Raw genomic sequence first — 56,291 nt, forward strand, 5'->3', positions numbered from 1 at the left:
CACGTCGATAGGCCGCAGGTCGAAGTCGGGTAACCGACGCAGCCGAGCGGTCCTAATCGCCCGATAGAGCTCCTCCCACCACACCAACGCCGCTGTCCCCCCCAAAGGGCCAGCACCGCACGCAGCACCAAGCCGCGCCCATACCCACAAACCTCTACACCCAACCAACCATGCCATCACTCAGGATCCGGTTCGGTGGCCCGGTGGTCATCGCGGGGATGATACACCCGATCCCATCCCGAACTCGGACGTGAAACACCCCAGCGCCCATGATACTGCAGCTCAAGCTGCGGGAAAGTCGGTCGCCGCCGGGCCACCCAACCAGATCCTGAACAACCGTCACCATATAGCAAAGCAAAAGATGCGAAGGTTGCCTCGCGTTTTTGCGTTTGGCTTTTCTTAAACTGAGCAGAATCTCTTCGTTAATTATGGCGCCTCAGTGTCGCTGTGGCAGAGCCGCAGTGAGTTGGGTCACCAGCCTGGACGTATCAAAGCCACCATTGAACCAAAGCTGTCACGACGCCGTTCCCATCGCATTGGGAATGTGTTGAAGCCTATGCTTCACAGATAGTATATTCTTTGAGGCGAGTTATTCAGCCTTGGGCAAGCCGAAGAGCCGGCCCCAATAGATCAAGGCGGCCGTCTCTGCTCCTGCCGCCCGCAGCCCGCCCCAAAGCGCTACCGCGATGCTGTCGAGCACGGGAATGCCTGTCTCGCTCTCTAAGGCCGGTACCGCCCCAGCCCCGCGGAAATTGGTGCAGTGGATGGCAATCGCCTCCGGCCCAGCCGCCGCCACCTCCCGCACCAGCTGGGCGACCAGCGATTCAGGATGCTCAGCGAAGCTGAAATTCCCAGGATCTTCGAGATGCCGTTCGGCAACGCAATCGAGCCCAGCGGCTGCCCATCGTGCCAGGATCGCCTGCTGCACCGCCCCGAGATAGGGCGTGACGAGGCCGATCCGTCGTACCCCCAACAGGTCCAACGCCTCCATCAGCGCCATGGTCGCAGTCACTGCCGGAATGCCGGTTGCCTCCGTAATGGCGGCGCACATCGCCCGATCCTGCTCGAGCCCCAGCCAAGCGCCCGAGGTGCCGTTCCAGCAAATGGCATGCACCTTGGCATCGGCCAGGAGCCCGGCTGCCTCCAGCATCGGGCCGAGGTCGAACTGCGCGCGGGAGTCCGCGCCGAGATCGATGGCGAGCACGCGGATGCGGGCAAAATGCGCCGTCACCCCAGGCATGTCCGCCAGCATCGCCGCTGTCATCGGCTCCAGCACGGTGTTGGAGGAGGGGGTGAGCATGCCAAGGCGAATGGAACGGTCCATCTCGGAATGGTCGGGCCTGCGGCAGCCATGGTCAACCGCCACCTCGCATTGCTCTCCGCGCCCGGCCCGCCCATGCTCCCGCTGAACGCCGTTCACGAGGAGACGCCACCATGCCCGGTGTGCCCGATATCCGCCCCCGCGCGACCTGGGAAGCCTTGGCCCAGGACCCCTCCGCCACGCTGATCGATGTCCGCACCGATGCGGAATGGAATTTCGTTGGCCTGCCGGACATCGCCGAGACAGGGAAGCAGCTGTTGCTGATCCCCTGGCAGGTCTATCCCTCGATGCAGGTGAACGGCGCCTTCGCCGAGCATCTGCGCAAAGCCGGGCTGACGGCCGAGAGCCGGCTCTACTTCATCTGCCGCTCCGGCGTGCGGAGCCTCGCAGCCGGGCAGGCGGCGCAGGCAGCCGGCTTCCCGCATGCCTTCAACGTCGCGGACGGGTTCGAGGGTCCGCCAGATGCGGAAGGGCATCGCGGCCAAGTGGCCGGCTGGAAGGCCGAAGGCCTGCCCTGGCGCCAACGATAAGGAGGACCGACATGACACCCTTGCCCCTTGCGACCGAATTTCTTTTCCGCGCCGTGTTGACGGTTGGTGCGCCACAGGCCGTCGGCGCCACGCGCAGCGGCGACCTGCGGGTCATCCCCGTTACCGGCGGCAGCATCAGCGGCCCGGCGCTGAACGGGGAGGTGCTGCCCGGTACGGCGGCCGACTGGCTGCGCGTCGACCCGGACGGCACCGCGCATATGGATGTGCGCCTGACCATCAAGACGACCGAGGGTCATATCGTCTTCATGCATTACAGCGGCATCCGCACCGCAAAGCCCGAGGTGCTGGCGCGTCTGAACGCTGGCGAGGCGGTCGACACCGCGGATTACTATTTCCGTACTGCCATCCGCTTCGAGACCGGTGCCGCACCTTTGGCTTGGCTGACGCGCATCCTGGCTGTCGGCGTCGGCCAACGTCCCCCGGCCGGACCGACCTACGACGTCTATGCCGTGAAGTAGGCTACCTTCGGCCGGCAATTTGCCGGTTTTCCAACCGGCTCAGCAGTCGCACCACCGGCCAGAGCAGAAGGAAATAGACCACTGCGGCGGCCATGATGGGCGTCGCGTTGTAGGTCACGCTCTGCGCCTGCCGGGCCTGGAAGAGCAGTTCCGGGAGCGCCACCACCGAGGCGATGGAGGTGAGCTTCACCACCTCCAGCGTGTTGCTGATGAGGTCGGGCAGCACGTTCCGCATCGCCTGGGGCAGCACGACATGGGTCATGGCCTGCCCACCCGTCAGCCCGGTCGAGCGCGCCGCCTCAACCTGACCATGCGGCACGCTCTCGATGCCGGCGCGCAGGATCTCGCCGTAATAGGCGCCGGTGTTGAGAAAGAAGCCGATGGCGACCGCCGTCAGTGCCGAGACCTCGAGCCCGGCGAAGGGCAGCCCCGCATAGACGAAGACCAGCAGCACCAGCGGCGGCAGCGACCGAAACAGGTCCACCCAGGCGATCAGCGGCCAGCGCACCCAGCGACTGCGCGCCGTGCCAAGCAAGGCCAGGATCACGCCGCCGAGGAAGCCGAGCGGCACCACGACAACCGAGAGCAGCAGCGTATTCAGGAGCCCGGCCCAGAGAATGGGCCAGGCCTGCTGCAGGATCTCGATCGAGAAAAAAGCCTGCAGGAAGTCATCGATGCTCATGGTTCAGCGGCCATGCGATTCACGTTCCGGTCTTCCGCAATCGCATGGCTCACCGCTTCCAGGCAAAGCGTGTTTCGACCCAGCGGCCGAGGATCACGACGGGCAGGAACAGCACGAGATAGGCGATGGCGCCCAGGGTCAGGGGCGTCGGGTTGAAACTGAAGGAGACGCCGGCCTGGGCCGCGCCAAGGATCTCCGGCACCGCGACGACGCTCGCCAGCGCCGTGCCCTTGGTGATGGCGATGGTGCGGTTGGTCAGCGGCGGCACCACCATGCGCAGCGCCTGGGGCAGTACCACCAGCGAGAAGGTGGGGAAGAAGCCGAGGCCGGTGCTGCGCGCGGCTTCCCATTGTCCCTTGGGCACGGCGGTGATGCCGGCCCAGAAGATCTCCTCGGTGAAGGCCATCAGCACCAGGGACAGAGAGAGCCAGGCCGCGGCGAAGCCGGAGAGGGAAAGCCCCGCCGCTGGCAAGCCGAAATAGAGCAATGCGATGACGACGAGCGGCGGCAGCGCCCGGAACAGGTCGACGACGAAGATGATCAACCAGTTCAGCGGCCGGATGCCGAGGCTCCTCAGTACCGCCAGCGCCAGCCCGGCCGCGACGCCGGCGAGGATGATGCAGCCGGCCAGCAGGATAGTGAGCCAGAAGCCCTCAACGATCTTCGGCAGGTATTCCGCCGCGACGCGCGCATTGAAGAAGCTGTCGAGGAAGCGATCCCAATTGGTCATGCTCAATGCCGGCTGATCTGGCCGATGAAGGCGCGCGTCCGCTCCTGCTGGGGATTGCCGAAGATGGCCTCGGGCTGGCCTTCCTCGACGATACGCCCCCCATCCATGAACACCACGCGGTCGGCGGCGGCGCGGGCGAAGCCCATCTCGTGGCTGACCACCACCATGGTCATGCCGCTCTCGCGCAGCTCCCGCATCGCCGCCAGCACGCCGCCGACCAGCTCCGGGTCGAGCGCCGAGGTCGGCTCGTCGAAGAGCATGACGCGCGGCTCGAGCGCGATGGCGCGGGCTATGGCGACGCGTTGCTGCTGACCGCCGGAGAGTTGGCCCGGGTAATGCCCGGCGCGGTCCGCCAGGTGAACGCGCTCCAGCGCCCGCCGGGCCTTGTCCTCAGCCATCGCCCGCGGCAGGCCCTGCACCTTGCGGAGCGCGAGCGCGACATTCCCGAGCGCCGTCATATGCGGGTAGAGGTTGAAAGCCTGGAAGACCATCCCGATCCGCTGCCGCGCCTTGTTGATATCCGTGCGGCGGTCGAGGATGTCGATGCCGTCCACGGTGATGGCGCCACCGCTCGGTTCCTCCAGCCGGTTGAGGCAGCGCAGCAGCGTCGACTTGCCCGAGCCGCTTGGCCCGATGACGAAGACCAGCTCGCGCTCATGGACCGCGAGATCGACGCCCTTCAACACATGCAGGGCGCCGAAATGCTTGTGGATGCCGCGCGCCTCGACGATCGGCCCCGTTGCTTTGGGCATCGTCACCCGCAGGCCGCCCGGCTCGGCGTGGCGTCGTAGCCAGGGAGGCCGGGCGGTCCGTAGCCGGGGAAGGCAACGCGCTCGGCATCCTCCTCCTTTGGTGCGGCCCCGAACCACTTCTCCGAAAGGCGGGCGACGGTGCCATCCTTCTTCAGGCACTCGATCGCCTCCTCGAGTTGCGCGCGCATCGCGGTGTTGTCCTGTCGCACCGGAGTCGCCCAGTGGAAGCGCGTGCCGGGGAGGACGAAATCGGCGATGAATTGCGGCGTGCGCGAAGCCGAATACTTGATGACCGTATTGCCCGAGAGGTTGGCATAGGCGCGGCCCTGCAGCACCGCCTGCACCGCATCCGGCTGGGTGTCGAAGGCGAGCAGCGTCAGGCCCAGCCGCTCCGCATTGTTGCGGACCCATTGTTCATAGGGCGTGCCTTTGTTCACGCTGATCGTCTTGCCGCGCAGTTCCTCTTCTGATCGAATCGGCGTGGCGCCGCGCTTGATGCCGAATTGCAACTCGGTCCAGAGGTAACCCTCGGTGAAGAGCAGGCTCTGGGCGCGCTCCTGCGTCACCGTCACCGGGGCGCAGAGGAAGTCGTAGCGGCCGGCATTCATCGCCGGGATCAGGCCGGAGAAGCTGGCGCTGTCGACCACCAGCTGCCGGTTAAGCCGCTTCGCCACCTCGGCGAAGAGATCGACCTGGAAGCCCTGCACGCCGCCTTGCAGGCTCGGGAAGGCATGTGGGGCGAAGGTGCCGTCCACGGCGCAGCGCAGCGGTGGCTGGCTGGTATTCGCCGGACCTACCGTAGTCTGAGCAAGGACGGGCGTGGCAAACAGGCCGGCGCCCAGCAGGGCGGCGAGGACGGGACGGATCATGGCAGGGTGCTCCCGGGCGGCTGGCGTCGGCCGGGACGATCCTGCATTCATCGCCTCAGCGCAACCTGCCACCCTGCCATGAAATCGCCCCATCGCCGGCCAGAAGCTGCCAAGGCCAGGGTGTTCCTATAGTCGCACGGGCCGCATGGCCCAGGATGAATGGAGCCCCTAAGCATGCAACGGATCGCCTGCAGCCTGATCGGAGCCTCGATGGCCTTGATCTCTGCCCTGGTCGCCCTGCTGCTGTCTGATGCCTTGTCCCCGGGCCGTCTGCCGCCGATGCTGGCCTTCTGGGCGGCCTGTGGCGCTGGCGGCATGCTGATCGCGGGGCTGATGATGCTGGAGCGCACCAGCCGGGACCGCCACCCGGTCCCGGCCCTCTACGGCCGCTGAGGCCGTCGCGGCACGGCTCAGAACGCCATCTGGGACCGCAGCCCGATCGTGTGGAAGCGGTCGCCGATCTGCTGGGTACCGGCGGTGTTCAGCCGGTCCACGTTGACAATGTTCCAATCGAGCATGAAGCGCAGGAAGTTGGTCGGGTACCAGGACAGGCCCAGGCCCACCACCTCCTGCCGGCCGCCATAGACGCCGCCGGTCGTCGTCTGCGCCCGGCCGCGGGTGACCTTGTCGTTCAGGTCGGCGACGCTGTAGCGCGCCATCAGCTCCCAGGCACCCCAGCCGCCGCCGCGGAAGTCGAAGGGGTGCTTGGGGCTGGGCCGGCCAAAGGCGGCGGAGGAGGTGCTGTAGCGCCGCGGCTCGCCGGTCATGACCCAGCTCGCCTCGACATAGCCGCCATCAAAGGTCAGGTCGGGCCGCAACGCGCCGCTGGCCTGGGCCTGTTCCACGTTGATCTGCTGGTACTCGCCCTGCAACATGAAGTTGCGCCAGCGCACGCCGAACTCAGGCCCCCAGGTGCTGGCATGGTCGGCCGGCAGGTTCCCGGTGTCGATCAGCCGCGTGGAAGGATCGCCGGCGCGCCATTCCGGCCGGTCACGCAGGCGGAGCGTCTGGCCGTCTGCCTGCCGCCGCAGGTCGAAGGCGTAGGAGCCGGTGAGGCCGAGATGCAGGTCAGTATCGGCATCGGTATAGGGCCGGCCGGCCACGCGGCCGACGAAGCCGGTTTGCCCGCTGGTGGCCTGGTTGCTGCTGTTCGAGCCGGCGACGTCGCCGGTGAGGTAGCCGGCGGCAAACCAGCGGCTTGCCGCCCAGCGCCCGCCGACCGAGGCACGGCTGTCGCCGGCCACGATGTTGCGAGCGATCTCCATGATGCTCGGCCGCTCGAGGAGCAGGAAGTCGTTCGAGCTCATGGAGTCGGCCAGGCCATAATACGGCTTGTAGTAGCCGACCGTCAGCGCCAGCGGCCGGATCGGGGTCCAGGTGAGGTTGGCCTCGTAGAGCGACGGCGTGCCGTCGGGCGAGCCGCCGAAATCAGGCGTCACGCTCAGCAGCAGGTCGTCGTACTTGAAGCCGAAGAACAGCCGGCCGCGGCGGAGGTTCTCGCCGAAGGAGTTGAGCCGCGGCGCTCCCGCGGTGCGGTCGCCCTGGATGGCGCCGCCGATGTCGTACTGGAATTGCGCGCCCAGATAGGCGCTGAAGCGGCCGTCGGCGGAGGTGATGGTCGGCCGGTTGCTCGGGAAGCCGATGCGCACCTGGTCGGCCGGCGGCTGCCCGGTGAGGCGCGGCGCGGCCTCGATCTGGCGCTGCGTGGTCTCGACCTGACGCTGCGCGGCCTGCGCCTCGGAGCGGGCCTGCGCGGCGTCCTGCTTGGCCGCGCGGGTCTCGGTCTCGCGCACCTGCATGTCGCGCCGCATGCGGGTCAGCTCGCCCTGCAACGACCGGATCTGCCGCTCGATCGCTTCCATCCGGGCGGCATCCTGCGCCAGGGCGGGCGGTGCCGCCAATGCCAGGAGAACCCCACCGGCCACCATAATTCGGGCCTTCCGCATCATCCATAACCCCCAAGCCATGCGGTGGCGGACCATGCCGCTGCCGTATAGCTGGCGGATGACGCTCGGGTTTCAGGACGAATACAACCTTCATCGGAACGGATGAAGACGCCCGCCCGGATTCTACTGTTCGGCGACATCCGGATAAAGCGAGCGCAGTCCCGCCTCGCTTGCCTCACAGCGGCCACGCTCGGTGATCAGGCCGGTGACGAGCCGCGCCGGCGTCACATCGAAGGCCGGGTTGGCGGCCGGACTGCCCTCGGCCACTACCCGCACCGTCTCGATCCGGCCATCCGCAGTGCGGCCGGTGAGGTCCGTCACCTCCACCCCGTCTCGCTCCTCGATCGGGATCTCGGCGATGCCATCCCGGACCCGCCAGTCGAGCGTCGAATGCGGCAGCGCCACCCAGAAGGGGATGCCATTGTCCCGCGCCGCAAGCGCTTTCAGATAGGTGCCGATCTTGTTCGCCACATCGCCCTGGCGTGTGACACGGTCGGTGCCGACGATGCAGATATCGACCTCGCCATGCTGCATCAGATGCCCACCGGCATTGTCGGCAACGACCGTGTGCTTCACGCCATGCGCGCCGAGTTCGAAGGCCGTCAGCGCCGCGCCCTGGTTGCGGGGTCGGGTTTCATCCACCCAGACGTGCACATCGTGTCCGGCATCGTGGGCCATGTAGATCGGAGCGAGCGCCGTGCCCCAGTCGACGGTCGCCAGCCAGCCGGCATTGCAGTGGGTCAGGACATTCACCTTGCCCTTGCGCTCGGCGATCTCGGCCAGCAGCGGCAGGCCGTTCTCGCCGATGCGGCGACAGGTCTCGGCATCGTCATCGGCGATGGCGGCGGCTTCGGCATAGGCAGCGGCAGCGCGCGCCTCGACCGGCAGGTTGTGCAGCTTGGCCCGCTGGCGGTCGAGCGCCCAACGCAGGTTGATGGCGGTGGGCCGCGTGGCATTGAGGGTCGGCAGCACCTGGTCGAGGCTCGCCGGATCGGCCCGCATCGCCAGCGCCACGCCATAGGCTGCGACGGCGCCGATCAGGGGGGCGCCGCGTACCTGCATCGAGCGGATGGCATGCGCCGCCTCCTCCCAATTGGTCAGTCGGAGGATGTCGACCGACCATGGCAGCCGGGTCTGGTCGAAGAGGCGGACGGACCAGCCATCCTCCGGGTCCACCCAGACGCTGCGATAGGGGGTGCCGTTGATCTTCATCGAAAGAGGTTCCCGAATCGGGCGCTAGAGTAAACTCCGACCGGGTGGAAGCACCTGATCAGAGGTATTGGCTCGGTCAAACAACAAGCTGGAGCGGCTTCCGAAAGTCCATGCGACCGGAAAACCTTTAGATACGCTGGTGCAGGGCACAAACCAGGGTGAAGAGCCGCCGGGCCGTCTCGAAATCCAGCCCGATCCGGCCCTTGAGCCGCTCTTCCAGCAGCGTTGCGCCCTCGTTGTGCAGGCCACGCCGGCCCATATCGATCGCCTGGATGCGGGCCTCATGCCCGCCTTCGGTCACCGCCTGCTCGTGGCTCTGGACGATGAGGTGATAGTCCTTGATGAGCCGCCGGAAGGGACCGAGGGCGAGCGCCACGGCCCGTACCGGCTCCTCCGCTTCGTCGCGGATATCGAAGACCAGCCTTCCGTCCCGCACGCAGAGATGGAGCACGAAGGGTCCGCCCGGGACACCGAGCGGGTCGAAGCTGTTGGTGGCAAGAAGGTCCTGCACGGCCTGACGACGGTCTGCCTCGGCATAGGCCGAGGGCAGCGGCGAGGCGTCCGGCAGGTCCAGCCTGGCGATCCGTCGCGGCTCGGGACCGGGTTCAGGCATTCCGGTCGGGCAGCCCGGTCACCGGAGGCGCCGCCATGGGGGGCGCCTTGGCCGGCGCCTCCTCATCCTCATCATCTATCGAAACGATTCCGAGCGTGCTCATCCACCCCACCACAGCGCCCTTGATAGGGCGAAGCAACAAGATGCAGAGGATGGTGAAGAGAGGCAACCAGACGACCATATGAACCCACATCGGCGGCTCATAAGCCTTCTCCACCCAGAAAACCGGCGGGACGAGCACATGGCCGACGAGGAAGATGGTGAAATAGGGCGGTGCGTCATCCGCCCGCAACCGGGCCAGCGGCGCATGGCAGTTGCTGCATTCCGGCACCAGCGAGAGATAGCCGGCAAAAACCTTTCCGACACCGCAATAGGGGCAGCGGTTGCGGACGCCACGTCCGAGGGCGGTGCCGAGTGGCGCCGGCACGAAGTGGCGCGGCGGAGCGTTGCCGGAAGTCGTCGCGTCCCAACGCATCGGGATGTCCTTTTCCATGCCGGGGAAGCGCCGCAGCACCCTCCTGCGTTCCCAATCCTGGCATCCTGCCGCCGGAACGGTCCCGACCAGCCGGGAACCGCCCCCTGCCCGAAGCTGTTCCCTGCGCAGAGAACACGGGAGACCCATCATGGCAAGCAGTGCCCAGGACATCTACATCACCGGCCTCAAGAACGCGCACGCCCTCGAGGTTCAGGCCATGCAGCTGCTAGAGCGGCAGGTGGAGCGGGTCGAGAACTATCCCGAGATGGCTGCCCGCATGAAGTCGCATATCGAGGAGAGCCGCGTCCAGTCCCAGCGCCTGGAGCAGATTCTCGAGCGGCTTGGCACCAGCCACTCCGCGCTGAAGGATTTCGGCACGGGGCTGATGGGCAACCTCGCTGCCATGGCGCATGCGCCGATGCAGGATGAGATCCTGAAGAACACCTTCGCCAACTACGCCTTCGAGCATTTCGAGATCGCCTCCTACCGGGCGCTCATGGAGATGGCGCAGGCGGCGGGCGACCAGCAGGGCATTGGCTTGCTGCAGCAGAGCCTCCAGGAGGAGGTGAAAATGGCCGAGTTCATCGGTGAGAACCTGCCGCAGACCGTCCAGCGCTACATCCAGCTCGAGACCAGCGGGCAGAAGTCGGGAATCTGACGGCCCCGCTTTAGTTAGGCTCTGGTTCGGAACGGCCCCGCTTTAGTTAGGCTCTGGTTCGGATTGGCAGGGGGCGGTGGCCAGCAGCGCCATCGCCCCTGCTGCCGCACAGGGCTCGATCACCGGCAGCCCTGCTGCATCCTCTGCTGCGGCGACATGCCCGGCCATGCCGGTGCAGCCCAGAATGATTGCCTTGGCCCCGGTCGAAGCCAGGGCCTTTGCCGCCTCGCGAATGCGCGTGCGCGGTGCCTTCGGATCGGTCAGCACCTCCATCGGCAGGTCGAGCGGGCGCCAGCCAGCGAGCTGCTGCTCTACCCCCATCGCGCGCAGGGCAAGGCGCTGCCGTGCCTCACTCGCAGCAACGAAGCCGACCACCCCGAAGCGCTCCGCACGGGTCAGCGCCGCAGCAACGGCGCAACGGAACATCCCGAGCACCGGCCGGGGCGTTACGCTGCGCACCGCATCCAGACCAGGATCGGAGACGCAGGCGATCACATAGGTCGCCGCCGCCTCCCGCTCCACCAGCCGGCAGAGCGGCTCGGCAACTACATGCCAGTCACGCCAGCTGGCGATCGCTGGTGGCCCATCCTCCAGCCGCACCACCTCAAACCGCCCGAGTGCGCCGAAGGGTGCCAGCGCCGCTGCGATCCCCTGAGTGCAGGAGAGCGAGGAGTTCGGGTTGATGACCAGGATGCGGCCAGGCCTGCTCACAGCATCTGTCCGCCATCGACGATGACGGTCTGCCCCGTCACCCAGCCGGCCAGCGGGCTCGCCAGGAACAGGGCGACATTCGCCACCTCTTCCGGCGTTCCCATGCGGCCGAAGGGGATGCTGCCGAGGATGGAATTATAGAGCTTGGGGTCGGACGTCCGCCGCGCCTCCCAGGAACCGCCCGGAAATTCGATCGAGCCCGGCGCCACCGCATTCACCCTGATGCCCTTCGGCGCATACATCGCCGCCTGGGAGGATGTGTAATTGATGAGCAGCGCCTTCACCGCCGCATAGGCCGGCGTGCGCGTCGAGGGCCGGTAGCCCGAGATGGAGGAGACGTTGAGGATGCTGCCCCGCGACGTCTCGAGAAAGGGCAGGGCGGTGTGGGTGGCGCGGACCGTCGCCATCACATCCACCGAGAGGCCGAGCGCCCAGCCCTCCTCGGTATCCGGCCCGCCGAAGCCGCTGGCATTGTTCACCAGCACGTCGATGCCGCCGAGTGCCTCGGCCGCCGCGGCCACATAGGCCTTCACCGCTGGCCCATCGCCAAGATCGCAGGATGCCGCATGTGCCTTGACGCCGAGAGCGGCCAACTCCGCCCGCGTCGACTCCAGCGGTCCGGCGCCCCGGGCACAGATCGAGACGGCGGCGCCACCCTCCGCGAAGCCGAGCGCGATGGCGCGGCCGATGCCCCGGCTGCCGCCGCACACCACCACCCGCTTGCCCTTGAAATCGAACATGGTCCGTTCCTCCTGCTGGCGCGGCAGGCTGGCGAAGCCTGGGCGGCAGGGCAAGTCCCCGGTAGCAGGGCTGGCAGCGGGACTTGATACCGGCGCCGGTACGGGCATGTCTTGCCGTCATGCCCCTTCCTTTGCCCTTTCTCTCCCGCGCCCCCCGCATCGCCCTGGTGCGGCTACAGGGTACCATCACCCCACGCCCGGGCTTCGGAGGTGGGATGAGCCTTGCCTCCGTGGCACCGGCGCTCGACCGGGCCTTCGGACTGAAGCGGGCGGCTGCGGTCTTCCTCGTCATCAACTCGCCCGGCGGTTCGCCGGTGCAGTCGAGCCTGATCGCCGGGCATATCCGCCGGCTGGCCGAGGAGAAGAAGCTGCCTGTGGTCGCCTGCGTCGAGGATGCCGCCGCCTCCGGCGGCTACTGGATTGCCTGCGCGGCCGACGAGATCGTGGCGGACCCAGCCTCCATCCTCGGCTCCATCGGCGTCATCGCCGCCGGCTTCGGCTTCGAGGGGGCGATGCAGCGCCTCGGCATCGAGCGGCGCATGCATACGGCAGGCAGAGAGAAGAGCTTCCTCGACCCCTTCGGCCCGGAACGGCCCGAGGATATCGCCCGGCTGGAGACCTTGCTGCAGGAGCTGCACGAGGAATTCCGCGGCTGGGTCCGCACGCGCCGGGGCGAGCGGCTGAAGGCTCCGGCCGAGGAGCTTTTCACCGGCCGCTTCTGGCCCGGCAGGCGGGCGGTGGAGCTTGGCCTCGCCGACCGCCTTGGCGACGCGGCGGGGGAGGCGAAGCGGCGCTTCGGCTCCAAGGCACGGCTGGTGCCCATTGGTGGCCGTCGCCCCTCGCTGCTGCGGCGCCTGCTGCCCGGCCTGTCGGCTGAGGCACTGATCGCCGCGGCGGAAGAACGCGCCGCCTGGGCCCGGCTCGGCCTCTAGGACTCGACCTGCCGGATCCAGTCCGCGAGATTGTAATAAGTGGTCACGCGGGTGATGCGCCCTTCCGCCAGGGTGAAGAAGGCCCCGGCCGGCAGGCTGTAGCGCTGGCCACGGGCCTCCGGCAGGCCGGAATCGTTGGCCAGGTATTCGCCTTCCACCATGAACTCCGCTGCGGCGCGGGTGCCCGTGCCGTCCACCATCACGGTGAGGTCGCGGATCTCCTCGCGGTAGCAGGCATCCATATGGGCGAGGAAGGCACGGAAGGCCTCGCGCCCGGTCTGGCGTCGCCCCTGGTTCACGTCATGGGCCACGTCCTCGGCCAGCAGCGCCAGCATGGCCGGGCGATCGCCGGCGGCGAAGGCAGCGTAGTAGCCCCGGATCACGCTTTCGGTTTCGGTCATCGAATCATCCGCTCCCTCAGGTAGGGCCACTATGTTCGCGAGCGGTGCCGTGGCAAAAGGCGCCGCATGCAGAGCCTGGCCGCCCCACCCCTTCGCCCGAAGCCGCCGAGCTTCCAGGACATCATCCTTCGCCTGCATGCCTTCTGGTCGGCCCAGGGCTGCCTGATCCTGCAGCCCTACGACATGGAGGTGGGTGCCGGCACCTTCCACCCCGCGACGACGCTGCGGGCCCTGGGCCCCAAGCCCTGGAAGGCGGCCTATGTGCAGCCGAGCCGCCGCCCCTCCGATGGGCGCTATGGGGAGAACCCCAACCGGCTGCAGCACTACTACCAATACCAGGTGATCCTGAAGCCGAGCCCGCGCGACCCGCAATCCCTGCTGCTCGACAGCTATCGGGCGCTCGGGATGGACCCCAAGGTCCATGATTTCCGCTTCGTCGAGGATGACTGGGAGAGCCCGACGCTTGGCGCCTGGGGCCTCGGCTGGGAGGTCTGGTGCGACGGGATGGAGGTGACGCAGTTCACCTATTTCCAGCAGGTCGGCGGCATCCCCTGCGCCGTGCCCTGCTGCGAGCTGACCCTCGGCCTCGAGCGGCTGGCCATGTACCTCCAGGGCAAGGACAGCATCTACGACCTCGACTTCAACGATGACGGGGTCAAGTACGGTGAGGTCTTCCTCCGCGCAGAGCGCGAATACAGCGCGCATAATTTCGAATTCGCCGATGTGCCGATGCTGTTCCGGCATTTCGAGGATGCCGAGAAGGAATGCGCCGCGCTGCTGGCGCAGGGGCTGGCGCTGCCCGCCTATGACCAGTGCATCAAGGCGAGCCACCGCTTCAACCTGCTCGATGCCCGGGGCGCCATCAGCGTCACCGAGCGCGCGGCCTATATCGGCCGGGTCCGGGCCCTGGCGCGCGGGTGCTGCGAGGCGTGGCTGAAGGGGGAGGGGTAGGATGGCCCGCATGCGGACCGACGTGAAAGCGGCGCTGTAACCGATGCCTGAATTGCTGATCGAGTTGTTCTCCGAGGAGATCCCGGCCCGCATGCAGGCGCGGGCCGCGGAGGATTTCGCCCGACTGCTGCAGGCCGAAATGCGCGCCCTGATGCCCGAGGCGCCGCGCCCGCTCTCCGGCCCCCGCCGCATCGCGGTGGTGGGCGAGATGGCCGCCCGCGCCGAGACGCCTGGCAAGGAGGAGCGGGGCCCACGCCGCAGCGCCCCGCCGCAGGCGCTGGAGGGCTTCCTCCGCAAGCACGGCGCGACGCGGGACCAGCTGAAGGAGGAAGGCGACTTCTGGGTGCTCGCCAAACCGGGCGAGGTGACGCTGGCCGAGGATCTCCTCGCCCGCGCTGTGCCCGCCGTGCTGCGCGGCTTCCCCTGGCCGAAATCCATGCGCTGGGGCAGCAGCGACTTCGCCTGGGTGCGCCCCCTGCAGCGCGTGCTCTGCCTCCTCGATGGCAGGCCGGTGCGCTTTCCGCTGGCCCATGGCGAGGATGCGGTGCATGGAATCGTTGCCGGCGATCTCACCGAGGGCCATCGGATCCTGGCGGGAACGGAGCCCTTCGCCGTCGCCTCCTCCGCTGAATACGTCGCGGGGCTGCGCGCCCGCTTCGTCGTCGCCGATGCGGCGGAGCGGGAGCGGCTGATCGATGCCGGCATCGCCGACCTCGCGGCACGGGAGGGGCTGGAGGTGGTGCCCGACCGTGGGCTGCTGGCCGAGGTGGCGGGGCTGGTCGAATGGCCGGTGCCGCTGCTCGGCTCCATCGACGCCGCCTTCATGGACCTGCCCCCCGAGGTCATGCGCACCACCATGCGGGTGAATCAGCGCTACTTCGCGCTGCGCACCCCGGACGGGCGGGCGGCACCGCGTTTCGCGCTGGTCGCCAACATCATCCCGGCCGATGGTGGGGCGACCATTGTCGCCGGCAATGAGCGGGTGCTGCGCGCGCGCCTGGCTGATGCGCGCTTCTTCTGGGACCAGGACCGGAAGCAGCGGCTGGAGGACTTCCTCCCGAAGCTCGAAAATGTCGTCTTCCACGCGAAGCTTGGCACCCAGGGCGAGCGGGTACGGCGGCTGGAGAGGCTGGCGGGGTTGATCGCGCCGTATGTCGGCGCCGACCCGGCGCTGGCCGCCCGTGCCGGCAAGCTGGCCAAGGCGGACCTCGCCACGGGAATGGTTGGCGAATTCCCCGAGGTCCAGGGCATCATGGGCCGCTACTACGCCCTGGCCGATGGCGAGGACGTGCGCATCGCCGAGGCGATCGGCGGGCATTACCGGCCGCTCGGCCCTGGGGATGCCGTCCCGGTGGAGCCGGTGGCGGTGGCGGTGGCACTGGCGGACAAGCTCGACCAGCTCACCGGCTTCTTTGCGGTGGGCGAGCGGCCGACCGGCTCGGGCGACCCCTTCGCGCTGCGGCGGGCGGCGCTTGGCATCATCCGCATGATCCGCGAGGGTGGGCTGCGGCTCGGCCTCCTGGGGTTGATCGGGGAGGCCTTCTTCGGCTTCCCCCAGGCAACGGGCAGCACCGCCAACCCGGAATTCGGCATGGCCGTCGCGGCCGAGACGCTGAATGCCGGCTGGCAGCCGCCGCCGGGCGGGGATCACCCTCCGATGGTGACCGCCTTCGCCGCCGGGCTGCTCGACTTCCTCACCGACCGCCTTCGCGTGCAGCTCCGCGCCGAAGGCGCCCGCCACGATTTGGTCGCCGCCATCTTCGGCGCCACGCCGGATGACGACCTCGTCCGCCTGCTCGCCCGCGCCGCGGCGCTCGAGACCATGCTGGCGACGCCGGACGGTGCCAACCTGCTGGCCGCCTACAAGCGCGCCGCCAACATCCTCCGCATCGAGACGCGGAAGGATGGGCCGCATGACGGGCCGGTAGATCCCTCGCTGCTGGTGCTGCCCGCCGAGGCGGCGCTGGCCGAGGCGGTCGAGGCCCGCTCGGCCGAGGCGGCCTCAGCCAGCGCGGGGGAGGATTTCCTCGCCGCCATGGGGGCGCTCGCCGCCCTGCGCGAGCCGCTCGACGCCTTCTTCGAGACCGTAGTCGTGAACGACCCGGAGGCGAAACTGCGTGGCAACCGGCTGCGTTTGCTCAGCCGCCTCTGCGCCGCCATGGAGGCGGTCGCGGACTTCTCAAAAATCGAAGGTTGAATTGGCCCCGGAATGGCACACTCTGGCCCAAGGCCATAAGCCATCCGGCGCCCTGTCGCCGTCGTCAACACAAGGAACTCGCCCGTGAGCAAGTGGGTCTACAGCTTCGGTGCCGGCCATAACGAAGGCAAGGCCGAGATGCGCAACCTGCTCGGCGGCAAGGGTGCCAACCTGGCCGAGATGGCCAGCATCGGCCTGCCCGTGCCGCCCGGCTTCACCATCACCACCGAGGTTTGTACCTACTACTACGATCACGGCAAGCAGTACCCGCAGGAGCTGAAGGACCAGGTAACCGCCGCGCTCGGCCTGGTGGAACAGGCCGTCGGCATGCGCTTTGGCGACAACAAGACGCCGCTGCTCGTCTCCGTCCGCTCCGGCGCCCGTGTCTCCATGCCGGGTATGATGGACACGGTCCTGAACCTTGGGCTGAACGACGAGACCGTGGATGGCCTCGCCGCCGCCTCAGGCGACCCGCGCTTCGCCTGGGACAGCTACCGCCGCTTCATCCAGATGTTCGGCAGCGTCGTGCTCGGCGTCGACCACCACCGCTTCGAGGAGATCATCGAGGAGGTGAAGATCAGCCGCGACGTCCACGAGGACACGCAGCTCACTGCCGACGACTGGAAGACCGTGGTTACCGGCTACAAGGAGATGGTGGCCCAGGTCACCGGTAAGCCCTTCCCGCAGGACCCCGAGGCGCAGCTCTGGGCCGCGATCGGCGCCGTCTTCGGCTCCTGGATGAATGCGCGGGCCAACACCTATCGCCGCCTGCACGACATCCCGGCCAATTGGGGCACGGCGGTCAACGTCCAGGCCATGGTCTTCGGCAACATGGGCGAGGACTGTGCGACCGGCGTCTGCTTCACCCGCGACCCCTCGACGGGCGAGAACATCTTCTACGGCGAGTACCTCATCAACGCCCAGGGCGAGGACGTGGTGGCCGGCATCCGCACGCCGCAGCCCATGGCGCAGCTCAAGGCGAAGCCGGGCGAGCGCAGCATGGAGGTCGCCATGCCGAAGGCCTATCAGGAACTCGTCGCGGTTCGCGCCAGGCTCGAGCAGCACTATGCGGACATGCAGGACATCGAGTTCACGGTGCAGCAGAACAAGCTGTACATGCTGCAGACCCGCAACGGGAAGCGCACCGCCGCCGCCTCGCTCAAGATCGCCGTCGACATGGCTCGCGAGGGGCTGATCGACCAGACCGAGGCCATCAAGCGGGTGAACCCCTCGGCCCTCGACCAGCTGCTGCACCCGACGCTCGACCCGAAGGCGCCGCGCAAGCTGCTCGCCAAGGGCCTACCGGCAAGCCCGGGTGCTGCCAGCGGCGCCGTGGTCTTCTCGGCCGATGAGGCGGAAGTGCGGGCCGCCAAGGGCGAAGCCGTGATCCTCGTCCGCATCGAGACCAGCCCGGAGGACATCCACGGGATGCATGCGGCGCGTGGCATCCTGACGACGCGCGGCGGCATGACCAGCCATGCGGCGGTGGTCGCCCGCGGCATGGGCCGGCCCTGCGTCGCCGGTGCTGGCGGCGTGACCGTGGACTATTCCTCGCAGATGCTCATGGCTGGCGGCCAGACCATCCGCGGCGGCGAGATCATCACCCTCGACGGCGCCACGGGCGAGATCTTCATCGGCCCCGTCGCCATGGTGGAGCCGCAGCTTTCCGGCGACTTCGCCACGCTGATGGAATGGGCCGATGGCGTGCGCCGCCTGAAGGTGCGCACCAATGCCGAGACGCCGCTCGATGCCGACACGGCGCGGAAATTCGGCGCCGAGGGCATTGGCCTCTGCCGCACCGAGCACATGTTCTTCGACCCGCAACGCATCGGCGCGGTGCGGCAGATGATCATGTCGGAAACCGAGCAGGGGCGGCGCGAGGCGCTCTCCCGCCTGCTGCCCTTCCAGCGGGCCGACTTCATCGAGCTGTTCCGCATCATGGCCGGGCTGCCGGTGACGATCCGCCTGCTCGACCCGCCGCTGCACGAATTCCTGCCGCATAGCCAGGCGGAGATCGCCGAGGTGGCGGTCTCGCTCGGCACCGACCCGGTGACCATGCAGCGCCGTGCGGCCGACCTGTCGGAAGCGAACCCGATGCTTGGCCATCGCGGCTGCCGCCTCGGCATCTCCTACCCGGAGATCTACGAGATGCAGGCCCGCGCCATCTTCGAGGCGGCGGTCGCCACCGCAAAGGAAACGGGCGCCGCCCCGGTGCCGGAGATCATGATCCCCCTCGTCGCCACCCGGCGTGAGCTGGAGATCACCCGCGCGCAGGTCGACAAGGTGGCGAAGGAAGTCTTCACCGAGACCGGCCAGACCATCGAGTACTACGTCGGCACCATGATCGAGCTGCCGCGCGCCGCGCTGACAGCCGACAAGATCGCCGAGGTCGCCGACTTCTTCAGCTTCGGCACCAACGACCTGACGCAGACGACCTTCGGCCTCTCGCGCGACGACGCCGGCAAATTCCTGCCGCTCTATGTCGAGAAGGGCATCCTGCCGAAGGACCCCTTCGTCTCGATCGACCCGGAGGGTGTCGGCGCGCTGGTGAAGATCGCCAAGGAGAAGGGGAGGGCGGTGAAGAGCGACCTCAAGCTCGGCATCTGTGGCGAGCATGGCGGCGACCCGGCCTCGATCCAGTTCTGCGAGGAGGCTGGCCTCGACTACGTCTCCTGCTCGCCCTACCGCGTCCCCGTGGCCCGGCTGGCAGCGGCCCAGGCGGCGCTATCGGGCGGCAGCGACCGCACGGCCTGAACCTTGGCCGCTCCAGGCCGGGTCTCGGCCTGGAGCGGCAAGCCAGAGAGGAGCAGAACTCCTCTCGGTCAGGTATCCTGTGGCCCGCCTTGCCTGCTTGCCAGTGCATAAGGCAGCGGGGCGAAGCTTCTGAGCCTGGCTTCCACCGCCGCGAAGGCGCTGCGCCCCGCTGCCGTGAGCGGGGCGTCAGGCGTCGTGGTGCGATGGGCCAGGTAGCGGGCGACGCTGCCGGCGCCCCGACGATGGGCCGCGGCGACCAGCCCCGCCTCGGTCAGCGGCACCGGCTGCCCGTCAAGGCCGGTGACTGTGCTGCCGGCTTGGGCAAGGCTGCCATTGTGATCGAGTAGCTGCTCCGTCCGGCGGAGATAGGCGGCCATGGCAGCCTCCTGTGCCGGGGCGCTTCCCAGGAAATCCGCATCGGAGCGGACGCCGTTCCGGGCGGCGGTCGCCGTCCAGGCGCCGTTCGCATCCTGCCAGCCGAGATCCCGCAGCGCCTGAGGCGTGAGCTGGTACCGCCCAAGCGCGCCGGAGGCCGGGTTGCGAGCGCCCAGCCCCTGGCCCGGTGCATGGGCGCTGCTCTCGGCCAGCGCGATGCGGGCCTGGAAGGCGTTCCCGGCGGAGTCAGGCAGGCGCATTGGCGCAGCCAGGCGCGCAGGCGGCCCGGCTCCCTCCATGGCGCGGGCCATGGCTTGCTTGAAGGCATCTGCCTTGGCCGGCCGCTGCGGCTTACCGCCTGCCAGCGCGCCGACGGCGAGAATGCCCGAGGTCTTCTCCATCCCCGCAGCATGGTCCCGCATCCCTTAACCGACCGTTCCACCCGCCACGGGCAACTCGCGCCCGGGCCCACCCGTTGGCCGGAGCACGGAGGACCCCCGACATGCCCGACGAACAGAACACCCCCCAGCCGAAGCAGCGCCAGGATCGCCAGCCCGGCATCGAGTCCGAGATGACGCCGCAGCCCCAGGACCGGATGGAGAATTGGCGCGCCAGCGGCAAGCTCACTGGCAAGACCGCTGTCGTGACCGGCGGCGACTCCGGCATCGGCCGCGCGGTGGCCATCGGCTTCGCCAAGGAAGGCGCCGATGTCGTCATCCTCTACAAGGATGAGCATGAGGATGCGGCCGAGACGCGCCGCCATATCGAGGCGGCCGGGCGCCGTTGCGCCGCCATCGCCGGCGATATCGGCGACCGCGACTTCGTGCACCGTGCGGTGGATGAGGCGGCGCAAGCACTTGGCGGACGTATCGACATCCTCGTCAACAATGCCGCCGAGCAGCATATCAGCAAGGATTTCGCCGAGATCCCCGAGGATCAGGTGGAGCGCACCTTCCGGACCAACATCCTCGGCATGTTCTGGGTGACGCGGGCGGCGCTGAAGCACATGCCGGCCGGTGGCGCCATCATCAACACCACCTCGATCACCGCCTACAAGGGCAGCCCGGGGTTGATCGACTATGCCTCCACCAAGGGGGCGATCCTCGCCTTCACCCGCAGCCTGTCGCAGCAACTCTATCAATCGCGGCAGATCCGGGTGAATGCGGTGGCGCCGGGCCCGATCTGGACGCCGCTGATCCCGGCGAGCTTCGACGAGGAAAGCACGGCCAAGCACGGCGAATCCTCAGGCATGGGTCGCGCCGGCCAGCCCGATGAATGCGCGCCGAGCTACATCTTCCTCGCCGCCGAAAGCGACAGCAGCTATATCAACGGCCAGGTGCTGCACCCGAATGGCGGCACGGTCGTGAACGGCTGAGGCGGTGGCCGATCGGGCCATATCCCGATCGGCCTTTCCTCAATCCTCGCGGATGTTGGTGACGAGCGGGACGAAAGGCACGTCCCGCCCATTCTGCAGCCGCAACCCGCGCGCTATCGCCCTCTGGGTCGCGAGGCGGGAGCAGGGAGCTACCTGGCCCGCACCTCCTCAATGGCATCGATGGTGCCGGCATGGGTGCAGTAGCGGGCCGGGCCACCTCAGGAGGACCGGCTCCTTGCCGGTCACGCGGGCGCAGGCACGCGTCCCGCCGCCAAGTCCTGGAAGGGACCGCTGCCGATGATCTCGGGGATCTGCCGGCAGGGTCGGTTGCGGCAAGCCATGCCCGAAGCATGGCTGGTCGCGTAGTTGCTGCGGCGAATTGGATGCGGCCAAGTGATGTCGGCATGGGGAACAAAGGTCCGCCTGCGCGCCGCCATGGGCACCGGGCCACTCTCTTGTCGGCGCGCCCCGTGGCATAAGCGCAGCGCAACTGCTCCAAGCCCCGCATACCCATGATCCGCCTCGACAACATCAGCAAGCAAAACGGCCAGCAACTCCTCTTCATCGAGGCCTCTGCGGCGCTGCAGAAGGGGGAGAAGATCGGCCTTGTCGGTCCCAACGGGGCCGGCAAGACGACGCTCTTCCGGATGATTACCGGCCAGGAGCATCCCGACGAGGGTAAGGTGGTCGTCGACCGGGGCGTCAGCATCGGTTTCTTCAACCAGGATGTGGGCGAGATGTCCGGCCGCAGCGCCGTGTCCGAGGTGATGGACGGCGCCGGCGCGGTGAGCGCCGTGGCGGCCGAGTTGCAGGCGCTGGAGGCCGCCATGGCAGACCCCGACCGGGTGGATGAGCTCGACAGCATCATCGAGCGCTTCGGCGAGGTGCAGGGACGGTTCGAGGCCTTGGGCGGCTACGCCCTGGAGGGCAGGGCGCGCGAAGTCCTGGCCGGCCTGAGCTTCAGCCAGGAGATGATGGAAGGCGACGTAGGCGCGCTGTCGGGCGGCTGGAAGATGCGCGTGGCGCTGGCCCGCATCCTCCTCATGTGCCCGGACGTCATGCTGCTCGACGAGCCGAGCAACCATCTCGACCTGGAAAGCCTGATCTGGCTGGAGAACTTCCTCAAAACCTATGACGGCGCGCTGCTGATGACCTCGCACGACCGCGAGTTCATGGACCGCATCGTCAACAAGGTGATCGAGATCGATGGCGGCGCGCTGACGGCCTATTCGGGCAACTACGCCTTCTACGAGCAGCAGCGCGCGCTGGCCGAGAAGCAGCAGCAGGCGCAGTTCGAGCGGCAGCAGGCGATGCTCGCCAAGGAGATCAGCTTCATCGAACGGTTCAAGGCGCGCGCCTCGCATGCCGCACAGGTGCAGAGCCGCGTGAAGAAGCTGGAGAAAATCGACCGGGTCGAGCCGCCCAAGCGCCGCCAGACGGTCTCCTTCGAGTTCCAGCCGGCGCCGCGCTCCGGCGATGACGTGGTGAACCTGAGGAATGTCCACAAGCGCTACGGCCAGCGGATCATCTACGACGGGCTGGACCTGCTGGTGCGCCGCAAGGAGCGCTGCTGCGTCATGGGCATCAACGGCGCGGGCAAGTCCACGCTGCTGAAGCTGGTGACCGGCGCCGCGCAGCCGGATGCGGGGACGGTCACGCTGGGGGGCAGCGTGAAGCTGGGCTACTTCGCGCAGCACGCCATGGAGCTGCTCGACGGCGAGCGCACTGTGTTCCAGTCACTGGAAGCCTCCTTTCCCCGCGCGACCCAGGGTTCGTTGCGCGCCCTGGCGGGCTGTTTCGGCTTCTCCGGTGACGAGGTGGAGAAGAAGTGCCGGGTCCTGTCGGGCGGCGAGAAGGCCAGGCTGGTCATGGCGACGATGCTCTATGACCCGCCGAATTTCCTCGTGCTGGACGAGCCGACGAACCACCTGGACATGGCGACGAAGGAGATGCTCGTCGCGGCGCTGTCGCAGTACGAGGGCACCATGCTGTTCGTCTCGCACGACCGTCATTTCCTGGCCGCGTTGTCCAACCGGGTGCTGGAACTCACGCCCGAGGGCATTCACCAGTATGACGGCGGCTACACGGAATATGTGGCACGCACGGGCCAGGAAGCGCCTGGCCTGCGGAGCTGAGCCCGAAAATCCAAATCCGGAGGGTTGTTTCGGGAAGCCCTATGCGCGCCGGAACGACCAAACCGGTCTTCTGAAGGGGATGCGGGTCCGTGCCCGGCGTAAACGCTGCGTGGCGCAGCGCAATCCAGCGAAATGGCGGAGGGAGTGCGCCCGGATTCAAACCGTCGCCACTCGGCCGACACGGGAGAATCGACAATGCACCAATCTCCGTTCGGCGAAGAACCGCCGCGCCGAGCGGCGCGCTCTGTGCCACCTTGATCCCCTTTGCCAGCGTGTGCGGGACGGCGAGCCGCGATGGGCCGGCGACCGGCGGCGCAAACTTACCCATAGCTACAATGCGGACGCGGCGACCGCCGAGGGCGCAGGCTTGGTGCAGGCATCGGGGCCACGACCGCGGGCTGGTTAGCGGCGTCATACACCACAAACCGGGCCCCGATCGCGCGGTGGAAATGGATTTCTCCGATCGGGGTCTGTTATCACTGACGCGAACAACAAAAGCACAGACTACCCCCCCTGTGGTCGACAGGAAGGCGGAGGGCCGCAAGGAGGATTATCGTGAAGCGTCGTTCATTACTGCTGCTGCCCCCTTGCGTGGGCTCTCTGCTTCCATTTGGCAGCGTCCGCGCACAGAGTGGGCGGCTGAACCGCCCGGTACAGCTGGTTGTGCCATACGCGGCTGGTGGCACGACCGATGCCGTCGCGCGCAGGCTAGCCCCAGCGCTATCTCAGCGCGTCTCGCAGCCTGTGATGGTGGACAACCGGCCAGGAGCGGGCGGCCTTGCAGCGGCTGGCGCCGTCGCACGGGCAGCTCCGGACGGGCATACGCTACTTGCCGTTGATTCCAACATGTTCTTCATTGATGATCAAGCTGGCACAATGGGTAGACGGGAGGCGCTCGAGGCGCTTGACCTGCTGGGAGTGGTGGCGGAGACGCCGCTGATCATTGCCGCCAGCCCGAACCAGCCGATCCGGTCAGCCCGCGACTTGGTCGAGACCTTGAAGCAGGGGAATGCGAGGTTGAACATCTCCGGGGGCGGCACCGGACTGCAAAGCCCAGCATATCGCTGCTATACTTTGCTGCAGCGCATGATCAACGCCCGGGCGGACTATGTCCCCTACCGAACCGCGGCGGCGGCCCTGCAAGACACGCTGGCGGGGAGCGTCCACATCTTCGTCGGCTCCCTTGCCATCGCCGATGAGGCCATCCGGACTGGCAGGTTGATGCCACTAGCTCGGTTAAGCAGCGCTGTCGCTCCGGGTTTCGAAGCTCTACCGACCCTCGACCAATTTATACCGGGCTTCCGTTTTTCCGTCTGGACGGGGATCATGAGCCCTAGGGGTGCGCCGCAGGCGATCAGGGACATGCTGTCGAGCGATATCATCGCCGCCGCACAAGCGCCGGCATTCCGGGAACAGATCGGCAGCATCGGACTCGTTCCCCTCGCTTTAGGGCGCAGCGAGGCGATGCAACTTGTCAGGCTAGAGATTGATCTCTGGCTCGACCGGTGGTGCTGCCGCGGCGGCGGCTAACAGATGGCGGGTATGAAGAAGTCAGCAAGCCCTTTCGAAGTATCTGCTCCTGAGGCGCGTCAGGCAGCTGCAGGAGAATGCTGCACAGCCTTCGGGGAGAAACAAGGTGCCCGATTTCACAGTCGCGCAGAACATCACGACGCCTATCATGCTTGGTGCCTTGATTGCCATTGCCCTTTATGGGCTGTACAAGATGGTCATCAGCAAAATTGAGGTGCCTCCCGATAAAGTTGAGGGATTCAACACTCTAAACAGAGTCCTGAGATTTCTGTTCTGGCTTGCGTTGGTTCTTGGCGCTCTCGCCATCGCTAGCCATACCATCACGACGGTCAGGGCGATCGAGACTAACGCTGCGAAGATTGAGGATCTCGAGAGAAATCAGGCTTGGCAGCAGCGGGTTTTCTTGCCATTGGCCGAGTCCGGCCTGATGCACTTGATCGATAATCGTGACTTTGATGAAGCGGAACGGCTGGTCCGTGTCACACGTGAGAACTTCGGCGCTGAGGCCCGCTCTTGGTACCTCCTTGGACTGCTTCGCTATGAGCGCGGTCAGCACGCGGCGGCGCTAACAGCCTTTGAGGAAGCAGCCAAAACTGCCGGTCCAGAGGACCGGTTCGCGAACCGCTACCGCCTTAATCAATCCGGCATGCTGAACCGTCTGGGCCGTTATGATGAGGCTCGCCGCATCGTCGAGCCCCTCCTAGCCCAAGATCCGAACGACCGTTTTTATCGCCTGAACGCTATTATCGCTTACACCTTCGGCAACCCACGTCAGCTCAGCCTCGGCGGAGAAATGACTGAACGATTCGCCGGCGAGCTGGTCCTTGGGTCGCCCGTCGGTGGACGCTGTCGTCCCGTCGAGCCGTCGAATGTTGAAATGACAGTCTACGTCCTGCTCCACAGCTTTGCCATCAGCGCCCTGCTGCACATTGAAGACTCAAAGAGCGAGCCTCGATGGCCAGTGCTTGCCTGCGCCTGCGACATCAATCCAGCGCCCGTACTTGCCTTTCTCTCGAACCAGAGCGCCCACTTCCGGAATGTCAGCCTGGATCCCGTGCTGCGCGTCTTCGCGGACTTAAAAGCTAAAACTGACCCTTCCTTGCAAATTGCGAACGTTCACCAGAGGTGTGCCTAGCAACCAACGTGCACAGATTCTTCAGAGGAGACGCGTGCAACATGACTAGGCGTCGCTCTGCCGCACCTGTTGGAAGCCTCCAGCGTCGGTTCACCAGTCGTCCTGCGGAGCAGGTGCTTACGGCCCCTGTATCCACGGCGCTCTCATACATAGCCGCGATTAAAGCGGCTGGCGCTGGACATGCCGTGCCCGCAGCCGTCATTGCCAGCATCGGATCCGGCGACTGCTTTGATGCGCGAAAAGGAAGTGACTGTAACCCATGACCAGCCAAGCTTCGAAAGCGGAGTGGAGATGACGTATGGCAGCTGGAGACGGGCGCGGTTCTGGGCACGCAGGAGGAGTTTGGGACGCCAAGTCCCGCAGCGCCGACGGAACTGATGAGCCGTGTGTATCACGTTACGCTAGGCATCCGCCGCGCCGCAGCGTCGCCACGGCGTTGCTCCGCGCGGTTGCGCTACTTGCCCTGGCCGCAGTGCCCGTCCCGGCCGAGGCCGAGATGAATCTCTGGCCCGTGGAAAGGCCGTGGGATTTGCAGGGCTGTCTGACGCCCGTCCAGCTAGTCCCGAACCGCACCTATACGATGGTCGTCCGTCCCGAGCTGCTCGGCGGAGCGGAGGCGCGGTTCCGCGGCAGGCTCGCCGCGGACACCCGGCTCCCGGACACGGCGCGCGCCGTGTCCGGTCCCACTGCCAGACTCGCCGCGACCGTCACAGCGGCCGAAGCCAGGGTGGACCGGATCGAACTCGAGGACGGCCAGCGCGTCGAGCTCGTCCTCTCGGCGGACAGGACGCCCCCGGGGCGATTCCTGCTGGAGGGGCCGGCCGCTGTGGTGCTGGAGAGTCCCCTAACCGTCGCGGTCGACGTGCCCGCGGGGACGGACCTGGGGGCGCCGGACCCGGAGAGAGCGGGCGTGTCGGTCCAGAGGGAAACGGCCGTGCTGATCCCGCGGCTGCCGGGCAGGCTGGGGCCCGTCCAGGTTGCGTTACCTCAGACGGTTGTCCCACTAGCCCTAGGCCGCGTTGAGCCGGAAGGCGCTCCCCCTCTGAAGCTAGCGAACGTGGACGAGATCATGCCCCGGGTCGCTTCGGGCGATGCCGGCATCGTCGTTAGATTCGTTGCGAGGCTCCCCGGCGCGAGTCTCAGAGCCGACGCGCGGCGCTTCGACGCGTGCTTCGTGACGGGCGTCGCGCGGACCGCCCGCTCCCTGGAGGTGAAGCGGGTGAGATACTCCGATCAAGACCCGGGCGAGGCAGAATTCTCCGTCACACTCCCGAGCGGCTTCACCAGCTGGGGCAGTATTGGTTCGGCGGGTCGTAGGGACGGTCAGCTTCTCGTCGTCTCGAGCGACGGCGTCTATCTTGGCTCTGGCAGGCTGGAGATAAACAGCCCGCTCGGCTCGCTCGTTTGGGCGTCGGCAGTGCTGCTTGCCGGCTTAGGGGGGCTCGCCCTGCTCGCGATGCGCAGGTTCGGGACCGGGCGAAATTGGCGCCAGTGGGCCTTCGGGCTGATCGCCGGTCACGACGGCCAAGCAAGCATCTCCCTATTTCAGATACTGCTGTGGACCCTGGTCCTGATGTTCGCGCTCGTCTATGTTATGTTCCGAACTGAGGGCCTCATCGCGGTCACGCCCGAAATCATGGGGCTGGTCGGCTTCGCAGGTGCAGGCTCGGTGCTCGGGCGCTGGATCGCGGCGAGCCGGGCGCCGGGCGCTCCGGCAGCGACCGGGGCAGAGGTGAGGCCGAGGTTCTGGGCGATCCTCGACGCCGGCGACCGGATCGACCTCTACAAGCTCCAACTGTTCATCTTCACCGTCTTCTCCGCCGCCTACGTCGTTTGGCACGTCGCAAACGACATGGCCTTCCCACCTCTAGGCACGGAGCTCCTGCTGCTGATGGGGGTCAGCAACGGCACCTACGTCTTCGCTAAGCTGGCCGAGGCCAGCCCACTCCAGAAGGCGCAGGTGCTCAAGGCCGAGCTGGAGATCTTCGGAAAGAGGGTCAAGGACCTCGAGGCAGAGCAAAAGTCCCTCGTCGAGGAGAAGGCGAGAATCGAAACGCAAGTTGCGGCCGAGGCGGACCCCGTGAAGCGAACCGGGGTCCAGCAGGCTTTCGCGCCGCGCCTCGACGCGATTGCGGCTCGCCTGAAGGCAGTCGAGGAGAACCCGGGTGCGTCCGCCACCGGCGAGCTTCCCGCGGCGCGCAAGCAGGTCGAGGAAAAGCGGAAGGAGTACGACGAGCAGATCAAGCTCGCCGCCGGGTCTCCATGAGCGCACCGTCTCGCGAGATCGGCCGCCAGGTGAGACAAACTTGCGAACGTGGCCCCGTCCGGCTGATGCTGCTGGCAAGAAGACATTCAGTGCTACGAAGAGGATCGCGCCGTAGGGTAAGGGAGAAGCTCCGATGATGCATTCCAGACTCCCGGGCAGCACCAAGCACGTGGCTCTCGCGATGAGCATTATCGCGTGCGTCTCATTTGTCGGTGCGGCATCGGCTCAGCAACCGCGAGCAGTGCGACAGGACGGCGTGACAGCGACGACTGGCGGGACCTGTGATGCCTCCGCGGTCGTCGCGGTACCGGCGGCAGATCCCCCGACATGGCTCGTTGCGAACGATGAGAATGAAAGTCTGCTGGCCATCACCTCTGCCGGTGAGGTGCTGCAGCTCGGCGGCGGCAACCTCCAACAAACGCTGCGCGCCGACGATGCGGTGCTTGAACGGATGGGCCGCCCTGACGGCACCGTTCGCAACGTCGTCCGGCGTGGAGAAGCCGATCTCGAGGGGGCAGCTTGGCTTGGCGACCACCTGTATTTCATCACCTCGCACGGCCGCAATTCGAGTGGCGAGCGGCGCCCGCGCCGTGAACGACTAGCCGCGGTAGTTGTTGCCCCTGGTCCGGGCGGATTAGCCGTCCGCCATGCCGAGGGCATGACGCGCTACCCACATTTGCTGCGCGATCTTGCGCAGGTGCCACTGCTGAGCGCCGCTATCGATGTCAGCGACAATCCGAACCTCGACCTCCGGCCGGAGGGACGCGGGCTCAACATCGAGGGGCTGGCGGCCGGCTCGGATGGCACCTCGCTACTGATAGGCTTCCGAAATCCACTGACGGCTGATCGCAAAGCTATCCTGCTGCCGCTGCTTAACCCTGCGGAGCTCCGGCCCGCGCCCGAAGGTCCGCGTGCGCTGTTTGGCGAGCCGATCCTTCTTGACCTTGGGGGGCGTGGCATTCGCAGTATCGAGTACGTGCCTCACCGCAACATCTATCTGATCGTCGCAGGCCTGGCAGGGGACGGCGCGGACTTTGCGCTCTATGTCTGGGGCGGGCTCAACCAGCCGTTGGTGCTGGAGCGGTTGAAGGGGGACGAGGCGGTTGTCGGCGACGCTGCGGACCCCTTTCGTCCGGAGGGACTGGCCATCACCGCAGATGGGCGTCGTATCGTGCTGGTCAGTGACGACGGCGATCGGACCTTCGGGCAACAGCCTTGCAAAGATGTCCAGCCCGCGGGCAACCGGAGCTTCCGGATCATGCGCCTTGTCCTAGAATGACCGCTGTGCTGACGCGAAGCTGGCACCTTGCCGACCGAGCAGGCTACGGAAGCCGTCAGATCGAAAGCTGTAGTATTGCATTTGCACCGAACGTGTGGGCCAGGCTGATCGAAGCCTCGCTGCCACAGTTGGGCTATTTGGTTGTTGGTCTCCTAAGTTTTCAATACAATGACCGAACAACCAAAATCGGAGAGGTTTGATGGCCTTTCTTCTGGCCCGTGGGGCAAAGAACGTCGTCACCGAGGTGCAGCGTTGGCAGTATTTTCTGCGCCGCCAGGGCCTGGATCAGGTGGGGGCCATCGATGGCGACTTCGGCATGAACACTGAAGTCGCCACCAAATTCTTTCAGGTGAAAGCCGGCCTTTCCCCAAGCGGGAAGCTCGACGACAAGACGCTCACGCGGGCGCAGGCCATGGGCTACTCCGTGCTCCCGGACGACCATTATCAGAAGCTGGCGGCCAAAGGCGGGCCAGCGAAACCAGGAGGTCTCCAGAGCCCTTCCGACAAGATCCGGGAGAAGGACTTCGGATGTTTCAAGTTCACCCAGCTCCCGCTGGCGCAGCGCCCTCGTGCAGAAGCTATTGTCATCAAGGGGAGTTGCGCCGGCTCAGCCGCCGACTGGATCGCAGAAAACATCGTGACCTTCGATATGCCGCAGTTGCGGTTCGCAGTCGGTTATCACGGCAAATTCCGCTGCCATGAAGCGGCGGAGCCCGTGTTCCGAAAGGTGTTCGCGGCATGGGAAGGAGCTGACCTTCTTCACCTCATTATCTCGTACGCCGGTTGCTTCGAGCCGCGCTACAAGTTTGGCAAGGCTCCGCCTGGCGCCAGTGGTCACGGGTCGAAGTCCAGCAAAGACGTCTCGGACTTGAGCAATCACTCATTCGGTTCAGCCTTCGACATCAACGCCACCCAGAACTGGATTGGAGATACCCCGGCCGATTGGGGGGCGAAGGGCTGCGTTCGGGAGCTCGTCGCTATCGCAAACAAACACAACATCTACTGGGGCGGCCATTTCACGCAGCCCTTGGACGGCATGCATTTCGAGATCTCTGCCCTTTAGACTCTGCGGCAAGCTATGGGTGGATTACCCATCCCGAACGGGAGAGGGCCTGGATACACCGTGCTTACCTGAATCGAATAGCGGCTTTCACCACGGTTACGGACGTGCGTGACGTTTGGTGCGGACTCAAATTATTGACGTGATCGTCGGGCCATGGGCACGATACAACCAAGCTCCTGGGCGAAAGATGCTTGCCGATGCGGAGGACGCGCCATTAATGATCGCGCAAGTTGCCACCCGGGGCGATACTCCCTTCTTACCGCGGTGTTCGGTGTACTACTCCCACTCTGCGGCTGCGCTGTGGATGGAGCTGGGGTCGCATGGTCCGAGGTCGTGCATGCGACGGGTGCAGTAGTCGTGGTGACGCATGTGCCGGGCGTGGCTCTGCGCAGCTCCGCCGAGGACGCCGGCCTCTCCATCGGCTACACCCGCACCCTGACGATAGCGCCGCTGGGCGCAGATGCGCCGGCGCCGGGCCGGTACGGCCCTGGCGCGGTGCTGTCAGGAGCGCCGCCGTTGGCGCAGCTGCGTCGCATTATCGGCTTCGACCTCGCGCTCAATCCCGGCAGGGTCGGCGTCATGCTGGGCTTCTCCGAGGACGCGCTGCTCGCCCGGGTGCCCGCCAGGGCGTCGATGGTGCGCCGGCTGGTGCTGGTGCCGGGACAGCCCGCGGAAAGCCGCCTGACCATCTGCAGGGAGGTCGAGGAATGCAACTGAAACGCCTTGTCGTCGCGGCGGTGCCGCTCGCGGTCGCAGCCTGCGAGCCGAGCCAGCTCATCATGGGCGCGCGCACCGTCATCGGCATCAACGCGCAGGTCAATCCGGAGCAGACCACCGGGTCGCTGGTGATCGGCTACGACCGGAACTTCGCCGCGATAGTGCCGCGCAGCGCCGACCCGCCGCCGCCGCTTCTAGACGACCCGCCGTCGGCGAGCGGTGCACGTGACGCGATGGCCGCCCTGGTTTGCTCCGACCTGAAGGTCCAGGGAATCACGATCCGCAGCTACACCGAATCCATGGCGACCGGCGACGCGGCGGTTCGCTTCGCCAGGAATCTGGGCAACGATCGCGCCGCAATCCGGGACTTCTTCAGCTGCTTCCGCGCGGTCCCGGCAGGGGACGGGTCATGACCGCCACGCACACGGTCCCCCGCCTCGCCGCTGCCCTCGCCTTGCTCGTCGCCGGCGGCTGCTCGCGGACGCTAGTCTTCGCCGAGCGCGAGGGGGTGAACCTCGCCATCAACGCCAGTGCGGCGCGGACGCCGCCGCTCGAGGTTAACTTCGGCTACAACCGCGTCGTCGGCACCACCGTTCCGCCAGTCGCACAGGACGGACAAGGGACTGCCAGCCAGCCACGCGGGCAGGCGGTGAATATGGTCTCCGGCTTCCAGGTGCTGAGCGCCACCATCGATCCGGCCAAGCCGGTGAACGTGGACGTGACGATCTCATCGCAATTCGCCTCCGGCCGGGCGGCTACGGAGATCGCAGGCAATGCGCCGGTGGTAGCTGCGATCGTTAGCTTCAGGGACGCGCCTGTGAACCCGACGCTACCCGGGCTGCGGGAGCGGGTGCGCGATGCGTCGGCCACTCTGGCGAATCTCACGTCGGCACAGCAGCGGCGTGCGGCCGCGAGCCTCGGCCTGCCGAGCCTCGCCACCCTGTCCGACGCGCAGGTGAACGATGCGCTGCGCGACAGACTCGACCAAGCGCGCACCGACCCCGCGGCGCTCGACCGGTTCGCTGCCGCGCTGAGCCTGGCACGCGGCCGCTGAGAGGAGACAGCGATGCCCTTCACCCGCACCTCGCCCGGCAGCCGCAGCCTCGCAGCGCTGCAGGCGGCGATACAGGACCAGGAGGTCGCACTCGGCTACCTGATCAACCTCGCGCCCACGGATGCCGGCAACAACCGCGTGACCTATGCCGGCATCGGCGGCCCGAACGACATCCCGCCCGAAGGGAAGGGGACGGTGCTGAAGGCGATCGCCGGGCATCCGCCAACGGAGCCCGGCGCGCGCCTGGTCTGCTCAGGTCCGATTGTTGTCGAGGGCACGCTCCAGGACGTGGCCGCCTACCGGCCTCACCGCTGACGCAATAGGCGTGTCTGATCCGTAGGCTCCGTTGAGCGCCGCACCCGCTGCTTATGCGGCCCGATCATTGCGCTTGCTGAATCGTCGGCACGACTGGGATCGTGCGCCGACCTATCGAAAAGGAGGGACGAGTGGCGGTTCCGTACAACACCCTCATCAAGCCAGTAGTGGCGCGGCTGGCCGCGGAATTCCGCATCGCGGGCGGCGAACCGGCCGAGGCGCTGCTGATCGCGATCGGCCTGCAAGAGAGCGGCTTCGCCACGAGGGATCAGATTGACGCGGGGCCACAGGTGATCGGCCCCGCCACGGGCTTCTGGCAGTTCGAGCGTGGCGGAGGCGTCCGCGGCGTCCTGCGCCACCCGGCGAGCCGCGCCCCCGCCCGTCTGCTCACCATGGAAACCGGCACGGCGGTGGAGGAAGATGCGGTGTGGCGCCTCTTCGCCACGCCGCAGGGGGATGAGCTCGCCTGCGCCTTCGCAAGGCTGCTGCTGTTCACCGACCCGGTCGCTTTGCCGGCGCCGGTTCCCGCAGCAGAGGAGGAGGCCTGGCTCTGCTATCTCCGCAACTGGCGCCCCGGGAAGCCGCGTCGGGAGCATTGGGGACCATTCTGGCGAGACGCCTGCAACCGCGTCGCGGGGAGTGGCGCGCCGGCGCCCGTCGCCGGCGTGGCGCCGTCGACCGACCTCGCCGCGCTCGCCGACCGGGTGGCGCAGCTCGAAGCGGCCGCCAACGCCGCACCCCCCACCGGGCCCGCTCCCGCCGACCGCATCCCGACGGGCGACGACGCCTTCCGCGTTCCCTTCGTCCTCCTCGACGCCTTCGAGCGCGCCGGGGAGTTGGCGGAGAAGGTGGCCGCCCCCCTCGCCGGTCTTGCCCCGGCCGCCGTGACCATCGACTTCGGGCCAAACGCGCGAGCCGCCGATGTAACCGATTTTTCCCGAAAGGTGCTTGAGGACATTATGCGCGCCGCAGGCCTCACCCAGGTCGTGGTGTCGAGCACCGCTCGCGGCCCGGCCGACCAGGCGCGCGTGATGTTCAACAATCTCGAGGCGCGCGGCGTGGCGAAGGAGAAGGAGCTGTATGGGCCGGCCGGCGACCAGGTGATCGACACCTACGACGCAGCGAAGCGCGCCGGGCAGGACGCGGCGGCGATCAAGCGGCTCATGACCGAGAAAATCATCGAGATTGGTCCGACGCGGGTGTCGAGGCACGCCTCGGATCCAAGAGTGCTCAACGTCTTCGACGTGGCGCCGAGTTCCGTCGCCCGCCCCGCCGCTTTCGAGGCAGCGGTGCGATCCAACCAGCGGGTCTCCCGCTTCTTCAAACCGCCAGAAGACCCCGGCTACCACCTAGAAATCCCGCAGCCACCGACGGTGTGACAGCGGCGATTCACCCTGTCGTTGGGGCCGTTCGACGTGTGCGCCACTCGAAGGCCCGGACGACTCAACCACGGACCTCGGCGCGCGTGATTTGAACGCTCGAGAAGGGTCGAACTCGGCGGTCACGCAGCTTGTGGACCGCTCGAGGCGGGCACGCACCGTCTGTCACGACATCCGCCGCTTGGTGACCTGCATCGCCAGCCGCGTCGCGGCGAGGTCCACCGTCGAGGCGCTGACGTTCCGCGCTGTCACGCGGACCCTGTTGTTCGACCACACATGGCACTCGAGCACGCAGGCGATGCTGCTGGTGTCGAGCGAGGCGTCGGCGAAGTCGCCTCGGCGCGCGCCCCAGACAGTTACGTCGACGTTGGCCGTCGTACCGGGGGTGAGGCTCGACAGGTCCCAGCCGGTCTCCAGGGCCAGCGTGAGCGTCCCGGCTGGCAGCGATGGGCAGGCCGAAAAGCCGCAGCGCACCGAGATCGATCTGGCCGTCGAAGCCGATGACGCGGATCTGCGCGAGGGCCACGCTCGGGCCCAGCCGAATCGGTTGCCGCTAGGTCGGCGAGCTGTTCTACATCACCGCGCCGGCCTGCCGGCTCGTGGTGCCGAAAGCCAACACGTCCTCTGCCTGATTCTCCCGTATACCCGGAACGCTGGGCGTGCCCACCATCGTATGGCCGTTGCTACTGCTGTCGGTCGCATCCGATCCGCCCCGCGCAGCCGCCCCGCGGCACTGCAATCGCAGCCGACCCGAACGAGCGGGTCAACCATCCGCGCCATCACCCTGAACGGGCCGGAGCTACCCTTGACCTGGGATAAATAATCAATCCTGTTGCGGAGAACCACTGCCGCGGGCAGTATTGCTGCGGCGGGCAGTATTGACAGTATTAACAAGAACAGGGAGGAAGACGTGAAGGCTAGAAAGTGGGCGTTAGGCCTTCTCGCTGCGACAATGGCTTGCGGCAGTTCGCCGGGCCTCGCAGACATCGTCTATCGGTTCGGTCAGGCGCCGCTGTTCGATGGGCGCTACGGTCCGGTCGCAGTTGTTCAGACACGTATCAATGAAGAACTTGCAGGCTGTGGAAAGCCAGCGACCATTACGGTCGATGGCGTTTTCGGCCCGGGCACACGAAATGCCCTAAGGGCCCTCGCAACATGTCCCGGCTACGTACCGAAGCTGGCGAACGATGCCGACGCGCGCGCCGGATCCCTCACAACAACCTACTGGGACGCGCTAATTGGCGGCGAGAGGCCTTCCGTGGATCAGCGTGCTCGTACGCTGATGCTCACCTACGAGAACACAGACTACACACGCATGGAGTGGAATTTCTGCCAATCGTCCCCGCTATACAATCCGTCGGCTGGGCGCAACGTCTGCTTCTCCAACGACCCAAGGTCGTATCTCACTTGGGGGCCGAACGGCGCCACCGGCGGGGGCGGACGTGAAGTCCAACTCGTACTCGCGATGGTCGACCGGACATCACCGATGCTTATTGATCAAGCTTTTGGGATCGAGGCGAGTGCTATTAGACGAACATTCCAGCTTAGGGACCGCGATGCTCAGAGGAGCCTCGAAACTTATCTGTGTGGGGTCTGGGCTGATGCCAGTCGGCGGGAGGCGTGGAGGCAGGGCTTCAACGCCCTTGGCCGCGCGCCTGACGTGCGCGCGGCTTACGACAACCTCTACCGGAGCTCGAGCTTGGACGGTGGGAAGATCGCTACTTTCATTCAAGCATACAGCGATAATGGTCTTACGCCGACCGAGGCCGACTACGGCTTCTTCAAAGACCGTTCCGCCCACACGAGTCCTTCGCTGGGTCCCATCCGAACGGCTATTTCGCAAGCTCTTGCTGCGGACAGATCAGCGCCGCGCTGGAGAATTCGCCAGGCCATCGCCTTGAACGTCCGGCCTGGTAGCCAGCGAGCCGATCGCTTGGGCCGTGACGTCGCGTTCTATATCGACGGTGCTGGCGACCGGCTGAGTCAGGAAGAACTGTCAGCGTGGCAGCAACGCGGTCGCCTGCGGGCTTCGGATGCGGGTCTGGCAGACACGCGGCCGTTCACCGATTTCTCGGCCGGTCCCGCGTTGGAGACCGGGATTGCGCAGCCCGAGAATCTAACGGACGCGGAGCGGCGGGCCTGTCCACAGGCGGTGTTGGACACGCGCCGACCGGAGGGCAGGCCCTAGCTGGCGCAGCAGCCACGTCCAATCGTCGTTTCACATTAAGGGACGGATGTGCGCGCAACGTGCCGCCTTGCGTAGCAGCAGCCTGCTTTCCGCACCAAGCTCCCGCGCATCCCGAATCGTGTTGCGGTTGCGATGACCGCGAGTGAAGGGTCTGCTGCTGATGGGGTCCTCGAACCCGAAAGCGACGGGGACCGCCGGAGACGCCGCACTGTGGGGCGGATCGATGGCGGTGGTGGGGATGGCGGCGAACCCGCCCGGAGCCCACCAGGCCGGCCGCCATATGGCCGGCCATGGCTCACAGCGTGGCCGCGAGGGGGTGCGGCGGCGTTGCCGCACCCCTATCCGCCACGACGCGCTCTCAAGCTCACGGCAGCCGCCGCTTCGTGACCTGCACGGCCAATGGCGCCGCGGCGAGATCCACCGTCGACGCGCTGACGTTCCGCGCCGTCACGCGCACGCTGTTGTTCGACCACACATGGCAGTCGAGCACGAAGGCGATGCTGCTGGTGTCGAGCGAGGCGTCGGCGAAGTCGCCCCGCCGTGCGCCCGGCACAGTCACGTCGACGTTGGCCGTCGCGCCGGGCGCGAGGCTCGGCAGATCCCAGTTGGTCTCCAGCGCGAGCGTCCGCGTCCCGGCCGGCAACGACGGGCAGCCGTAGAGGATCGCCGGCGCATCCTCTGGCAGGCCGTAGAGCCGCAGCGCCTCGAGCTCGATCTGCCCGTCGAAGCCGATGATGCCGATCTGGGCGAAGGCGACGCCCGCACCGACCCGGATCGTCTGCCGCCGATTCAGCGAGGCGTCGGCCATCACCGCGCCGGCGTTCCAGCCCTTCGCCGGCGCGTTCCACTGCATGGTAGTGCCGGAGGCCAGCACGTCGCCGGCGATGTTCTCCCGCACGTTGGCTGCTCCGTCGAACGCCCGCACAAAGAGCCGCCCACCATCGACGCCGCCGACCAGCCAATGCGCCAGGGCGAATTCCTTCGCTGAGGAGGTGTCGACCACGAAGGCCAAGCCGCGATTGGCGTCCAGCAGCAGCCCACGCGCGGTCGCCGCGATCCCGTCCAGCGCGTTGAAGCACAGCCCCGCCAGCGTGGTCGCCGCCGTGGTCGAGGTCGCCAGCGTCGCCAGCTTCTCGACGCCGATCTCAGCACCGCTCTGGCGGAAGGCTGCCGCGCGGAGGTTCGGCACCGCCTCCAGCAGCCGCAGCAGCCGCGACGCTGGCGCGCGATGCCGATTGATCACTGCATTGCCGGCGCGGTCCGCGGTCGAGGTGTAGTCGATCCGCACGGCGTAGGTATTGGCCCAGGCCACCTCATATTCGCAGTCGGTGGCGCTGCCGGTGTGCCGTGCCACGATCGGCGAGCAGGCTTCCATGCGCAGCGCCCGCCCTATGATGGCAGTGCCGTCCGTTTCGTTCAGGAAGGGGATGGCGACATTCGGGTCGAGCTGGCGCAGCTCGAAATTCGGCCCGTCGAAGACGTGGCGGTTGTGGTTGTTATAGCCACCCGCGCCGCGCGAGAAGCGGATGCCGTAGCGGTCGACCGTCGGGTTGATCCCCGTCGCGCAGGCGAAGTGCCCGCCGTAGTAGCGGACGGAGGTGTTCCAGGCTGTCGCCGTCTCGGCGCGGATGTCGAGGCCGTAGCGATTGTTCAGGATGCGCAGCAGATGGAAGGTGCTGTCCTCCACGCCGCGCCCGTCGCCGAGCGTGCGCATGCCAATGGTGAAGCCGGAGACCAGGCGGAGGTCGACCACCGAGGCGTCGATGTTGCGGACCAGGATGCCGATATCGGCCTCGGAGGCCCAGTCGGACTGGGTCTGCCGCACCACCTGTAGCCCGGCATAGAGCTTCTCGCCGTTGCGGGTGGTACCGCCGTCGCCTAGCGTCAGCACAGTGGCCGGGGCGTTGGCCGCGCCGGTGTAGCGAATGATGCCACGCATGATCAGGCCGCGGGCGCCGCCGCCCAGCGTGACCCCGCTGCCCACATTCCAAGTGCCTGGCGGGATCACCGCGAATTTCTGGTCCGCCGCCGCCCGATCGAAGCAGGACTGGATCGCCGTTCGGTCGTTGGCCACGCCATCGCCCAGCCCACCGAAATCGGTCGGCAGCACGGCCTCGCGGTCGCGGAGGTACTTCGCGAAGTCGGTCTTGTTGAGATTGGCGTTGAGGACCAGCAGGTCGTCGATGCGGGCCGGCATGGCGGGCCTCCTACAGGGCGGTGGCGGTGACCGGGCCGGCGAAAGCCGAGACGTTGCCCTCGGCCGAGACGCTGCGGAGCCAGTACCAGCGGGTCTGGCCGGTCGTGAGGCCGGTGCGGTCCCAGAACAGCGAGGTCGGCTCGGTGGCGAGCTTGATGGCGGCGGCCAGGCTGGTGCTGCTGGCCTCGAACACCTGTAGCCGCACCGCATCGGCGGGAAAGCCGCCGGACAGCCGGACGCCGCCGGTGATGCCGGTCGCGGTCGGCGCAGAGACGGCGGCCGGAATGGGGGCGGTGCGCCAGCCCGACACCGCGCCACTGCGGGCCACGGCGCGCGCCCGGAAGGCGGTCGGCTCGGCGGTGGGGATACTCGCCGCGGTGGCGCCCAACCCCGCCCCGTAGCCCTGCCACACAGCAACCGAGGCGGGCAGGAACTCCACCTCGTAGCCCGCGAGATAGGCCGAGCCGACCGGGGACCAGGACACCGCCAGGACGGCGAAGCTGCTGGTGGCTGGCGTGGTGACCGCGATGCTGGCGGGTGCACCAATGCGCCCAGGGTTGGGCAGCACGACGGAGGGACTGTCACCGGTGGTGCGCTCGTCCACCGCCGGGTTCCAGTCCCAGACCGCTGCATCCTCCTCGGCTAGCACCAGATCGACGCCGCCGTCCTGCGCCAGGCTCCAGCCGGTGATCCGCGCCGGGAAGGGCACCAGCCGGTCGAGTGCCACCGTCGCGCCTTCCCAGGGCCGCAGCCGCAGGGCGGAGAGCTTGGCCGGAAAGGCCACGGTGCGCTGCCGGCGGTTCCGCTCCAGCGCCACCTTCATCAGCCGCTGGACGGTGGAGGCGGAGGTGGTGAGCGGGAATTCGAGGTCGGTGTAGATCGCCTCGCCGCCATCCTCGGTGACGTAGTTGCTGGCCAGCAGCGGCGGGGCGTCGGTGGGCTGCCAGTTGGCCGAGGGCTCGACATAGACGGCGCGCACCCCGTTGAAGAGATCCCGCCGCGCCCGGCTGCCCTGGATGGTCACATCGCCGCGCAGGTCGTCCGAGGTGAGCGTCGCCACCGGCAGCGCCGGCCCCCCGGCATGGATGAAGAACCGCCCGCCAGAGACCACCAGCGCCCCGGCCATGGCCGCGACCAACTTTTCCGTAATCGCGATCTTGCCCTCGGCCAGCGAGAGCGTGCCGTTGCAGGTGTAGCGGCGCTCGGCGGTGCCGGCCCGGGTCCCCATGATCTCGTCACAGATATTGGCGGCGGCGATCAGGCAGGGGATGTCGATGTCGTCCCAGGTCGCGCGCCACCCGAAGCTGGCGGTGATGTACCAGGCCAGGCACAGCGCCGGGTTGTCCGACCAGCCGGTGATGCCGGTGCGCGGGTCCAGGATGGTGTCCGCTCCCTCGACGATGGCCGCCATGTTCGGCGGGCCGGAGGGGAAGGCCTCGGCGGTGATCTTGAGGCGGACGGCGATATAGGCGCGGCCCTGGCCGCGATGGGCGCTGGTCCACTTGCCGCCGGTCTCGGCGATGAGGTTGGCGTTCGCCGCCTGGCCAGGATCGCCGAGGTGCCGGTCCACCCGGACCAGGCCGGCGAAGCTGGCATCCGTCTCGACCTTGTCGCCCAGCGTGACCTCGCCAATGGCGCGCACCCGATGCGCGGCGACCACCACGACGGCGTAGAAGTAGCCATCCTCCCGGCCGGCATCGTCGGTCGCCGAGTGGATGAAGACGATGGGCCCGCCGACCTTGACACGACCGAGGACGATCTGGTGCTCGGTGATCGCCTGGCGGAAGGACTGCGTGCGGGTGGCCGCGGTGCTGGTGAGGGTGTCGGCGGCGACCGCGGCGGCGGCGGTCGAGGAGGCCCGCTTGGTCGGGAAGATGCTCTGACCGATGGAGGAGACGACGAAGGCGGTGCCGGCGGCGACCACCGCGCCGATGATGCCGCCGCCGACCACGGCCGAGGCGAGGCCGCCGGCCAGCACCGCAACGAGGGGGACGGCAGCGGGCATGTCAGCCAATCCTCCAGGCGGTGGTGCAGGTGGTGAGCGGTTGGCGCAGCAGTCCCCGCGGCCCGACGAAGACGGCGCGGCCGCCATCCACCCCGACGCCGAGCCGTGCGGGATCGCCGGCCAGCACGACGTCGCCGGCGCGGGCAAAGGTCGGCGGGATCCGCGGGAAGCCCGCGCTGTCGGCGGAGGCTTCGAGGGACGGCCTCACACGGACGGTCGGCCGTGTGCCGGTCACCGCCTCAACCGCGGCCAGCGCGAAGCGGGCACAATTCCAGCGCCGGGCGTCGAACGGCCGCGTCTCGACCCCCGACAGCAGGGCTGCCAGCCGGCCAGGCCAGTCCGGGCGACGGGTCACGACGCCGGCAGGGTGATCTGCGCCTCCTGCAGCGCCGGAACGTATTCGAAGAACCGGTCGCCCGGGTATTCGGCCTGCTGGTCGGCATCGGTGTAGCGCCGCACCTCGGCGCGCTCGAGGTCGACCAGCCGGCTCTCGCAGCTGAGCGACACCCGCGGCTCCGCACCGTCCACCACCTCCATGGTGTCCATCAGCCCGGCCCAGAGCGGGAATGGGTCGGCCACGAAGGCGCCCTCGGCGTCGAGCAGACCGCCCCAGAGCCGGGCGGTGCGCAGCCGGAAGCTGCGCTCGGCCAGCGCGATGTCGACCACCTCCTGCGGCACCGGCGAGAGCGTGAGCGTCAGCCGCACGGCGCGGATCTCGGTGGTCTCCTCGATCTCGCCGACGGCGCCGAGCGAGCCCACGCCCTCGAAGGTCATGCCGGCCCAGTCCAGCTGACCGAGCCCCGTCCAGGCGCGGAAGGGCCCGGAGGCGAAGTCGAGGTCGACAAGGATAATCGGCGTGGCGACGGGGGCGGTGGCTGCCGCGGCGGCCTGCAGCGACAGCCGCGGCGTGGCGGTGATGCCGGACATCAGAGCGATTCCTCAAGGCGGATGGTAATTGCGGTGAAGCGGCCGGGACGGGTCGGATTGATCGCCTCGTCGTCGGAGATCAGCCGCATGGCCACCGTCGGCTGGGTCAGCACCAGCGGCTCCGACACCGCGGCCGCGGCACGCAGCGGCGGGCCGATCGGAATGGTGGCGGTGCCGGTGCCCGAGGCGGTGATTGCCGCGGTCGCCATGTAGAGCCGGCCGTTCAGCCCGAAGTAGTCACCGGCGCCGACGGCGGAGGTGTTCGGCCACCAGCCTTGCGTCTGCAGGCTCAGCGCCCCGCGGGCCGCGCCGGCGGCGAGCGACGGATTGCCCGATCCGACGACCAGGCCGGTGCCGTCCGTGAAGATGGTGGCGTCGGAGAAGCTGTACGGCCCGGTCGGCACATCGCCCTGGCTGCGCGGATCGCCGGTGCGGTATTCGCGCCGCCAGTCCCAGATGCGCACCGTATTGACCGAGCCGGCCAGCGCCGCCAGCAGCCCCTCCAGCACGCCGGCGCGGACACGGTCGAGCGGATCGAAGGTGGCCTCGGCCATCCAGCGCGCGCCCTCGCGGCGCATCACCTGGGTGACGCGGGTGATCGGCGAGGCAAAGCGCAGCGTGTTGTGCTGGAGATAGAAGCTGAGGCGCGAGGGGCGCAGGACCGTGGGCCAGGCGTATTCGGTCATCCGCGCACCGTTTTGTAGGCCGCACCGCCGCGGCGGATGGCATCGAGCGTCATTGCCGAGGACTGCCGAGCGATCTGGCCCGACAGCATCCGTAGGCGCACTTCGACACCGGCGTCCGCACCGCGGGCGTCGATGTTCACGGTGGTCTGGATGGTGGTCCCGCCACCCGGCGCCGTGCCGTTGGGCAGCACAGTGCCGGCGAGGTTCGGCACGAACCATTCCGGTCCGCGGTCGCCGACGATATAGGGCTGGCCGGCCGCGACCGGCCCGCCCTCGGCGCGGAACAACCCGCCAATCCAGGAGCCGATGCTGTCCAGCCAGGATCCGGCGCCAAGCCCGGTCAGCCCGGCCGAGACGGCATTGCCGAGCGGCTCGGTGATGGTGCGGCGGGCGATGACGCGGGCGATGTCCTGCAGCAGGCCCTGCATCACCTTGGACAGCTTCTCGCCCTTTATGATCGCGTCCTCGAAGGCGCTGCTGAAGGTCAGGCCGAGATCGCGGACGGTCTCGCTGGTGCGCTCGGCGCCGCGCTGCACCCGCTCCTCGGCACGCTCCAGATCCTCCATGGCGCGCTCGGCCTCGCGCTGGATCGTCGCGTCGGGGATCGGCCGGCCAATGCGCTCGGAGCGCTGCACCAGGTCGGACAGCCGCTCCAGCCGGCGCTGGTAGCGCTCATAGGCGTTCTCGTTGCCCTCGATCAGCCGCTCGCGCTCGCGCAGGATGTCGTTGACCTCGCGCTCGGCCTCGCGCGCCTCCCGGGCGCCCTCATTGCTGGCGCGGCGGACGGCGGCGACGCGCGGCTCGAGGCGCCGCAGCGCCTCGTCTCGCTCCTGCAGCGCGAGGGTTTCGAGGCGGGTGCGGTCGGCCGCGGTGATGCCACCGGCGGCCTCGGCCTCGCGCAAGCGGCGGGTGCGGTCCTCGTACTCGCTGTTGATCCGGAAGCGGTCGTCGAGTGCCTTGCGCAGTTCCTCAGCGTCGGCGGCAGCGCGGCGACGACGGGCCTCCGCGGCCTGGGTAGCGGCGGTCTCCTGCTCGGTGCGCTGGCGCTCGCCGGCGGCCGCCTCGCCGCGGGTGATTTCCTCCTGAAGCTCGGCGTACTGGCGGCGCAGCTCCTCCAGCCGGGCAGCACGGTCCACACCGGCCTGCTGCTGCGCGGCACCGGCCAGGCCACCGCGGATCGAGCCGCGCCGGGGCTGGGAGCGCAGGCTGTCGCCCTGGCTCTCTGCCTCAAGGCGGGCAATCTGCGCGCGCAGCGCCTCGGCCTGGGCACGGCGATCGGCCTCCTGCTCGCTGGGGAGCAGGAGGCCGGAGCCGCGGCGCACCCCGTCCAGCACCCGGGCGGCGCCGGAGAGCGCGCGGGCCAGGGCGTTGGACAGGCCGATCGCCTGGTCGAGCCGCGCGAGGAACTGGTCGGCAGCGGCGGTGAGCTGCCCGAAAGCGCGACCGACCGAGAGCGGGGCGCGCTCGAACTCGCCATTCAGCCGCTCGACGGCGCGCAGCAGCGCCGGGAACACCGTGTCGGCGGTGAGCTTGCCCTCGGAGCCGAGCTTACGGAGTTCGCCGATCGAGACGCCGAGCTCGCGCGCCAGCGCCTGCGCCAGGGTCGGCAGGCCTTCGAGGATCGAACGCAGCTCGTCGCCCTGCAGCGTGCCAGAGGCCAGCGCCTGGGCGAGCTGCTGCGTGCTGGAGGCGATCTCCTGCTGCGAGGCGCCCGAGGCGATGGCGATGCGCTGCAGGCCGCCCACCAAGGTGGCGACCTGGTCGGAGGTGGCGCCGATCTCGCGGGCGGCGATCGAGAAGCGGGCGAAGGCATCGACGCTCTCGCGGACGGCGACGCCGGTCTGCAGGCTGTCGCGGTACAGCCGGTCATAGATCTCGCCAGCACGCTCGACGGAGCCCAGCGCGGTGTTCAGCCGGCCCATGGATTGGGTGAGCGCGTCACCAGCGACCACCACGGCGCGCAGGCCTGCGGCGATGCCGGCGATCTGCACGCCGCGGACGGCGACGTCGAGCAGGTCCAGCGCGCGGGAGGCACGGTCGGCGCCGCTCTGGATGCGCTCCAGGGACCGCTGACCAGTCTCGCCGACCTCGCGCAGCTCCTGCTTGACCCGGGCGGCATCGTCTAGCGACAGCCGGACCGAGACGCGGCGGGTGGCGTCAGCCATGCGTCACGCCTCCCGGTTCGCTGATGTGGTCAGGGCGCCGCGCGGCGCTGCCGGCGGCGAGGCCCATGCGCAGGGCGAGCAGCAGTTCCGCCGCAGCCCAGCCGGAGGCACCCATCTCGCGGGCGGTGACGAGTGCGGCCGGCATGTCGATGTCGAGGCCAGCCATGGTCGCCGTGGCGCAGGTGGTGCCAGCGGCCCAGCAGGCGGCGCCCTCGACGCTGGCGGGCGCGTGCGCGGCGTACGGGCAGGCGAGGCCGCAATCGCGATCGAGCGCCGCGCAGCCGCGGCAATAGTCAGGGCCCTGGCCGAAGTGCCATTCGGCCCGAGCCCTTAGCCGTTTCCCTCCAGGGCCACGGTGGCGACCGGGCCGGTGGCGCGATCCCAGAACGCGGCGGCCATCTCGTCCATGTCCATCAGCCGCTCGACCGCCTCGGGGGAGAGCGGCAGCGGCTTGCCGGTGGCATCGCCAACGCCCTCCCAGGCGGTGACGGCGTGGCGGGCGAGCGCCTTGACCAGGAAGGCGAAGGCAAAGCCGCGCGCCATGTCGGGGTCGAGGTCCTCGGACGCGGCCCGCAGCGCGCCGAGGCGGCGCGCGGAGCCGGCCTGGGCGGCGGCCATGACGGCGGTGTTGACTGGGCGGATTTCCACGCGGACACCGCGGGGAAGGTCGAGCCAATACGGCTCGACCGGGAGGTCGAGGGTGAGCATGGGTTCTCCATTTGCCGGAAATCCGGGGGGATCAGTTTCCGCCCAGCGAGATAGATCGGGCGACTGGATTTGGCCGAGAGCGAGCCATCGCTTGTGAGTCAGCAAATTCGAGAAGCTGACAGCGTCGCCAAATTAAGTGATGGAACTGTATCCAGCGGGGAGAGCGAAGTTGGCGAGATCGAATAAATTGAGTGGTCAGAAGGCCCCCGAGGAGCCGGTCGAGCGACTTCTCGAAACCATCCTGGATGATGTCTTGAGGGCGACCGCCATGACATCAGATGAGTGGCGGGCGTTAAGCCAATTTCCTCTGGTGCCGCTCGCCATTCCTGTCGGTCTCGGACGCGAGTACCGCGTCACGCAAGCCGGCGTGGATGCCGCGCACCGGCTAACCGAGCAGATCTGGCGCAAGCAGGAGAACTACAGGCAGACTGTCGCCAGGCCGGAGTTCAACAGGCTATCCTTCCAAGCCATCGGCGAAACCATCCAAAACTGCCGGTCTCACCTTCCGTCCGACGTCGGCGACGACGGCAATACGACAGTCGGCGATTTGTTCTTCGCTGCCATGGCTGCGGATTTTGTGCGCAACCTCGACCGGCTAGCCGATGCCGCCCGGCCCGATGTCGATCGCCACATCCCGTGCCACCTGTTCCACACCAGCCAAGGCGTACCGCTGTTCTCGGTCGGACCGGTCGAGCTCCTGCCTCGGGCAAACTGGATTGCCCGCTACGTCAAAAACGCAGATCAGCTTGGGCACATCCGACAGGTTGAGAGCGGCCAGATCCGATATGACCAACTCCGTGATCAGGCCCATGAGCGAAATAGTGACCGAGAACTTCACACGGCTTGGCAAGTCCTGAGCGCGCTTCGAAATTTCGAATGGGTTGCCACGATCAGGATGCAAGGCCACGAGCTCAGCCAGTCCCATTACAAGGCATCGATCATTATCGGCCTTGTGCTCGATGCGATCGGACTGCGCTTTCAGGCCGAAGATGCCCGGCGGTTCACAAAGGCCGGACGGCAACACCTCTTTGCCGAAGACCGTTTAGCGACCTCGGCTGACGGCTCCTTCTTGAAGGGGACGAGCGTGCAAATGCCGGGGCTGGGCTCCGCACCGGGCGCGCTCGCTGCGAAGATGCAAGCCGAGCGACCCTTCTTGGACGCCGTCGGCAAGGTCCTGCATGCCTATGTGGCAGGTCGACAGACCGGCCGTGGCCCGCACCTGGTCGAGCGTTGGGCGAACGCGCTTTACTGGGTCGGTGAGGCGCGGCGAGAAGCCTCGGATTTTATGGCCGTCGTCAAATATGGCTGCGCGGCCGACGGATTGTCTGGTGCCGGCGGTGACGCCGTAGCAATGACGACTTTCGCGGAAGCCGCGCTCAATCCAAAGGCGCAAGCCGCGACGCAAGGGTCGATTAGCATCGCCGACGCTGTCACCAAAGTGTATCGGGACGGCCGCAACAAGCTCGCACATGGTGAGATGGCGGGCCTATTTGAGGATCTCTCTGGCACCCGGGCCATCGGCGACGCGCTACTCGTGGCGCTGTTCGATGAGGTCACGTTTGAACTCGCCGCAGTGATCGAGCAGCGACCCGAGATTCTCACGCTTAGTGAAAAGCATGCTTATCGGGCACTCGAAGCTAGGCTGAAGCAGCGACCCTGAAAGTCGTGCCGACCTTCGGGCCGGGCCGCTGAGTGCGCGTCTCGGCCTCGAGAGGGCTTTTGGGTTTGCCGCTGCGACGGTAGCGGACGCAAGATCGAAATTGGGGTCGAGGTGGCTTCAGCCGATCCCCCAAGGAAGCAGTCCTTCATTTTCCCGAAGCGTGACTCAGGCGTACTCCGTCCCCGCCTGCTGGTTCCGCAGGACCGCAGTCATCATCCGCGTCGCCGTTGCGTTGAAGGCTGCGCGGAAATCGAAGCTGGCCTCCACGCCGGCCGGCCCCTCGATCGGCGTCTTCGCGAGCGCCAGATAGACCTCGTGCAGCGTGATGGTCAGGCTGCGGTTGGCATCAATGGTGAAGGCCAGGGCGAATTCCGCCGCGGTGCCGCCCTGCGCCTGGGTCAGCAGCGTCGTGTTCTCGAAGCGCACGGTGATCTGGCCGGTGCAGCGGGCGATTCCGGGATCCACCCCTTCGACGCGGCGATCGGCGCGGATGGTGCGTACGGCTTCCATGCCGTTGGCGTAGGTGATGCGCGCGCCGGTGACCTGCGCCAGCGCGACACTGCTGCGCGTGATGGAGCCCTGGGCCTTGTTGAAGGCGGTGTAGGCCGCGCTGGTCGGCGTGCCGCCTGAAGTCGCCCCCGTGCGCACCGAGCCCTGACCCATAAGCCCGAAGGTCGCGGTCGCAGCGCCGGTCGGCGTGAAGTCCATCTCCAGCGTGTCAGCGCGCACGCCGGTGCACACGTCGAACGACGGGACATCGGGATAGCCGATCTCCATGGCGTTGCTCGGTAGCGAGGCAGCGCCCGAGCCGAAGGTGTGGATGAAGTTGGTGGTGCCGGTGGTGGTAGGTGCCCTCAGCAGCAGCCGCAGCCAGTGCCCGATGTTGATCAGGTCCACCGGCACCACAGCCTGGCCAGCGACCGTGACCGTGTCGAGGAAGGGTGCGGCCGGATCCCGGTTGCTGCCCACGCCGATGACGTCGGCATCCAGCAGCGGCTGCTCCGCGCCGAGATCGCAGGACAGGAAAGGCATGCGCCGCCAGTTGCTGCCGGGGGCGGTGCCGTAGGTGGTCTCGGGCAGCATGAGCAGGCGGCAATTCGCGCCGATGGCACGGGGCATAGGCTTTCTCCTGGAAGGGGATCAGGCCAGCGGCGAGCCGGCGACGGTGAACCAGAGGGTGACGGGGACGGCGGCAGCGCGGGCTGCGGCGGCGCCCTCGAACTCGACGTCCTCGAAGGATGCGCTACCGGGCTGCGCCCATTCCACAGCCCCGCCGAGGGTGCGGTTGGCGGTGATGGCGGCAGCGATATCCACCAGCAGCGCATCGAGCAGGGTGTTGCGCGCGGCGGGCGTGGCGCCGGCGGCGGTGATTTCCACCTCGGCGCGGTGCTCGATCTGCCAGGCCAACGGGGAGAGGACGGGTGTCTCCTCCACCGTCTCGCCATCGCGGACCACGACCAGTCCACCGGCGGGAATGCGCTGCAGGATGGTTTCATCGCGCAGAACGATCGGCGCCGGGTTGCGGGCTGCCAGCGACGCAATCAGCCGACTGAGCAGCGCGGCGATGGCGGTTTCGCGCGCGCTCACGCTGCCCTCCCGCTCTCGCGTTCCCAGGCCGCCACGAACCGTGCCGGGAGCCTACGCAGCCCACGCTCCGCCGCGCCGCGCACGTCCAGCCGCTTGGCCAGCTTCACCTGGGGCAGCAGCAGGAACATCGGCACCATCCCCTGCGCTAGCAGCCCGCGCGCCCAAGCCTCGCGCCTCTTGCGGTTCGCGGTGCCGACCTCGGTCACGCCGCCGGCCACCAGCCGCGTGCGACGCCGGCGCCCGGTCTGCTCGCCCTGCCGCAGCGGCAGGCACCACACGAAGCCGCGGCCCGACTTGAAGGGCCGGAGGAAGGCCTGGCCGGACGCGAGCATCTGGGCGGGCGTCACCCGCATGCCCTTCTCGCCGCGGCCCCTGCGCCCCCGGGCCGCATTGAAGCCGGTCGGAATGGCAAGGAACTTTCGCCCACCCTTGGCGCGGATCAGTGCGCCGCGCTCGAAGGCGTCGATGACGCTGGGCACCTTCGTGAAGACCAGGCCGGCCGGCCGCAGCGACTGCCCGGACCGCGGGAAGATCATCGACCGCCAGGCATTGGCGATACCGCGCGCGTTGCCCGAGAAAGCGGTGGTAACTTGCCTGCGCAGCTCGGCCTTCACCTGATCTGTTTCGGCGCGGATCGCAGTCATCGCCGCGCGCTCGCCGGCGCGGACCTCGTCCGCCAGCACCTTGCGGAGGTCGCCCACGATGCTGGCGCCGAGGCGCATGGATCAGCGCCCGCCGAACTTGCGGCTGAGGATCCGCAGCAGCAGGTCGTGCAGGGCGGCATAGCCGAGCGTGCCGGCCAGCCAGGCCACCGCGAACAGCCACCAGCCATCGAGCTCGAAGGCATGCGCGATGAGCCAGGCACCCGTGCCCAGGCTGCCGCCGGCTAGCGCGTGCAGCAGATAGGCGCGGGTCAGCAGCGGTCGGTCGGTGGAGGAGAAGCGCGCCATCGCCCCGAGCGCACCCAGGGCGCCGGCGAGCAGCGCCTCGCCGACGATGCTGCCAATGCGCTCCGGGTCGATCATGGCGGTGCTCCTATCGGCGGCAGAAGACGCGCCAGGCGATGCCCGCGGCGTCGCGCTCGGCGTGCTGGACGGTCAGGATGTCGGCGCCGAGGGTGAAGGTGTCGTCCGCCTCGAGGCTGGGCAGCACGGCAATGGCGACGGTCAGGACATCGCTGGCCTGGATCACGCTGGTGCCGAAGGCATCGCCCAGCCGGTCCGGCGCCGAGTGGACCACGCGGAGCAGGACCGGCGCCCCGCTCCCGCCCGCGCGATAGGTCGCATCTGTGCCGATGTTCGGATCCGCGGCCAGCGCGTCCATAGCCGCGGCAAAGGCGCTCACGCCGGCCGCCGCAGCCGCCAGGCGAGCACGCCGACCACCGCGGCGGCGATGACCGCGATGGCCACCGCCGGTGCCAGCGTGCCCAGCGCCTGGATGGCGGGGGCGGCCTGCGCCACGGCGGTGGCGATGCCCGCCGCGTCCACCAGCACCGCGCCGCGGCCGGTGCCGGTGGCGGCAGCGACCTCCCGCAGCGTCACCGGTGGCGCCGGCGGCACGCCGGCCAGGGTCAGGGCCCGATCAATCACCGGTGCCGGATAGGACAGCCCGGCGCATTCGTGGTGGATAATGGCCTCGACCAGCGGGCGGAGGTGCTCGTGCCGATGCAGGCCGATCGTATCATCCGGTCCGACGCCGATCCGCTGCGCCACCACCGCGATATAGGCCGCGGTGTCGTTCTCCACCTTGGGCGCCCAGCGCTCGATGATCGCGCGCGGCGTGCGCAGGTTATGCCGGTCCTGGTAGGTGACCAGCAGGGCCGCCAGCGCGCGGATGCCGAACTCATGGCTGGTGAAGCGGCAGAAGCGCCCGTCCGAGGGCGGATCGACCAGTCCCTGCCATTTGTTGGCCGGGACGTGCTCGATGTTGCCCGGGTTGCGGTTGCGGTAGCCCCGCGTGGCCTTCGGATCGATGCTCACGTGCCGAGCGCCGGCACGCGGTTGAGCCACACCCGGACGGTGGTGTCCGCCGCAAGCGCCGCCAGGCTGGCGATGCCGACCTGGAAATTGCCGGTGGCGGTGGTCGTGATGCGCCGGTTGGTGTTGTCCCAGAAGACGCGCGCACCCGCGGTGATGGCGAGCGCCGGCTCCTTGGTGATGTCGAACACGCCCTGGGTGGCGGCCTCGATGATGGCGTTCTGCGCGCCATCGACCGCGGCGACGCCGAAGAGCGCGCCGACCAGGACGCCCTGGCCGGAGAGGATGCCGCCCGCATAGGGAACGGCGATGGCCAGGCTGTTGCCCGGCTGGACGTAGTTGCGCATGGAAATGGGAGCTCCAGAAACGCAGAAGGCGTCCCGAAGGACGCCCTCTGCATAGGTTCACGATGGGAGAGAGCAGCCGGGATCAGGTCCCCGGATTGAACCAGGCGCCGCGCCAGTCGATGGCCCCGACACCGAAGTCGAAGATCACCGAGACCTCGACACCGTCGACGCCTTGGACATTGCCGGTGGTGACCTGCGGCCCCTCCGCGCCGTTGAGATAGCCGTAGACGTAGACGGGTGCGGCGAAGGGATCGGAGAACAGGTACCAGCGGTTGGCGGGGATCAGCGGCTCGACCAGCGGCTGCACGAAGCCGGCATAGACGTTGGCGTTGCTGGTCTGTGTCGCCTGGACCGAGACCGTGAGCTGCCGGGCGGCGAGTTCCTGGTTCGGCCCGACCAGCAGGCGCATCTGCGACCCCACCGCGATGGGCAGCCCATCGAGCGTCCGCTGGCGCATCACGGCGGCACGTCCGAGCGCCAGGTTCGGCAGGTCGAGCAGGGTGCCGGCGCCCGCCTTGTTGAGCCGAGCGGCGCCGGTGGCAAAGACCGGCGCGGCGCCGGTGACCAGCGTCGGGCCGTCGCCGTTGGCGCTGTTCACGAGCGCATAGGCCGTGGCGTTCTCGAAGTCGGCCACGCGCCGGCCGATCATGCTGGCGAAATCTGTGAAGGCGCCGAGATCGTCGTTGACCAGCATCTGCCGCGTCACGCGGATGCGCCGCGCGAAGGTCTGCAGGAACACGAGCTCCTGGCTTTCCGACATGGTGCCGGCCTGGATCTCGCCGTTCTCGGACAGCGCCACGAGGTTGGGGAAGTCACCCACGCGCAGGTGGCGGTGCGGCTTGAAGTCCCGGAAATCGCGGCGAAGGAACAGCGTGCGATAGGTCGGCTGTGCCGGCGCGTAGGCCGCCAGCAGCATCTTGTTGGCCGCGGCCGAGAGCAGCGCGGGGAAGTCGCTGGTGGTGTGGAATGCGCGCTCGGCCAGGATGGTGGGGTTGCGCGGGATGTTGCGCTCCCCCCGCGCGCGAAGCAGTTCGCCCATCATGTCGGAGGGGCGCCAGCCCATGAACTCGACGTGGCGGCCGGCGCCAGGGCCAGTGCTGGGCACCTGGTAGCCGGGCATGGAGCGGGCGGCGAGCGCCTCAGCCATGGCGTCGAGCAGGCTGGCCGGATCGTCGTTGCCCGGGCCGGTCTCGGGACGCGCCGGGAGGGAGGGCCGCGGCGCGTTCTGTGCGAAGACGTCCCACAGGCGGCCGCGCAGCACCTCGGGCGAGATGCGGTCGCGGATGGCGGCCTCGCGCATGGTGTCGAGCATGTCGGGGGTCACCAGGCCACGGGCGCCGGCGAGCACCGGCTCGTAGGCGGCGATGCGCTCGACCGCGGCGCGGTCCGCCTCGGCACGGATGGCGTCGAGGTCTGGAGTCGGCAGTGCGGCACCGATCGGCTCGGGCGGGGTGGCGGGTGCGGTGGTCACGGGGATCTCCTGGGGCGTGTGTGCGACGGGCGGCGCCGGCGGCGCCGGCGCGGGATCCGGCGAAGCCGGCGTCGTCTCGGGCATGGTGGGTTCTTCGGTCAGGGCGGGTTCGATGGCGGTGTCGGAGGTGCCCTGGTCCCCCTCGCCTCGGATCACGGCCAGGCCGTCGACGGGGACGGGCACGATCGAGATCTCGTAGGGCTCCCAATCCACCGCGCGGTGGATGGTCTGGCCGGTGGCGGCATCGGGCCGGGGCTCGTAGCGATGCACCCGGTAGCCGACGCTGACAGACTGCAGCGTCCCGTCGGCGACCCGCTGCCAGACCGGCTCCACGTCATCGGCGCCGCTGAACTGAAGCGTGGCGTAGCCGCGGCCGGCCTCGAGGCGGGCCGCGGTGACGCGGCCCAGCACATCGCGTGTGCCGGCACGGCGGTGTGTGTCCAGCACGGGCGCCCGACCCGAGCGCAGCGCATCCATGCGCACCGCCTCGGGCCGCATATCGAGCTCCTCGATGATGGGACCGAGCGGCGGGACGAAGTTGCGGGCGCGGGCGCCAGTGCTCCAAACCACCCCGACGGTGCGGGCCGCGCGATTGACCGTAACGGGCGCCGCCAGGGCGCGGCAGGCCACGATCGATTGCCCAGCGGTGGGAAGTCGATCGGGCGCAGCGTCGGGATCCGGCGCGGGGCTGGGCCCCGCCGGTTCGATCGGTTCTGTCATGAGGAAGGTCCTGGGCTTAGGGCGCCGTGAAGCCCTGGAGGTTAGCGATCACCACCGCGCCGGCCGTCAGCGCCTGGATGTTCAGTGCGGCATTCGCGGTGGTGCGGAGCGGGGTCGGGAAGTCGATGTTGGTGGGGCCGAGATTGGCCGGCAGCAGCGCGCGCCAGACCGGCGTGGTGCCGTCGCGGATCTGGAACTCCGTGGCCGTGGCGCTGGCGTTCTGTACCTGCATCCCGGTCACGTAGCGGCGGATGCCAGCACCGCCCGCGGCCTGCACCGCGGTGTCGCTGCCGGTGGCGATGCCGGCCAGCGGGCCCGCATAGGTCCAGTCGGCCTCGGGGATGGCATAGGGCTTGGTGACGATCGCACCGATCAGCGTCGCCAGCAGGTCGACACCGCGCGCTGTCGTCACTGCCACGGGGTTCGCTGAATAGCCCGTGGCCGCCAGCACCGGCACGGCACCCGCCGTGTTGCGCGCCTGGCCGCCGACCACGCTGAGCGCGGGGGCGGCGGCGCTGAGCACGTTGACCCCGATACCCTGGCCGGCGACCGCGTTTGCGCGACCGGCGGTGATGGCGGTGGTGAGCTCGGCATAGTCGGAGATCGAGACGAACTGCAGCCGCAGGTCGGTGTTCGAGGCCGGCGCCAGGTTGCGACTGATCGTCGCCCAGCCGGTATTCACATAGGCGCCGGTGAAGCTCGACCCGATCAGGTCGAAGTTGCTCGCGTCGATGACCGTGATGGTGAAGGTGCCATTCGCCCCCGGCACGCCGGCGACATTGGCCACCGTCACGGAATCCGAGGTCGCATAGCCATGCGCGGCGCGGGTGATGCGCACTGCGCCGCTGCCGTTGTTCGCCACCGCCGAGATGCCATGGAAGATCTGCCGGTTCCGCACGCGGATGCGAAGGCGATACAGCGCCGAGGGGTCGGGCAGCTGTTGCTGGCGGGCGTAGGAGTTGGCACGCAGGCCGGTGCCGTCGAGCGCGCGGCCGTGGAAGTAGCATTCGTCGCTGTTGGGCTCGAGCTCCAGCACCGACCAGCCGGCCGGCGCGGTGGTGGGGATAGTGACACCGGAGGCGGTGCCGAGCCGCGGCGCTGCATCGCTGCCGACCTCGTAGTTCGCCAGGGTCGCGCTGATTCCGTCCAGGCGCCAGGCGACGATGTTGCGCTCGTCGGGCACGCCTGTTTCTGGCGTGACGCTGGTGAGTTCCAGCCAGGCGGTTTGGCCGGCGATGCGCTGACTGAGGTTCAGCGCCACCATCGCCCGCAGCGGCAACATGAAGCTCTGGCGGCTGAGCAGGACCAGCTCGTCATCCAACGTCGTGCCGGTGGAGATCAGCGCGGTGCCGTTCGCCACGGACAGCGTCATGCCGCTGCCGGTGGAGAGCACCTCCCAGCGGGTCGGGTTGATCGCGTCGCCACCAAAATTGTCGCGGAAGCGCCGGCGCATGCTTTTGACCCGGAGCATGTCGTCGGCCCAGTCATAGCCGCCTGGGATCATGGGGAAGCTCCTGGATTGGGGGCGGCGCCCGCATCGGCCGGTGCATCAGCACGGGGCGATGCGGCACCGGTGGCGGCGATCTCGATGGCGGTGAGCTGGGCGGCGTCCTGGGCCGCGCCGGACTTGGCGACGCGGCGCGGATCGCTGTCGAGCGAGAGGCCCGCCTCATCGAGCAGGGCATTGGCCTCGCGGATCATCTCGACGACCTGGCGGAAGTCGTAGCCAAAGGCGCCGACCGCCTCGGGCTGCGGCACGAAGCCCGCGCGCACCTGCGCAATGAGCGCCGTGGTGTCCTTGAGCGGATCGATCATCTCGTGCGCCGGGGGGACGTGCGACAGGCCCTCAGGCACGTCAGCACCCCAGAGCCCGAGCAGCGCGCCCTGCGCGTGGAAGCGGTCCGCGATCGGCCGCACCAGCATCGGGATGAGCATGCCGTACTGCACCTGCTCGCACAGGCGGCGGAACTCGATCTTGCCGGCGCGCAGGCTGGAGTAGTTCGCCTGAGTGAGATCGCCGGCGACCTGGTCGTAGGTGAGGCCGGTGCCGACCGCGGAAGCCTCCAGCGCGCGCCGCGCGAAGGCGGCATGCGATCCACCCCCACTCGGATTGACCACCTCCACCGAGCCCATGCCCCTGCGGTACAAGATCATGCCGGGCTCGAAGCTCTCGACCGTCCGGCCCTGGGCGTCGCGCAGCAGGCCCGACGCCGGGCCGGTCATGGCCTCGTCGCCATCCTCCGAGACGACCGCGGCCAGGCAGGCCTCAATCTTCGCCTTCATGAGCAGGGCAGCCTCGTAATCGCCGAGGTCGCGCAGCCGGGTCAGCACCGGCGCCAGCCAGGACACGTCGCGCAGCTGGCCGGGGCGGCGCTTGCGGTAGATGTGCAGCACGTCGCGGGCCGGCACCGCCTCGCTGGTGAGCCGACCGCCCGAGGGGGTCAGCCAGGAGGCGCCGGGGTGGATGCGGTGCAGCCAGTAGGCGGCGGGCTCGCCAGCGTCGCCAAGGGCGATGCCCTGCAGCGTGGGCAGGCCCTCGACTACCCCGTTGCGGGCGGTGTCGAGGTGATCGCTCTCCAGCACCTGGAGCCGCAGGCCGATCGGGTTGGTCGGTGTGATGGCGGCGGGCAGCAGCCGGACGAAGCACTCACCGCTCTCGACCACCGCGCGCATGACCAGCGCCTGCAGGCCGTAGAGGTCGAGCCGCCCCTCGGCGTCACAGGCCGTGCTGTCCGACCAGCGGCGCCAGGCCTCGGCATGCGGCTTGTCTGGCCAGCGGGTGGTGATGCCGGCTCCCACCGCGTTCCCGGTCCAGAGATCGACGATGCGGGCCGCGTAGGGGTCGTTGCGCACGGCGTCGCGGGCGCGGCGCGCGACGGTGGGCGCCGCAGCACCGACCTCCGCCGTGGCGCTGCTGCCGGAAGCAGCCCAGCTCGAGGCGCGGCTGTCCTGGGCGGCGGCATAACCCCGGAGCGCGTACCAGGCATCACGAAGGCGGCCCATCACCTGGTTCCCTCGCGGGAGAAGCTGGCGAAGGTCACGCTGGGGCGGCGCGCGGCGGTGTTCTCCGCAGCGTGCAGGACGGATAGCGCGCGGCCGAGCTCATCCAGAGAGCGGTATTCCACGGTGCGTCCGTCGAAGGTCACGCGCGTGGTGCCGCCGGTGAAGGCGGCGGCGAGCACGGCGGCACGGGTGCCAGCGGGTTGGGCCAGCGCCCAGGCGAGGACGGTGGGGTCCATCACGTCCTCCTTCAGCGAAGCCAGCCATTGCGTGGCGCGAGCCAGCCACGCGGGCGCTGCGTGTCAGATACGACCTGGGTTGGCGCTGTTGCCGGTGCCGCCGCGGGTGCTGGCGATGGTGATGCGGTGAGCGGCGCATCCGCCGCCTCAGCCCGCAGCCGTGCCCAGAACTGCTCGCCATAGCGATCGGCGCCGATCAGCCAGAGCGCCGCGCGCGCCAGCACGGCGCAGTCCAGCGCCTCGTTCCGCTCCCGCAGCTTGGCCCATTCCTGACGGGCAAAGCCGCGGCGATCCTTCGTGGTGCGCAGCTGCTCGGCGACCAGCTGCTTGATCCATTCGACGTCGATCGCGCGCGGCAGATGCACCCAGCCGGGCGGCAACTCCTCGGCATCGCCGCGGCCGAGCCAGAGCCGGCGATAGAGATCCGCCTTCCAGGTCGAGACCGAGACGGTCCAGAGCTTCAGGCCGCGGCGGAGCTTCTGACCGTTGACCAGCGCGTCCACCGGCGTCGGGCCTTGGACGGGCTGCGCCCGGTTCCAGCCGTCGATCCCCTTGGTCGGCGCGATGCGCGGATCCCGGAGGCGCCGCAGGTGGCCATAAACCGCGGCGGTGTCGCGGCCGCCGGTGTCGACGCAGAGCCTCGCGATGCGCATCGCGCCGCCGCCGTGCCGCGGCCAGTCGCGGCCTAGGAGGCGGGCCAACTCATCCCAAGGCTCCCGGTCCCGCGGGCTGCCCGGGATCACCACGTGGTCGACGAGCCAGGAGGAGAAGCCCTCGGCCCACCCCCAGACGTCGCATTCCAGGCGGTCGTCCTGGACGTCCACGCCGGCGGTCAGCAC

The 56,291-nt window shown here is 68.3% G+C and carries 56 protein-coding genes and 1 rRNA gene (1 of these 57 running past the window's edge); 23 read left to right on the forward strand and 34 right to left on the reverse strand.

Annotated features, from left to right (window positions below; all coding sequences use genetic code 11):
• Positions 1-199: 199 nt before the first annotated feature.
• Positions 200-314, forward strand: a 5S ribosomal RNA gene (gene rrf / locus BLR02_RS10390).
• Between the two features lie 275 nt (positions 315-589).
• On the opposite strand, the gene BLR02_RS10395 is transcribed toward rrf, so the two are convergent.
• Positions 590-1,324 (reverse strand): maleate cis-trans isomerase family protein, encoded by a 735-nt coding sequence (locus BLR02_RS10395; RefSeq protein ID WP_176849491.1) that lies wholly within the window; start codon positions 1,322-1,324, stop codon positions 590-592.
• A gap of 110 nt (positions 1,325-1,434) precedes the next feature.
• Here BLR02_RS10395 and BLR02_RS10400 point away from each other — a divergent pair, with 110 nt between their 5' ends.
• Both BLR02_RS10400 and BLR02_RS10405 read left to right on the forward strand, forming a co-directional pair.
• Positions 1,435-1,851, forward strand: coding sequence for a rhodanese-like domain-containing protein (locus BLR02_RS10400; RefSeq protein WP_090570313.1), 417 nt, complete (start codon positions 1,435-1,437; stop codon positions 1,849-1,851).
• Positions 1,852-1,862: 11 nt separating this feature from the next.
• Positions 1,863-2,330, forward strand: coding sequence for a DUF3237 domain-containing protein (locus BLR02_RS10405; RefSeq protein WP_090570316.1), 468 nt, complete (start codon positions 1,863-1,865; stop codon positions 2,328-2,330).
• 1 nt (position 2,331) lies between these two features.
• On the opposite strand, the gene BLR02_RS10410 is transcribed toward BLR02_RS10405, so the two are convergent.
• From BLR02_RS10410 to BLR02_RS10425, 4 genes are read right to left on the reverse strand one after another with little or no spacing between them, the layout of a single operon-like run.
• Positions 2,332-3,012, reverse strand: coding sequence for an amino acid ABC transporter permease (locus BLR02_RS10410; RefSeq protein ID WP_245704728.1), 681 nt, complete (start codon positions 3,010-3,012; stop codon positions 2,332-2,334).
• Positions 3,013-3,061: 49 nt separating this feature from the next.
• Positions 3,062-3,742, reverse strand: coding sequence for an amino acid ABC transporter permease (locus BLR02_RS10415; protein ID WP_090662897.1), 681 nt, complete (start codon positions 3,740-3,742; stop codon positions 3,062-3,064).
• A gap of 2 nt (positions 3,743-3,744) precedes the next feature.
• Positions 3,745-4,494 (reverse strand): amino acid ABC transporter ATP-binding protein, encoded by a 750-nt coding sequence (locus BLR02_RS10420; RefSeq protein ID WP_090662899.1) that lies wholly within the window; start codon positions 4,492-4,494, stop codon positions 3,745-3,747.
• Between the two features lie 2 nt (positions 4,495-4,496).
• On the reverse strand, positions 4,497-5,363 hold the full coding sequence (locus tag BLR02_RS10425) for a transporter substrate-binding domain-containing protein (RefSeq protein WP_090662901.1): 867 nt from the start codon (positions 5,361-5,363) through the stop codon (positions 4,497-4,499).
• Positions 5,364-5,537: 174 nt separating this feature from the next.
• Between BLR02_RS10425 and BLR02_RS10430 the strand changes: the two genes are divergently transcribed.
• Entirely contained in the window at positions 5,538-5,756 is a 219-nt protein-coding gene (locus tag BLR02_RS10430) for a hypothetical protein (RefSeq protein WP_090662903.1), read from the forward strand.
• A 17-nt stretch (positions 5,757-5,773) separates the two neighbouring features.
• Here BLR02_RS10430 and BLR02_RS10435 read toward each other — a convergent pair whose 3' ends face one another.
• From BLR02_RS10435 to BLR02_RS10450, 4 genes are all read right to left on the reverse strand, one after another.
• The gene (locus tag BLR02_RS10435; RefSeq protein ID WP_176849492.1) at positions 5,774-7,312 is read right to left on the reverse strand and encodes a porin; all 1,539 of its coding nucleotides are present in this window, start codon (positions 7,310-7,312) and stop codon (positions 5,774-5,776) included.
• Between the two features lie 120 nt (positions 7,313-7,432).
• Entirely contained in the window at positions 7,433-8,521 is a 1,089-nt protein-coding gene (mtnA, locus tag BLR02_RS10440; protein ID WP_090570335.1) for an S-methyl-5-thioribose-1-phosphate isomerase, read from the reverse strand.
• Positions 8,522-8,648: 127 nt separating this feature from the next.
• Entirely contained in the window at positions 8,649-9,134 is a 486-nt protein-coding gene (locus tag BLR02_RS10445) for a UPF0262 family protein (protein WP_090570337.1), read from the reverse strand.
• A complete protein-coding gene (locus tag BLR02_RS10450) occupies positions 9,127-9,648 on the reverse strand; it encodes a DUF983 domain-containing protein (protein WP_245704729.1) in 522 nt (173 codons plus the stop codon). Before BLR02_RS10450 ends, BLR02_RS10445 begins: the two co-directional genes overlap by 8 nt.
• A 109-nt stretch (positions 9,649-9,757) precedes the next feature.
• On the opposite strand from BLR02_RS10450, the gene BLR02_RS10455 reads away from it, so the two are divergent.
• A complete protein-coding gene (locus BLR02_RS10455) occupies positions 9,758-10,267 on the forward strand; it encodes a ferritin-like domain-containing protein (RefSeq protein WP_090570340.1) in 510 nt (169 codons plus the stop codon).
• A gap of 42 nt (positions 10,268-10,309) precedes the next feature.
• On the opposite strand, the gene BLR02_RS10460 is transcribed toward BLR02_RS10455, so the two are convergent.
• Positions 10,310-10,978, reverse strand: a complete 669-nt coding sequence (locus tag BLR02_RS10460) for an aspartate/glutamate racemase family protein (RefSeq protein ID WP_090662905.1) — start codon at positions 10,976-10,978, stop codon at positions 10,310-10,312.
• Complete coding sequence (locus BLR02_RS10465; protein WP_218127583.1) at positions 10,975-11,718, reverse strand: SDR family NAD(P)-dependent oxidoreductase; 744 nt, start codon at positions 11,716-11,718, stop codon at positions 10,975-10,977. The genes BLR02_RS10460 and BLR02_RS10465 overlap by 4 nt, the downstream gene beginning before the upstream one ends.
• Positions 11,719-11,837: 119 nt before the next feature.
• On the opposite strand from BLR02_RS10465, the gene BLR02_RS10470 reads away from it, so the two are divergent.
• Complete coding sequence (locus BLR02_RS10470) at positions 11,838-12,650, forward strand: S49 family peptidase (RefSeq protein ID WP_090662907.1); 813 nt, start codon at positions 11,838-11,840, stop codon at positions 12,648-12,650.
• Here the strand turns inward: BLR02_RS10470 and BLR02_RS10475 are convergent.
• A complete protein-coding gene (locus tag BLR02_RS10475; protein WP_090662909.1) occupies positions 12,647-13,051 on the reverse strand; it encodes a ketosteroid isomerase-related protein in 405 nt (134 codons plus the stop codon). The genes BLR02_RS10470 and BLR02_RS10475 overlap by 4 nt on opposite strands.
• Positions 13,052-13,117: 66 nt before the next feature.
• Here BLR02_RS10475 and BLR02_RS10480 point away from each other — a divergent pair, with 66 nt between their 5' ends.
• From BLR02_RS10480 to ppdK, 3 genes are all read left to right on the forward strand, one after another.
• Entirely contained in the window at positions 13,118-14,002 is an 885-nt protein-coding gene (locus BLR02_RS10480; protein WP_090570354.1) for a glycine--tRNA ligase subunit alpha, read from the forward strand.
• 43 nt (positions 14,003-14,045) lie between these two features.
• Positions 14,046-16,199 (forward strand): glycine--tRNA ligase subunit beta, encoded by a 2,154-nt coding sequence (gene glyS, locus BLR02_RS10485; protein WP_090662911.1) that lies wholly within the window; start codon positions 14,046-14,048, stop codon positions 16,197-16,199.
• Between the two features lie 84 nt (positions 16,200-16,283).
• The gene (ppdK, locus tag BLR02_RS10490) at positions 16,284-18,953 is read left to right on the forward strand and encodes a pyruvate, phosphate dikinase (RefSeq protein WP_090662913.1); all 2,670 of its coding nucleotides are present in this window, start codon (positions 16,284-16,286) and stop codon (positions 18,951-18,953) included.
• A 68-nt stretch (positions 18,954-19,021) separates the two neighbouring features.
• Here ppdK and BLR02_RS10495 read toward each other — a convergent pair whose 3' ends face one another.
• Complete coding sequence (locus BLR02_RS10495; RefSeq protein WP_090662915.1) at positions 19,022-19,729, reverse strand: serine/threonine-protein kinase; 708 nt, start codon at positions 19,727-19,729, stop codon at positions 19,022-19,024.
• Between the two features lie 101 nt (positions 19,730-19,830).
• On the opposite strand from BLR02_RS10495, the gene BLR02_RS10500 reads away from it, so the two are divergent.
• The 12 genes from BLR02_RS10500 (at position 19,831) to BLR02_RS29420 (ending at position 33,576) form a co-directional block, all read left to right on the forward strand.
• Complete coding sequence (locus BLR02_RS10500) at positions 19,831-20,703, forward strand: SDR family oxidoreductase (protein ID WP_090662917.1); 873 nt, start codon at positions 19,831-19,833, stop codon at positions 20,701-20,703.
• 512 nt (positions 20,704-21,215) lie between these two features.
• Positions 21,216-22,838, forward strand: a complete 1,623-nt coding sequence (locus tag BLR02_RS10505) for an ABC-F family ATP-binding cassette domain-containing protein (protein ID WP_090662920.1) — start codon at positions 21,216-21,218, stop codon at positions 22,836-22,838.
• A 663-nt stretch (positions 22,839-23,501) separates the two neighbouring features.
• Positions 23,502-24,368, forward strand: coding sequence for a tripartite tricarboxylate transporter substrate binding protein (locus BLR02_RS10510; protein WP_281201049.1), 867 nt, complete (start codon positions 23,502-23,504; stop codon positions 24,366-24,368).
• A 106-nt stretch (positions 24,369-24,474) separates the two neighbouring features.
• Positions 24,475-25,503 (forward strand): tetratricopeptide repeat protein, encoded by a 1,029-nt coding sequence (locus tag BLR02_RS10515; RefSeq protein WP_090662924.1) that lies wholly within the window; start codon positions 24,475-24,477, stop codon positions 25,501-25,503.
• A 496-nt stretch (positions 25,504-25,999) separates the two neighbouring features.
• Positions 26,000-27,769, forward strand: coding sequence for a hypothetical protein (locus BLR02_RS10520; RefSeq protein WP_143018088.1), 1,770 nt, complete (start codon positions 26,000-26,002; stop codon positions 27,767-27,769).
• A 181-nt stretch (positions 27,770-27,950) separates the two neighbouring features.
• Positions 27,951-29,048 (forward strand): DUF3616 domain-containing protein, encoded by a 1,098-nt coding sequence (locus tag BLR02_RS28540; protein ID WP_218127908.1) that lies wholly within the window; start codon positions 27,951-27,953, stop codon positions 29,046-29,048.
• Between the two features lie 199 nt (positions 29,049-29,247).
• The gene (locus BLR02_RS29415; protein WP_090662932.1) at positions 29,248-30,111 is read left to right on the forward strand and encodes a M15 family metallopeptidase; all 864 of its coding nucleotides are present in this window, start codon (positions 29,248-29,250) and stop codon (positions 30,109-30,111) included.
• Positions 30,112-30,468: 357 nt separating this feature from the next.
• Entirely contained in the window at positions 30,469-30,828 is a 360-nt protein-coding gene (locus BLR02_RS10540) for a hypothetical protein (RefSeq protein WP_090662934.1), read from the forward strand.
• Positions 30,819-31,241 (forward strand): hypothetical protein, encoded by a 423-nt coding sequence (locus tag BLR02_RS10545; protein WP_090662936.1) that lies wholly within the window; start codon positions 30,819-30,821, stop codon positions 31,239-31,241. Before BLR02_RS10540 ends, BLR02_RS10545 begins: the two co-directional genes overlap by 10 nt.
• On the forward strand, positions 31,238-31,882 hold the full coding sequence (locus tag BLR02_RS10550; protein ID WP_090662938.1) for a hypothetical protein: 645 nt from the start codon (positions 31,238-31,240) through the stop codon (positions 31,880-31,882). Before BLR02_RS10545 ends, BLR02_RS10550 begins: the two co-directional genes overlap by 4 nt.
• Positions 31,883-31,894: 12 nt before the next feature.
• Positions 31,895-32,197, forward strand: coding sequence for a hypothetical protein (locus tag BLR02_RS10555; RefSeq protein WP_090662941.1), 303 nt, complete (start codon positions 31,895-31,897; stop codon positions 32,195-32,197).
• Between the two features lie 101 nt (positions 32,198-32,298).
• Positions 32,299-33,576, forward strand: a complete 1,278-nt coding sequence (locus BLR02_RS29420; RefSeq protein ID WP_218127909.1) for a hypothetical protein — start codon at positions 32,299-32,301, stop codon at positions 33,574-33,576.
• A gap of 165 nt (positions 33,577-33,741) precedes the next feature.
• Here the strand turns inward: BLR02_RS29420 and BLR02_RS30385 are convergent, their stop codons facing one another.
• Positions 33,742-34,050 carry a hypothetical protein gene (locus BLR02_RS30385; RefSeq protein WP_245704731.1) on the reverse strand — a complete coding sequence of 103 codons (309 nt, stop codon included), beginning with the start codon at positions 34,048-34,050 and terminating at the stop codon, positions 33,742-33,744.
• A 436-nt stretch (positions 34,051-34,486) separates the two neighbouring features.
• On the opposite strand from BLR02_RS30385, the gene BLR02_RS28550 reads away from it, so the two are divergent.
• Positions 34,487-35,764: a hypothetical protein gene (locus BLR02_RS28550; protein WP_218127910.1), complete on the forward strand. Its 1,278-nt coding sequence runs from the start codon at positions 34,487-34,489 to the stop codon at positions 35,762-35,764.
• Between the two features lie 364 nt (positions 35,765-36,128).
• Here the strand turns inward: BLR02_RS28550 and BLR02_RS10570 are convergent, their stop codons facing one another.
• The 8 genes from BLR02_RS10570 to BLR02_RS10600 all read right to left on the reverse strand — a co-directional run bounded on the left by BLR02_RS10570 (position 36,129) and on the right by BLR02_RS10600 (position 44,452).
• Positions 36,129-37,961: a hypothetical protein gene (locus BLR02_RS10570; RefSeq protein WP_090662943.1), complete on the reverse strand. Its 1,833-nt coding sequence runs from the start codon at positions 37,959-37,961 to the stop codon at positions 36,129-36,131.
• Positions 37,962-37,971: 10 nt separating this feature from the next.
• On the reverse strand, positions 37,972-39,966 hold the full coding sequence (locus tag BLR02_RS10575; RefSeq protein WP_090662945.1) for a phage tail protein: 1,995 nt from the start codon (positions 39,964-39,966) through the stop codon (positions 37,972-37,974).
• Position 39,967: 1 nt separating this feature from the next.
• Positions 39,968-40,321 (reverse strand): DUF6950 family protein, encoded by a 354-nt coding sequence (locus BLR02_RS10580; protein WP_090662947.1) that lies wholly within the window; start codon positions 40,319-40,321, stop codon positions 39,968-39,970.
• Complete coding sequence (locus BLR02_RS10585; protein ID WP_090662949.1) at positions 40,318-40,893, reverse strand: hypothetical protein; 576 nt, start codon at positions 40,891-40,893, stop codon at positions 40,318-40,320. The genes BLR02_RS10580 and BLR02_RS10585 overlap by 4 nt, the downstream gene beginning before the upstream one ends.
• Positions 40,893-41,579, reverse strand: a complete 687-nt coding sequence (locus BLR02_RS10590; RefSeq protein WP_090662951.1) for a hypothetical protein — start codon at positions 41,577-41,579, stop codon at positions 40,893-40,895. Before BLR02_RS10590 ends, BLR02_RS10585 begins: the two co-directional genes overlap by 1 nt.
• Positions 41,576-43,744 (reverse strand): tape measure protein, encoded by a 2,169-nt coding sequence (locus tag BLR02_RS10595; protein ID WP_090662953.1) that lies wholly within the window; start codon positions 43,742-43,744, stop codon positions 41,576-41,578. Before BLR02_RS10595 ends, BLR02_RS10590 begins: the two co-directional genes overlap by 4 nt.
• Positions 43,737-43,910: a hypothetical protein gene (locus tag BLR02_RS29425; protein ID WP_176849496.1), complete on the reverse strand. Its 174-nt coding sequence runs from the start codon at positions 43,908-43,910 to the stop codon at positions 43,737-43,739. Before BLR02_RS29425 ends, BLR02_RS10595 begins: the two co-directional genes overlap by 8 nt.
• Positions 43,911-44,074: 164 nt before the next feature.
• Positions 44,075-44,452, reverse strand: coding sequence for a hypothetical protein (locus BLR02_RS10600; RefSeq protein WP_090662955.1), 378 nt, complete (start codon positions 44,450-44,452; stop codon positions 44,075-44,077).
• Between the two features lie 169 nt (positions 44,453-44,621).
• Between BLR02_RS10600 and BLR02_RS10605 the strand changes: the two genes are divergently transcribed.
• On the forward strand, positions 44,622-46,112 hold the full coding sequence (locus BLR02_RS10605) for a hypothetical protein (protein ID WP_218127911.1): 1,491 nt from the start codon (positions 44,622-44,624) through the stop codon (positions 46,110-46,112).
• A 165-nt stretch (positions 46,113-46,277) separates the two neighbouring features.
• On the opposite strand, the gene BLR02_RS10610 is transcribed toward BLR02_RS10605, so the two are convergent.
• The 12 genes from BLR02_RS10610 to BLR02_RS10665 form a co-directional block, all read right to left on the reverse strand.
• Positions 46,278-47,231, reverse strand: coding sequence for a phage tail tube protein (locus tag BLR02_RS10610; RefSeq protein WP_090662958.1), 954 nt, complete (start codon positions 47,229-47,231; stop codon positions 46,278-46,280).
• A gap of 21 nt (positions 47,232-47,252) precedes the next feature.
• Complete coding sequence (locus BLR02_RS10615; RefSeq protein WP_090662960.1) at positions 47,253-47,699, reverse strand: hypothetical protein; 447 nt, start codon at positions 47,697-47,699, stop codon at positions 47,253-47,255.
• Positions 47,696-48,421, reverse strand: coding sequence for a DUF6441 family protein (locus BLR02_RS10620; RefSeq protein WP_090662963.1), 726 nt, complete (start codon positions 48,419-48,421; stop codon positions 47,696-47,698). Before BLR02_RS10620 ends, BLR02_RS10615 begins: the two co-directional genes overlap by 4 nt.
• 3 nt (positions 48,422-48,424) lie before the next feature.
• Entirely contained in the window at positions 48,425-48,724 is a 300-nt protein-coding gene (locus tag BLR02_RS10625; RefSeq protein ID WP_090662965.1) for a hypothetical protein, read from the reverse strand.
• 10 nt (positions 48,725-48,734) lie between these two features.
• Positions 48,735-49,043 carry a head-tail joining protein gene (locus BLR02_RS10630; protein WP_090662967.1) on the reverse strand — a complete coding sequence of 103 codons (309 nt, stop codon included), beginning with the start codon at positions 49,041-49,043 and terminating at the stop codon, positions 48,735-48,737.
• A complete protein-coding gene (locus BLR02_RS10635) occupies positions 49,040-49,678 on the reverse strand; it encodes a hypothetical protein (RefSeq protein WP_090662970.1) in 639 nt (212 codons plus the stop codon). Before BLR02_RS10635 ends, BLR02_RS10630 begins: the two co-directional genes overlap by 4 nt.
• Positions 49,675-50,022, reverse strand: a complete 348-nt coding sequence (locus BLR02_RS10640; protein ID WP_090662972.1) for a DUF2190 family protein — start codon at positions 50,020-50,022, stop codon at positions 49,675-49,677. Before BLR02_RS10640 ends, BLR02_RS10635 begins: the two co-directional genes overlap by 4 nt.
• 82 nt (positions 50,023-50,104) lie before the next feature.
• Positions 50,105-52,123, reverse strand: a complete 2,019-nt coding sequence (locus BLR02_RS10645; RefSeq protein WP_245704733.1) for a prohead protease/major capsid protein fusion protein — start codon at positions 52,121-52,123, stop codon at positions 50,105-50,107.
• A 106-nt stretch (positions 52,124-52,229) separates the two neighbouring features.
• Positions 52,230-53,717 (reverse strand): hypothetical protein, encoded by a 1,488-nt coding sequence (locus BLR02_RS10650; RefSeq protein ID WP_090662976.1) that lies wholly within the window; start codon positions 53,715-53,717, stop codon positions 52,230-52,232.
• The gene (locus tag BLR02_RS10655; protein WP_090662978.1) at positions 53,714-55,216 is read right to left on the reverse strand and encodes a phage portal protein; all 1,503 of its coding nucleotides are present in this window, start codon (positions 55,214-55,216) and stop codon (positions 53,714-53,716) included. The genes BLR02_RS10650 and BLR02_RS10655 overlap by 4 nt, the downstream gene beginning before the upstream one ends.
• Positions 55,216-55,452, reverse strand: a complete 237-nt coding sequence (locus BLR02_RS10660) for a phage head-tail joining protein (RefSeq protein ID WP_090662980.1) — start codon at positions 55,450-55,452, stop codon at positions 55,216-55,218. The genes BLR02_RS10655 and BLR02_RS10660 overlap by 1 nt, the downstream gene beginning before the upstream one ends.
• 11 nt (positions 55,453-55,463) lie before the next feature.
• A protein-coding gene (locus tag BLR02_RS10665) for a phage terminase large subunit family protein (protein ID WP_342670574.1) crosses the window boundary here: on the reverse strand, positions 55,464-56,291 show its final stretch. 1,092 nt of this gene lie beyond the right edge of the window; the window shows 828 of its 1,920 coding nt (coding positions 1,093-1,920); the start codon falls outside the window, past its right edge — the gene reads right to left on this strand; it ends in the stop codon at positions 55,464-55,466.

The sequence above is a fragment of the Belnapia rosea genome (assembly GCF_900101615.1).
GTDB lineage: Bacteria > Pseudomonadota > Alphaproteobacteria > Acetobacterales > Acetobacteraceae > Belnapia > Belnapia rosea.

Coding starts and splice junctions, on each gene's coding strand:
- BLR02_RS10555 (WP_090662941.1), top strand. CDS start 31,895: ATGCCCTTCACCCGCACCTCGCCCGGCAGCCGCAGCCTCGCAGCGCTG.
- BLR02_RS10585 (WP_090662949.1), bottom strand. CDS start 40,893: ATGTCCGGCATCACCGCCACGCCGCGGCTGTCGCTGCAGGCCGCCGCG.
- BLR02_RS10620 (WP_090662963.1), bottom strand. CDS start 48,421: ATGCGCCTCGGCGCCAGCATCGTGGGCGACCTCCGCAAGGTGCTGGCG.
- BLR02_RS10435 (WP_176849492.1), bottom strand. CDS start 7,312: ATGATGCGGAAGGCCCGAATTATGGTGGCCGGTGGGGTTCTCCTGGCA.
- BLR02_RS10625 (WP_090662965.1), bottom strand. CDS start 48,724: ATGATCGACCCGGAGCGCATTGGCAGCATCGTCGGCGAGGCGCTGCTC.
- BLR02_RS10595 (WP_090662953.1), bottom strand. CDS start 43,744: ATGGCTGACGCCACCCGCCGCGTCTCGGTCCGGCTGTCGCTAGACGAT.
- BLR02_RS10470 (WP_090662907.1), top strand. CDS start 11,838: ATGCCCCTTCCTTTGCCCTTTCTCTCCCGCGCCCCCCGCATCGCCCTG.
- BLR02_RS29425 (WP_176849496.1), bottom strand. CDS start 43,910: ATGGCTGGCCTCGACATCGACATGCCGGCCGCACTCGTCACCGCCCGC.
- BLR02_RS10400 (WP_090570313.1), top strand. CDS start 1,435: ATGCCCGGTGTGCCCGATATCCGCCCCCGCGCGACCTGGGAAGCCTTG.
- BLR02_RS10455 (WP_090570340.1), top strand. CDS start 9,758: ATGGCAAGCAGTGCCCAGGACATCTACATCACCGGCCTCAAGAACGCG.
- BLR02_RS10405 (WP_090570316.1), top strand. CDS start 1,863: ATGACACCCTTGCCCCTTGCGACCGAATTTCTTTTCCGCGCCGTGTTG.
- BLR02_RS10505 (WP_090662920.1), top strand. CDS start 21,216: ATGATCCGCCTCGACAACATCAGCAAGCAAAACGGCCAGCAACTCCTC.
- BLR02_RS10590 (WP_090662951.1), bottom strand. CDS start 41,579: ATGACCGAATACGCCTGGCCCACGGTCCTGCGCCCCTCGCGCCTCAGC.
- BLR02_RS28540 (WP_218127908.1), top strand. CDS start 27,951: ATGAGCATTATCGCGTGCGTCTCATTTGTCGGTGCGGCATCGGCTCAG.
- BLR02_RS10445 (WP_090570337.1), bottom strand. CDS start 9,134: ATGCCTGAACCCGGTCCCGAGCCGCGACGGATCGCCAGGCTGGACCTG.
- BLR02_RS10610 (WP_090662958.1), bottom strand. CDS start 47,231: ATGCCCCGTGCCATCGGCGCGAATTGCCGCCTGCTCATGCTGCCCGAG.
- BLR02_RS10570 (WP_090662943.1), bottom strand. CDS start 37,961: ATGCCGGCCCGCATCGACGACCTGCTGGTCCTCAACGCCAATCTCAAC.
- BLR02_RS10465 (WP_218127583.1), bottom strand. CDS start 11,718: ATGTTCGATTTCAAGGGCAAGCGGGTGGTGGTGTGCGGCGGCAGCCGG.
- BLR02_RS10550 (WP_090662938.1), top strand. CDS start 31,238: ATGACCGCCACGCACACGGTCCCCCGCCTCGCCGCTGCCCTCGCCTTG.
- BLR02_RS10480 (WP_090570354.1), top strand. CDS start 13,118: ATGCAGAGCCTGGCCGCCCCACCCCTTCGCCCGAAGCCGCCGAGCTTC.
- BLR02_RS10415 (WP_090662897.1), bottom strand. CDS start 3,742: ATGACCAATTGGGATCGCTTCCTCGACAGCTTCTTCAATGCGCGCGTC.
- BLR02_RS10475 (WP_090662909.1), bottom strand. CDS start 13,051: ATGACCGAAACCGAAAGCGTGATCCGGGGCTACTACGCTGCCTTCGCC.
- BLR02_RS10500 (WP_090662917.1), top strand. CDS start 19,831: ATGCCCGACGAACAGAACACCCCCCAGCCGAAGCAGCGCCAGGATCGC.
- BLR02_RS10640 (WP_090662972.1), bottom strand. CDS start 50,022: ATGCGCAACTACGTCCAGCCGGGCAACAGCCTGGCCATCGCCGTTCCC.
- BLR02_RS10425 (WP_090662901.1), bottom strand. CDS start 5,363: ATGATCCGTCCCGTCCTCGCCGCCCTGCTGGGCGCCGGCCTGTTTGCC.
- BLR02_RS10600 (WP_090662955.1), bottom strand. CDS start 44,452: ATGCTCACCCTCGACCTCCCGGTCGAGCCGTATTGGCTCGACCTTCCC.
- BLR02_RS10650 (WP_090662976.1), bottom strand. CDS start 53,717: ATGATCCCAGGCGGCTATGACTGGGCCGACGACATGCTCCGGGTCAAA.
- BLR02_RS10495 (WP_090662915.1), bottom strand. CDS start 19,729: ATGGAGAAGACCTCGGGCATTCTCGCCGTCGGCGCGCTGGCAGGCGGT.
- mtnA (WP_090570335.1), bottom strand. CDS start 8,521: ATGAAGATCAACGGCACCCCCTATCGCAGCGTCTGGGTGGACCCGGAG.
- BLR02_RS10520 (WP_143018088.1), top strand. CDS start 26,000: ATGAATCTCTGGCCCGTGGAAAGGCCGTGGGATTTGCAGGGCTGTCTG.
- BLR02_RS29415 (WP_090662932.1), top strand. CDS start 29,248: ATGGCCTTTCTTCTGGCCCGTGGGGCAAAGAACGTCGTCACCGAGGTG.
- BLR02_RS10660 (WP_090662980.1), bottom strand. CDS start 55,452: ATGGACCCCACCGTCCTCGCCTGGGCGCTGGCCCAACCCGCTGGCACC.
- BLR02_RS10420 (WP_090662899.1), bottom strand. CDS start 4,494: ATGCCCAAAGCAACGGGGCCGATCGTCGAGGCGCGCGGCATCCACAAG.
- BLR02_RS10430 (WP_090662903.1), top strand. CDS start 5,538: ATGCAACGGATCGCCTGCAGCCTGATCGGAGCCTCGATGGCCTTGATC.
- BLR02_RS10395 (WP_176849491.1), bottom strand. CDS start 1,324: ATGGACCGTTCCATTCGCCTTGGCATGCTCACCCCCTCCTCCAACACC.
- glyS (WP_090662911.1), top strand. CDS start 14,046: ATGCCTGAATTGCTGATCGAGTTGTTCTCCGAGGAGATCCCGGCCCGC.
- BLR02_RS10410 (WP_245704728.1), bottom strand. CDS start 3,012: ATGAGCATCGATGACTTCCTGCAGGCTTTTTTCTCGATCGAGATCCTG.
- BLR02_RS10655 (WP_090662978.1), bottom strand. CDS start 55,216: ATGGGCCGCCTTCGTGATGCCTGGTACGCGCTCCGGGGTTATGCCGCC.
- BLR02_RS10545 (WP_090662936.1), top strand. CDS start 30,819: ATGCAACTGAAACGCCTTGTCGTCGCGGCGGTGCCGCTCGCGGTCGCA.
- BLR02_RS10575 (WP_090662945.1), bottom strand. CDS start 39,966: ATGCCCGCTGCCGTCCCCCTCGTTGCGGTGCTGGCCGGCGGCCTCGCC.